Genomic DNA, 57,671 nt, shown 5'->3' with positions numbered 1-57,671 from the left:
GCTCCGCGACCGCTTGCCGCCGATGCGCCTCGTGCAGCACCTCGCGATGCTTCAAGGTCTTGGCGATTGTGGTCTCCAGGTCTGCAAAGTCGATCGGTTTAGTGATGAAGTCGAAGGCGCCGCGGTTCATCGCAGTGCGGATGTTGGCCATGTCACCGTAAGCGGAGACGATGACCGTCGAAAGCTGCTGCCCCTCGGCATGCTGCAGCTTCTCCAGCAGCGACAGGCCGTCCATACGGGGCATGTTGATGTCGCACAGCACCATGTCGATGTCGCTGTTGCCGTCGATGACGGACAGGGCGTCCACACCATCGCTGGCAAACAGGAAAATGACCGCGCCGTCGCGGATCTGACGCCGGAACTTCTGGACGATCAAGACCTCAAGATCGGGCTCGTCGTCGACCACGAGGATGCGCGCCGTCACGCCACCATTCCCAGCCGCGTTTCGATCTGTTGCCTGAGCGCCGCAAAGTCGATCGGCTTGGTCAGCAGCGCTTCGGCGCCGTTCTCCAACGCCTTGCGCTTGGTTTCGGCGTCGCCATAGGCGGTGATCATGATGACCGGGACGTCGGGCCGCAGCACCTTGATCTTCGGCAGCAGTTCGATCCCGCTCATGCCGGGCATGTTGATGTCGGACAGCACCAGGATCAGTGTCACTCCTTCGGCGTGGTCGATCTGCTCCAACGCCCCGACCGCCGATTGCGCGAACTCCAGGGTGAAGCGGTTGGCTCGGATGTCGCGGCGGAACTGCTGGCGAAACAGCGGCTCGACGTCGGGCTCGTCGTCGACGACCAGGATGAGGAGGCTCATGCTTCACCTCCCGATTTTGCGAGCGAGGCCGCAGCGCGCGGCAGCACAATCCGGAACTCGGTGAACTCGCCTGGCTGGCTTTCGACGTCGATCGTGCCGGCATGCTGTTTGACGACGATGTCGTGGCTGAGCGACAGGCCGAGCCCGGTGCCCTCGCCGGCTGGCTTGGTTGTGAAGAATGGATTGAACATCTTCTCCTTCACCTCCGGCGGAATGCCGGTGCCGTTGTCGCGGATCCTGATTTCGACACGGTCGCCGAGACTCCTGGTGGTGGCGGAGAGCGTCGGCTCATAGCTCGCGCCATTCGCTGCGGTGCTGCGCTTGGCCGTTGCATAAAAGCCGTTTGAGATGAGGTTGAGAAGCACCCGCGTGATCTCCTGCGGGTAGAGATCGACATCCCCAGCCAGCGGATCGAAATTCCGCGTCAGCGTGACGTTGAATCCTGGCTTTTCGGCGCGTGCCCCGTGATAGGCAAGGTTCAGGCTCTCCTCCACCACGGCATTGATGTCGATCGCACGATGCTCTCCTGAGCCCGCGCGCGAATGCAGTAGCATGTTCCTGACGATGGAATCGGCCCGCTTGCCGTGCTGGACCACCTTGTCGAGATTGCTCTTGAGCATGGCTGTCAGCTCGGCGACCTCTTCGCGCACGGATGCCTCCAAAGGCGCTCCGGCCAGCACACTGCTCAGATCATCGATGAGTTCGCCTGAGAGCGCTGAGAAGTTGTTGACGAAGTTGAGCGGGTTCTTGATCTCGTGGGCGATACCGGCGGTCAACTGGCCGAGTGAGGCGAGCTTCTCCGTTTGCACGAGGCGGTCCTGCGCGGTCCTCAGATCCTCGAGCGAGCGTGACAATTCGCGGGTACGCGCCTGCACCTCGTCGAACAGCCGGACGTTCTCGATCGCTATGCCGGACTGGTCGGCAAACGTCTCGACGAGCTCGATCTGCCTCGGCGTGAAGTCCCGCACCTGTGACCGCGTCAGCGCGAACACGCCGACCGGCGCGCCTTCGCGCAAGATTGGAACGCATAGAATGGTCCGGTAGCCGCCGAGCTTCTGAAGCTGCGTTGCCCCGTAGTCCGGGTCGGCGAGCACGTCCGAAACGTGGACGGCGCGGGCTTCGAGGGCCACCCTTCCGGTGACGCTGTCGCGACCGGCGGCGAAGGGATTGGATTTGGCGAAAGCCGCGGCTTCAGGCAAATTGCCGTACTCGGCCGACCACCGGTAGAGATCGCCGTCACGCTTGAAGATGACGCTCGTGTCCGCGTCGCACAGCTTGGCTGCTGATTCCACCAGCGTGTCGAGAACCGACTGCAGGTCGAACGTAGAGCGGCTGATCGCCTTCAGCACGTCGGCCGTCGCCGTCTGCAGCTGCAGCGACTCGCTCAATTCCGCCGTGCGGGACTGTACCTCTTCAAACAGGCGCACATTCTCGATGGCGATCACCGCCTGATCGGCAAAGGTCTGGACAAGTTCGATCTGGCTATCGGTGAAGGGCCCGGGTTCGGGTCGCGTCATTGCGAAGACGCCAATTACCGATCCTTCGCGCATGAGCGGTACACAGAGCACAGCCGAATAACCTCCGAGTCGCGGAGCTTCGGGAAGGCCATGTTCGGTGTCCTTGGTAACATCCGGAATATGGACGACTGCCTTGTCGAGTGCTGTTCGGCCGACCCAGGATTGTCGGCTGATCGGACTCGGATTCGCCTCTTCATACGCGCGATACTCCGGGGTTTGGTCGTAGGCTGCCGCAAGCCGGAAGACATCGCCGTCCCGCATAAAGATGCCAGACGTTTTCGCACCGCAGAGCCTCACAGCAGATTCGATAAGTGTCTGCAGGACGCTCTGCAGGTCGAATGCGGAGCGGCTTATGACCTTGAGCACATCCGCGGTCGCGGTCTGCTGCTGTAATGCTTCGCCAAGGTCGGCGGTGCGAGCCTGCACCTCTTCGAAGAGCCGCACATTGCCGATTGCGATGACGGCCTGGTTGGCGAAAGTTTTGAGAAGGCCAATTTGGCTGTCGCTAAAGGGTCGCGCCTCGATGCGCCGGATCATAAGCGCTCCGATTGCTTTTCCTTCCTGCAACAGCGGAGTGGCGAGAATCGCGCGAAAACCAAGACGTTGAGCCATCATTCGGGCAGTTGCAAACTCCTCTCCAGCGATGGTCAAGTCGGGAACGTGGACCGGCACCCGATCCAATACGGCGCGGCCGGTAACGATGTCGCGCGCAACCGGCAAGCCAGTGCCGTCAATCGGAATCGGTCCGTGATGCGCTCCCACAGCCAGCCTGTCGGAGCGCAGCAGATAGATCGTTGCGTCATAGGCGTCGCAGAGCCGAGCGGCACTTTCAGCGACGGCGTCCAGCACAGGCTGAATGTCCGTAGGAGATCCGGCGATCACTTGCAATATTGCGCCGGTGGCCATCTGCTGTTCCAGCGACTCGGCTAGGTCGCGGTTGCGGGACTCCACCTCTTCGAACAGCCGCACGTTCTCGATCGCGATGACCGCCTGATCCGAAAATGTCTGCACCAGTTCGATTTCGCGCGTGCTGTACGGCGAGACCGACGAGCGGGCGAGGACGAAGACGCCGGTCACGGCGCCGTCACGCATCAGCGGAACGCCCAGCAGGGTGCGGAAGCCGCCGAGCCGCTGGCCTTCGATGTTGGTATACTCCGGATCGTCGAGAACGTCGGCAATCTGCTCCACGGACCCGCTCTGGGCAACGCGGGCGGCGATGCTGCCCCGGCCGGGCGTGACCGGGAGGTTGTTCATGTGGTCCTGGAATTCTTGACTCCATCCGATCTGTACCGTCGGCTGCAACACGTCGCCCTGGCGCAGATAGATGTAGCCCATCCCGGAGTGACAGAGGTCGGACGCGGACTTCACAAGCGTATGCAGCACGGAATCGAGATCGAACGCCGAACTGCTGATCGTCTTCAACACTTCGGCCGTCGCCGTCTGCTGTTCCAGCGCTTCAGTCACCTCACGGTTGCGCGCCTGCACCTCGTCGAAGAGGCGGACATTCTCGATGGCGATCACCGCCTGGTCGGCGAAGCTCTCGACCAGTTCGACTTGACGCGGTGAAAATAGCCCGATCGCCCGCCGCGCCATGCCGAATACGCCGATGGTCTCCTGACCCCGCTTCAGCGGAACAGAAAGCACTCCGCGGAAACTGCCTATGATTGCCGCCTCCGGCCTTTCGTATTCCGGGTCTTCAAGCGCGTCCGCCACGTGGATCGTCAATCCCTCCAGCGCAGCGCGGCCCTGGAACGTCCCTCGTCCCACAACATGTGGGTTGGCTCGTTCGTATGCATGCAGCTCGGCAGCCTGCCCGCCGCCTGCCATGAACTGCAACGTATCGCCAACGCGCAACGTGATTGCGCCCATGTCCGCCCCGGCCAGGCGTATTGCCGAGTCGACCAGCGTCTGTAGTACCGGTTGAAGATCGAAGGCCGACCGGCTGATTGCCTTGAGCACATCGGCGGTCGCGGTCTGCTGCTCCAGCGCCTCGCCGAGATCGCGCGTGCGCGCCTGCACCTCGTCGAACAGGCGCACGTTCTCGATGGCGATCACCGCCTGGTCGGCGAAAATCTTGAGTAGCTTGATCTGCTTCTCGCTGAAAGGCTTGACCTCGATGCGCCTGATGACGAGCGCGCCGATTGCTTCGGTGTCACGCATCAGAGGTGTTGCGAGCATCGTGCGGTGGCCAAGCCTTTCGGCAAGTGTTTGGCTGACAGGAAACTCCGCACCTGCAACCGCTATGTCGTTGACATGCACAGTCTTGCGGTCGGCGAAGGCGCGACCGCAGACCCAATCGCGTGCGACCGGCATCGGTTCGAAGTCGAAGGCGATGGGGCCGTAGTGTGCTTTGGGGAATAGTGTCCCGTCTCGCGCCAGGAAAATGCCGGCGTCGTAGGTGTCGCAGAAGCGCGCAGCACTCTCCGCCACGACCTGCAGGACGGGTTGGATGTCGGTCGGCGATGCGGCGATCACCCTGAGGATCGCACTCGTCGCAGTCTGCTGTTCAAGGAGATTGGCGACCTCCGCGGTGCGTACCTGATTTTCTTCGCGCGCCGCTGTCAACTCGGATCGGAGCGAGCTGATCGTCATCTTTGAGTCGGAGTCTGGCCCTCCCACAGAGGTGCTCCTGTTTTTCTCTGCTCAGTGTCGGCTTTGGCCAACCCAGCGTCAAGTTTGGCGACCTATAACGTCCGTTCGTCACCCAGAGCGGCCGCTTTGGTGATGCACCTGAGCGCCGGCTTTCGGAGCTATTGCAGACAGGGAATATGTCCGAGATGGGTCGTAGGCGGAGTGTCCGCTTCTTCGGACTTTGACCTAAAACCAGTCGGTCAGCTTCCGGCCCAAAAGCCGACAAAGAGGGGCGTGGAACGTTGCGCCCCTTGGGTTCTTACATCGGCGGTTAATTTCCGGCGGCCTTACTTCCGGAAGCCACCCCCTTGAACACCGACAACGTATCTACCTGATCTAGCATCGAACACATCTTGTTTGGGGTATCGAAGTTAAAGCCCATGCACTTCTGATCAGCGGCGCACGCCAGCACGCAGTCGGCATAGGTGCTGGGGATGTTCGAATACGACTCTCCCACCACCACCGTATTCTTGTAAAAAACGAGGCTGGAGTATTGAACCTTGTTCGCCACCGCCTGTTTGACAGCCACAGCGGCGTCAGGAGCCCTCACCAACACCGAGGCGTCCCCTTTCATGAAACATGCAGAGTGCTTCTTGTCATAGGTAATGGCCAAACAACGATTGTCGCCCTCGCATTGGGTTTGACATTGATCGAATGAGACGTTCCACACAGGCATGCTCGGGAGATCGAAGCCCATTGCATCCCAGCCATCCTGTGCAATGAGCTTCTGGGCCGCCTCGGCCCGGCCAGGGGGCGCCTCATAGTCATTGCCGCTGAAAGCCCTGTTATCGAGCCACGCACATTTCGACGCGAGTTCCAGGGCCGACGCGTCGTTCAGGCCGATAGATGCCAGAGTAGCCATGGGCGCGGCCGGCGCCTGTGGCCGGGCAGTTGGCGAAGGCCGGTTTGCCAGGTCTACGTTTACGTCGACGCCGTTCACCAGCCGACGTGTGTAGCACCATGCACGATCCCAGGTGGGGTCGTGTTCGTCGCTGAAATGGTGGCCAGAAACCAACGACCAGTGCGAGCCTCCCCAGTCCAGTTCTCGTGTCAGAAACTTGTTGAAGTCTTCAGTTACGACGTCGGGTTGCTTGGGAGCCTCAGGAGGAGCGATCTCCTTCGGCCTGGGCGCTGGTTCCGGGACAGGAACTGTTGAGCGTTCCGTTTTGCCCTCCGATACCGTTTCTGACGGCGCAATCCGGTCAGTCTCCTTGTGGACTTCTGGTGTATCTGGCACCGGCGGAAGCCTGAGCTCTCGCCCGAAAAACAAAGCGGCACCGTAGCCGATGCCCACAGCGGCAATTGCCACTGCAGCTCCCGTCATCAGCCTGCGAAAGGCATTTGCCCGGGCTATCTTGTCATGGGCAACTGCCTCCGCCTGCAGGGTCGGGATGGCCGCCTGCTTCACGACCAGGTCGACGGCTCGCTCGAGAAGCGCTGTATTATGCCGGACCAGCACTTTTGCGCCCACCCTTGGCTGCCACTTTCACGAGATCGACGACCTCTGGTGGCAAGTCCTCGTTTAGTGCCCTTCGAAGGGCATCCGGATCATCGGTAAGGACGGGAACGTAGAGAATTTCCTTCACTACCTTTTCAACCGGTACCTCGACGCGTTTCTCGACCTCCCTGTCGACTGGGACTTCAACGGGCACTTTGACGGTGCGAACCCGGCGCCACCGCCACCGCAAAAGCAACCGTCGAACCAGACGCGACAGGCGGTTCTCGGCGCGGCTTTCCGCCTGTGCTGCGATACGCTGCAAGCCCAGAGCCACCATGGCCGTGATCGGCCCGGCCAGTCCTGCAATCACGGCGAGGGAGCCGAACCAGATTGCCGCGACTTTCCCCGCTTGGGGCTCGCTCACTTCTTCCGGCTTTACGCCATACCAGCGAGCCGCGATTCGGCGTATCTGGTCAGTGCGAGCGAGCGGGATGCGCTTTTTCTCGAGTGCGCTCAACTGCTTTGCTATTTCGTCTCGCCGCGTTTGATTGGCCGCCAAGGTCTTGGCCTTGGAAGCTTCGGCGGTCTGTGCTGCTGACAATGTCTCCCGCGCCTGATCGAGCCGGCGCTCCCAATCTGCAGATGTTGCGTCAAGTGACTTCTCGAGGTCGTTTCGCCGGTTCTGGAGCACCTGTCTTTGGTCGTCAGTCATCTTGGGGCTTTCGAGCCTCAAACGGTCGAAATCGCTTCGGATACCCGTGATCTCCTGATCCATGGCGGCGATCTGCGGCTCATACTTCGCCTCAATCTTGGCGCGAGGATTGGCAAGTTTGCCGATCTCGTCCTCCCAGCGCTTTGCCGACGCTGCGTCGCCAGTTTCCTGCGCGTCCCTGATCCGCTCGACAAAACTGTCTCGTTGCCTTTCAAACTCTTCCACTGCCTGCTGGACCCTGCCGTCTCGTTCGGCGATCAGATCCGTTCGTCTTTGCTCTTTCTCCCGAAGCTGTTCTCTTGCTCTGGAGGCCTGCGGCGTTAACGCGGTTGCAGCCTGGAGTTCGGTATCGACATCAGCGATGCGGCTTTGAATTTCCTTCCGAGCCTTGTCGGCAAGCGTGCTGACCTCTTCGAGATCCGCTCTCGCTTTGGCCGCCTGATCCGTTTGACTTGCGGATTCATCGGCGGTGATCAGTTTCGCGTTCTCAGTGTTTAGAGAGTCGATGCCGTCGGCGAGCTCCTCATATTGCAGTTCGCGAAGCGTGCCAGCGCGCTCCAGTCCGAGCAGAACAGTTTCAAAAGTGATGCCTGCCAAAAGCAGGAGAAACACCAGGATAACAGGCTTCCAGAGCCAGGAGGCGCTGTATAAGAGGGTCGCGATCGGGATCTTGGTTAGCTCAGCGATCGAGACGATGAAGAACGGGGCGCTGGCTAGAATGAGATCCATCGCCGTGGCAGATTGACTTGCCTCGAATGCTTGAAAACCCAAGACAAGGCCCGTAGCTAGGCCGATGATCGACGCTATGATTTCTAATGCCCACGCGCCACGATATGTCCACTGGCCATAGCTGGCCAGCTTTTGACTCATACTTGCGTGCATCAGGCGCCCCGTCTCCCCAATATCCCCAACTCATCTTGTCATTTCGAACGCGCATTTGCATCAAAAAATACCGTCGACATGACTATCGACCTAAGATTCTAGAAACATCGTTACTTTCTCTGGCAGATATCAGCTGCGGATTTGCCCAAAAGACCGTCTGGGTCGGTAGTGTCTCCGCTATTGCGGGATTATCCAAAGACGTCGTGTCTGACCGCCACCATTAGAGTGCGGAGTGCCGCCGTATTCACGCGCGATGCTCTTGGTGTCGTTGATGTAGCTGAAGGCGTCCCATCCTCTTGCGCGGTTTAAGTTCCGCCAATATCGCCCCCCTCTTGTTGATACTGCAGATCGTATATGATCCGACGTTTCGATCCTTCACGGGGCTTGTCTGATTTAGCCATTGTGATCCCCTCAGCACAGGCTCTCACACGGAATGCCGTCCTTATCGCGGTCGAGCTTGCCGCCCCAAGGACAGTTGCTGAGATACCACTCAGCCTCTTCACAGGAGCCGATCTGAGAGCAGGTTCGTTTCGGCTGACATGAGAAGCCAGATGCTTGCGCTTGGCTGCCGATGATGCCCAAAGGCTGACTGGACCGCTCGGTCTGCTCGGCGCGCCAAGTCCAAGGCTCCTCGAAGGAGCCTTTCCACAGGCCAAGCTTGGCAGCCTTCGCGGCCGCTTGTTGGGATGCGTAGGCGCCACTGGGTGCTGCAGGTTCCTCGACCTGTTGCACCACGCTCTGGCTCGAACTGCCAGAATCCGGTTCGGTGTGAACGGCGGCCTGTGGATATGGTGAGGTAGGGACTGGTCTTTGGTGTTTGACGGGATAGTACCACGCTACCACCGCGATGACGGCGAGCCAGCCTAGCGCTCTTTTCCTTGCTCGAGACAATCTATCGTCCCTCGCACCCGATGCCGTCGTGATCACCATCGAGCCTGTTGGGATCAGCGCCCGTGATTTGCACCCCAGGGGCTACGACCGCATTGTTTCCCTTGCCGCCTGCGCAGTCCAGGTCGGCGCCTCCGGTAGAGGACACACCTCGATACCTGTTGAAAGCTGCGACGGCGCGTGCACCGTCGCCTTCAATGTGGGTGTTATTGCTATTCGGATTGAACGGATCGACCGTTTGCAAAAGCATGTTTGCGTGGTTTGAATCGCCTGCAGCGAGCGTCACCGCGTCATAATTATTCAAATAGTCAGTAGTGGAGCCTGAGATAATTGCCACAACTATTGCGGTCGAAAACCAACGCCAATGCATGAAGGTATCCCCCGACACCACTCCAGATCATGCACCTTTTGAATTTTGTTGTCGAATCTGCCGACGAACGGGCCTGCGCGCGGTCTTCCACTACGCAATGTTGCCGCCGGGCTATAAAAAGGGGTGGGGACTGTGACGCGATTTGCTTTGACGATTTCCGTGTTGGCTGGACTCGTGGGCTTCGCGACACCGCCAGACAAGATTGCAGGCGTTCCAAACGCCGGCGCCTGCACGCAAGCGGACAAAGAGCGACTAGCCCTCTTGTCCAATCAGCAAAATAAGGCCGCGACTGGCGATGCCTTGGGCGTGTTTCTCATTGGTGTTCCCGTCTCCTCAATGTCAGGCGGTGACCACGAAACCGAGATTGCAATTCTCAAGGGACGCTGCGGTCCGCCCAAAACCTAGGCCCGGCTCGTACCTCATCGAGCAGCGAGGCGATTTGGTTCTGCCGTGCCAAATCGCGTATCAATCGGGTCACAATTGCTCGGAGGCGCCCCTCACGCCAACTCCTTCGAGATATCGTTGGCGGTCCGCAAGCATGGCCGCCAAGAGCTGCCTCTCGTCCTGAACGGCTGCTGATTTTTTGCTGAACTCTGCCTGCCTACCGGCGGCGCTCGCAGCGCCTTTGCCATCTGGTTCTGCCTCACCTCATCGACATCAGGTCCGTCATGAGGCCGACCCCGACCCTGACGAAGAACGTAGGTCTGGGGACCTCCTGACAGCCGATGTCCTTCAACTGATCGGACGTCAGGTCTGCTAACGCCCTGCGCCCTGCAACGGTCCGCCGCCAGGCCGTGAAGGCTGCGACTGCTGCTGCCATGCTGTTCGACGCTCTCTCAAACAGCCGGTGTTTCGATGTGCGGGTCTCTGCGTGAGCTTCGGTGTGAGCCATTCTGCTCTCCTGTTCCAGATTACGGGCGCAGCTTGTCACGGGGGCGATTTGCGGTTGTTCAGCCGGGCGTGAACAATCGCGGGAAGTCCGATGGACCGCCGTTAAATCTGCGTTAAATCGACCGGCGAAGATGCTATTCTGCTGGCGCGTTCGAAATCTGGAGAGCGGTCGTGCGTATCCGGTTGCTTGGCGGTCTCGAAGTGATGTCCGGAGAGGGCCAGCCCGTCCGCTTCGCAACGCGCAAGTCGGCGCTGCTTTTTGCCGCCCTGGTCCTGGCGGGTCGCCGCGGCGCCACTCGCGAACGGCTTTGCGAAGGGTTTTGGCCGGGACGAGGCGATGCGCAGTCGCGCAACAGCCTGCGCCAGGCGCTGGCCGACATCCGGCGGTGGTTTCCCGCCGCCGGCAATGCAGCCATTTCCATTGACGGGGATCAGGAAACGGTTGCGCTGACGGCCGGCCCGGACGAAGCCGACATCTGGCTCTTCGAGCGGAAGCTCGCCGAAAGCGGGACGACGGACCTCGCCTTTGCCGCCGACCTCTATCGCGGTGATGTGCTCGCGGGGGAGGCCATTCCGGACGGACTGGATGAATGGTTCAGCCCATACCAGGTCAGATACCGGCAGAAGGCGCAGCAGCTGGTGGAGCGCCTGAGCCTCGCGCCGCCCGAAGCCGGATCCGTGGACGAAGCGGCTTGCGAACGGCTCGCCGAAAGGCTGCTTGCCTCGGATCCGGCCGCCGAGCCGGCGCATCGGGCCTTGATGCGCATCCACGCTGCGAGGGGCCACGAAAATGCGGGCTTGCGTCAGTTCGAGACCTGCCGCGCGCTGCTGAAGAAGCATCTGGGCGTGGAACCCGAGGCACAGACGCTGTCACTGGCGGCGTCGCTGCAGACGCGGGGCGGAAATCGCCAGACCGCGTCGGCACACGACACCGCGCAGCCGCCTCAGCCTATCGCCACGCCGGCGAGACCGCATGACCAGCCGTCGGTGGCAGTGATGCCTTTCGACAATCTCGGCGGGGCGGAGGACGAGTATTTTGCCGACGGCGTTGTCGAGGAGATCACCGCCGCGCTTTCCCGCATCCGGGACTTCTTCGTCATCGCCCGCCAGTCCGCCTTCACCTACAAGGGCCGCTTCGCCGACGTGCGCGAGGTCGGCCGGGAACTCAGCGTCGCCTACGTGGTCGAAGGCACCGTTCGGCGGGGCGGCAATCGGCTGCGCATTTCCGTGCAGCTGGTCGATGCCGAGACGCGGACACAATTATGGTCCGAGCGCTACGAGGGTGCGACCGAGGACGTTTTCGAGTTCCAGGACAGGATCGCGGCGCAGGTGGCCGGCGCCATCCATCCGGCCATCCGCGGCGCCGAGATCGAGCTGGCCAGGCGCAAGCCGCCGACCAGCCTCAGGGCCTATGATTTCGTCATGCGCGCCTATCCAAACATTTGGGGCCGCCGCAAGGACACCAACGACCTGGCAATAGAGCTGCTCAAGAAAGCGATCACGGTCGATCCGGCCTATGGCCGCGCGCATGCGCTTCTGGCCTGGTGCCACGCCTCGAACGCCGTGTTTCTGTGGGCCGAGCAGCCGGAAAGCGAGCTGGAAAAGGCGGTCGCGGCGGTCGAAGCAGCCGGCTCGATCGGCGACGATCCAACCGCGTTGACCGCCGCCGGCGCGGCATTGAGCATGGGCGGTGACCAGGAGCGCGCCGCCACCTTCATCGAAAAGGCGCTCATGCTCGATCCGAACAATGCTTGGGCATGGGCACGCCTTGGCTGGATCGCAATCTACAGAGGCGAAGCCGCCCTGGCCCCGGACCGGTTCCAGCGAGCGATGGCGCTGAGCCCAATGGATCCGTTCGCGTTCGCCGTGAGACTGGGAATGGGTTACGCCTTGGCCAAGACGGGCTCCCTTTCCCAGGCCGTCGCGATCGCCCGTGACGTCATCGCCGCCCACCCCGACATCATCACGTCCTATCGCTATCTCGCCGCCTGGTCGGCGATGGGCGGCGACCTGGAGACCGCCCGCTGGGCTGCGCAAAAGCTCCTGGCCGCCCAGCCGAGTTTCACGATCGAGCGATTCCGGTCGCTGCCTATCTTGCGGAACACGCCGGAATGGGCAGACCAAGTGGTCGAAGGCTTGAAGCTGGCGGGATTGCCCGAGCGCTGACTATCTTCAGCCCATCCTTGGTTTCAACTTGGATGAAATGATCGCCCCCCTTCGCCCCTGGCTAGGATAGCGATCCTACCGGCTCACGACCATTGCACGTCGTTTAATTAGCCACAACATCAGCACGGCGCGGAAGCTTCCATGCCGAAGTCTGCTCACCAAATTGCGCCGCGAGAGCCGGTAGAACTGCGCCGACAGCCACCGCGAAACCCCCGGAGATATAGCTCACAAGAAGATGCACGTCGAAATTGGAAAGCCTGCTTCCCCAACTATCCTTACGAGCATGACGAGCCGGGGCAGGAAGCGATGATAGTGTTTGGCCATCATTTCGTCGGGCTGGCGCCCAAGAGCATGCTCATGGCGCCCACCCTTCGGCTTTGGCGGGTCTGGAGCTCAGGATTCACGGCGACGGCGGCGATCGTCCACGACCCGCGCGAGCACTTCGGTGGGGTCGCGGTCAACTGGCAATACCAGCATATTTTCGATGTCAAAGGCGGTAACGCCGATATCGCGACGCTCGCATTCGCTCATGGCGGCAAAAGCGGCGAGGTCCCTGCGTGCCCTCCAGAAGCGCGGCAGCCACAGCAGCGCCGAAGTCACGGCGGCCAGCATCCGGAAAGGCCGCGAGGGAGAAGCATGCGACCGGCAATCGGCTGCGAGACCGATGAAAGGAACCAGCGTGGTCATGGTGTTGTCTCCATCCTCGAACTGCCCTTGAGCGACAGCAAGGATGAGATTAGTCGGCGCCCGGCCGGAGATCGTGAGGCCCAGGTGAAACTCGAGGGAAATTGTGACGAAATCGGCAGGCGGGCACCGGCCCCCGGTCGTCGACACGATATCAGTCCGGCAGGCCGGCCTCGCGCAGGCTGGCGGCAACGCGCTCCCGCGTGCCCGCTTCGAAAGGCAGCTGGTCCCAGATCGTGGCGACCGTCAGCCCCGGATGGCTTTCCAGCAGCCTGCCGCACACGCGCCGGGCTTCATCCTTGCGGCCGGCATGGACCAGCGTCATCACCAACCAGCGTAGCGCCCAGGTGGCGCCAGGGTGCCGGCTGACCCCGCGCCGCGTCATGACCAATGCTTCTTCGTAGCGCCCGGTAATGAAAAGGGCGGCGCCGATGCCGAGTTCGGCCATGTAGCCCATCGGGTCGCGCGGGCTCAGCCGTTCGAAATGCTCGAACTTCTCGATCGCCGCCTCGGGCCGCTCGCGATAGACGTCAAGCCAGCCGCTGCGCAGCCAGGCCCAGGCGGAATTCGGATCGAGCGTGCGCGCCCGTGTCAGATGCATGTCGGCGACATCAAAGTCGCGGGCGAAGGAATGCGCGGCGCCGAGCACCGCAAGCACCATCGGGTCGTCGCCGGACAGCGCCGCCCCCTTCTGCGCCAGGCGCAGGCCCTCTTCCCGGGACGCGGCCGGCGTTTCGGTCCAGTGGTAGGTGACACGCTGCAGATGGCACCAGGCCAGCAGCGAAAGCGCCAGCGCATAATCAGCCTCGATCGCGATCGCCCGTTCAAGCAGTGTCCCGGCCTCCTCGTTCTGCGCCCGCTCGAGCGACCAGGCGAGCGGAAAGGCGCGCAGCACGTAGTCGTAGGCGGCGAGGCTTTCCGGCCGCTTGCGCCGCGACCGCTCGATCTCGGCCGACAGGATGGAGGGCTGGATGGCGCCGACGACACTCTCGGCGAACCGGTCTTGCAGGTCGAACACGTCGGCCATGGTTCCGTCGTAGCGGTCGGCCCAGATCGTCTTGCCGGACGACTGATCAATGAGTTGTCCCGTAAGGCGGATGTGGTCGCCGGCCTTGCGAACGCTGCCGGTCAGCACGTAGCGCACGCCGAGCTCGGCTCCGGCCCGTTTCACGCCGTCGGCCTGCCCCTTGTAGGCGAAGCTCGAATTGCGGGCGATGACGAACAGCCAGCGCATGCGCGACAGCGCGGTGATGATCTCGTCGACCATGCCGTCGGCGAAATAGTCCTGCGCCGGGTCGCCGCTCAGATTCTCGAAGGGCAGCACCGCGATCGAAGGCTTGTCGTCGGCGGACCCTTCGCCGGCCCCGGCCGCGGGGTGATCATCGAGGCGGCGCACGCGCTCCTCGTCGATCACATAGCCCCGCCGCATCACGGTACGGATCAGGCCGTCCGCATCCGGGCCGAGCGCCTTGCGGATATCCTTCATGCATTGGGTCAGTGAATCGTCGGAGACGGCGATGTTGGGCCAGACGGCGTCGACCAGTTCGTCCTTGCCGACGACGCGACCGGCATTCTCCAGGAGATAGGTGAGCAACGAGAGCGACTTGGCGCGCAGGTCGACGTCGTACCCGCCCCTTTGCAACCTGCCTTTGCGCAGGTCGAGCCTGTGACCCGAGAATTCGAACGTCGTCATGTCGCCCTCAGGGAGACGTCAAGCCCAATTCGGCTCGCGACGGGCTGGCTGTCGATCATTACCCTCGCACGCTTGAAGACACCATGACTGTCTTCTTACATCAAGCTTTCAGCCCGCTGAAAATGGCGTGGCCGGCGAACAGCCAGGCGCAATCGACCGCGATGAAACCGGCTTCGGACAGCCAGGAAAGTTGCTCGGCCAGCGAGGACGGCTTGTCGATCGGCTCGCCGTCGGGGTTGCGGAAGTAGTTCCAGCCGAGGCGGTTGAACTCGGCGAAGGCGGCCAGGTCGCCGTCGATCGCGAGCGCCCGCGAACGCACCGCCTCGTCCCACTGCCGCGCCGCGATGGCGAGAGCGGCCGCGCCCGGCGGGCGCACGATGTCGGCCACCACGAGGACGCCGCCGGGGCTGAGCGCCGTCCCAAGGTCGGCAAAAAGCATCCGCTTCTGTCGCCCGTCGAGGTGGTGGATGGCGAGCGACGAGACAATCGCATGCGGCGGCTCGGGAAAGCTTCGCCAGTCACGATGTTCCAGCTCGAACGCGGCAGTGGCCAGGCGGTCAGCGTGGTCGCGACAGGTCTCGCGCGTCTGCTCGCGCATCCGCGCCGAGCCGTCGAGCGCCAATACCCTGCAGTCCGGAAATCGTTGCAGCAAGGCGCGGCTGAGCAGGCCCTCGCCGGAACAGAGCTCGACCAGCAGGCCGCCCTGCACGGGAGGAATTAGATCGGCGATGATGCCGATCTGGCGTTCCCGTTCGGGGACGAAATAGCGCCCGTAATCGAGAAAGCTTCGGGAATTGTTCTCATCCCAATGCCTTGCCCCTCGCATGTCGGTCATGATCAATCCTTTCATCCTTTTGGCCACATTGCCGGAGGCCAGGTTGGCCGTCGTGACAACCGGATGAAATTCGGCTGAAATCTGCCTGAGCGGCGAAGTTGCCCGGCCCCGTCGAGCGGGACGGCACCATCCACGCTATGCTTTCGCGGGCCTTCCGGCCTCTACCCTGGTCAGGCCCGGAGTCGCTGTCATCGCGCGCCGTTTAATTAGCCACAATGTCAGCATGGATTACCCGCCGGTCGACTGCCTCCTCTGATCTTCTCGCGCGCAGGTAAGGGCAGCTTTGCGCCGCATGTCGGCCGTAGAAGCGAACTTTGCCCCCGTCCGGAAGCAGACATCTCGGCGGACCGTGTTGGAGGTCGTGGTAGCGCCATTTGTCTCAAGCAGGAAACCCGGCAACGCGCAGCGCATCGGCGACCTCATCAACCCGGCGGATGTAGCGGAGCCGCTCAAAGTTGCCGATTGTAAAGGTCGGCGCGACCTGCAACATATTCTCTGCAGCGGCACGTGCGATGTCGAGGCGGCCGAGTTTGACGTGACTCGCCACCAGAAAAGCGTGCAGGAGGCCGAACCCCGGATTAATCTGGATTGCCGAAGTCGAATAGCCGACCGCTTCCTCAAACCGATCTGTAGAGTAGCAGGCGACCGTCAGAGCGAGATACGGGTGATAGTTCATCGGATCGAGAGGGCTCAGTCTGAGCGCCATCATGGCGATCTCGATTGCGCGGTCATATTGTTCGCCGTACGCGTGCATTATCGAGCTTAAACGCAGGGTAAGCGCCGAATTTCCATTCATTGCCAGCGCCTGGTTTAGCAGCGCAATACTATTTGCAAAGTCATGGATGATATGCGCCCGGGCAAAAGCGGCGATGCTAAGTGCTTGCGGATCGTCCGCCCCCGCTCTGATAGCGGCCTCGGCGTGTCTGAGCACGGCCGCCCCGTCCTCTGGAGCGTGTCCGTCGCGGAAACGCTGCTGATGGCACCAAGCCACATAGGCGTGCGCCACGGCATAGTCGGGATCAAGCCGCAGAGCTTCACTGAGGAGATGCAGCGCTTGGTCGACGTCGGCGGGTGTATTCGCTACCGTGTGCGGCAGAGCGCGAAGAAAGAGGTCGTACGCATCAAGCTTGTCGGGCCTCTTGCGTCTGGCACGCTCGATCTCGGCGAGCCGTATCGATGGCTCAATCGCGCCGACTATGCTCTCAGTCATCCTATCCTGCAGGTCGAAGATATCTTCCACCGCGCCCTCGAACTTGCCGGCCCAGACGTGCGTTCCGCCAACTCCTTCGACAAGCTGCCCAGTGATACGAAGCCGGTTGCCGGCTTTCCGAACGCTGCCCTCCAGCACATAGTGCACACCAAGTTCTTTGGCGACTTGCCGTACGTCGACAGCCCTTCCCTTGTAGCTGCGCGGTCTACACGCGCAAGTCCAGCGAGGAGGGGCTCGACATGGAGTTCAACTCCCTCGACGCGCAGAGGGAGGCCTGTGAGGCCTACGTGGCCAGCCAGCGGGCCGAGGGATGGGTTCTCGTGCCCGACCACTATGATGACGGTGGCATCTCCGGTGGAACGCTGGAACGGCCGGCGCTGAGGCGCCTGCTGAAAGGTATCGAGTCCGGGCTGATCGATGTGGTCGTCGTCTACAAGATCGATCGGCTCTCGCGGTCTCTGACGGATTTCTCGAAGCTGGTCGAGGTCTTCGAATCCAACGACGTCACCTTCGTGTCGATCACCCAATCATTCAACACCACAACCTCGATGGGGCGCTTGACGCTCAACATACTGCTGTCATTCGCGCAGTTCGAGCGTGAGGTGATTGGCGAGCGCATCCGCGACAAGTTCGCCGCGTCTCGGCGCAAAGGCATGTGGATGGGCGGCAACGTCCCGCTCGGCTATCGGGTCGAGAATCGGAAGCTGCTCATCCAGGATGAAGAGGCAGCAATTGTGCGCATGATCTTCGGCCGGTTCCTGCAGATTGGTTCGGCGACCATTTTGGCACGAACCCTGAATTCGGAGGGCCTCAGGCGCAAGAATGGGAAGTCGTTCGACAAAGGTCTGCTCTATAAGCTCCTCAGCAACCGGGTGTATATCGGCGAAGCCGTTCACAAAGGCACGAGCTATCCCGGCGAGCACCAGCCGCTCATCTCGCAGGATCTCTGGGACAATGTCCGCTCGATCATCGCCGAGCCAGCGCGTAAGCGGGCAGGGCACTGCCGCAGGCAGACGCCGGCATTGCTCCGAGGACTGATTTTCGCGCCGAACGGCTACGCAATGACGCCTGCCCACACCAGGAAGAAGGGGCGGCTGTACAGGTACTACGTCACCACCAGTGTCCAGAAACTCGGGCCGGAAACCTGCTCGGTACGGCGCCTGCCTGCCGGCGAAATCGAGGCCGCAGTCATCGACCAGGTACGCATCCTGCTGCGCTCGCCAGAGATGATTGTGAAGACCTGGGCGACCGCGCGCGAGCACGGCGACGAGATCAGCGAGACCGAGGTGCGCGACGCCCTGATTCAGTTCGATGCTCTTTGGGAGGAACTCTTTCCCGCCGAGCAGGCATGCATCATCCAGTTGCTGGTCGAGCGCATCGACGTCGATGTAGACGGCATCTCCATCCGCCTTCGCACCGAGGGCATAGCCAGTGTCATCGCGGAGCTTAGAGAACGACCAAACCTGGATAGGGCAGCATGAAGAACAACCGCGAGATCAGCCGCGACGGCACCTTGCTGACCGTCTCCATTCCGATGGCGATCCGCAAGCGCGGTGGCCGCAAGGTTGTCGTGTCCCCGGCTGGAGCAGAGCCTTGGGCCCCGTCGCGACCGCGCATCGACAACACGCTGCTGAGAGCCCTTGTCCAAGCATTCCACTGGCAGCATGAGCTGGAATCAGGGAAACACGCGACGATCAGCGAACTCGCTGCGGCTGAGAAACTCGACCGGTCGTTCGTGTCCCACATGCTTCGACTAACGCTATTGGCGCCGGACCTGGTTGAGGCAATCCTCGACGGGCGACAGCCTCAGACGGTGCAATTGCAGCCGCTGGTGCGCGGGTTTCCCGTTGAGTGGGAGCGCCAACGGCGCTTGTGAAGGTCTGTTCTACCCAGCGGCCACCTTGTCCGCGTTGCGATGGCAGCAATGCGCCGCATGTCGGCCGTAGCGATCAGCCCTGCTGCCGCCTGAAAGCAGACATTGCACGCGATCACGCTGAAGGTCGCGGTTGCGCCACGAGTTGCCGTTCGGGATGAGTCGTCTGGATGTCGGGTTTGTGGCGCAAAGTGGTCGTTCGGCGATCGTCGCTTTGGGCGGATATGCGGATATACTGAGAATCACAGCCCCGCCATCAGGGAAGAGTGGCGGCAGCATCTTGTTTGTCGCGCCGGACTCAATCTGACGCTGTCGTCGCGCGGGCGTCGATAGACCGTGCGATCCGCCGATAGTATGCTTGACAGCTAATGTGCCGGGAGGGGCAATGGCGCTGGATCTTCGGAGCTGGCTGGAGGAGTTGGGGCTCGGGAAATACGCCGAGATCTTCGCCACGAACGACGTCGATTTCGACCTTCTGCCCGAGCTCGACGATGGTGACCTGGAGCGGCTCGGCATCTCGCTTGGGCATCGCAAGCGGTTGTTGCGCGCGATCGCCGAGCTGAAGGCAGCGCCGCCCGGCCCCGCACCGAACACGTCGGAAGCCGCAGCGTCATCCGGTCCGGAACGCAGGCAGCTCACGGTAATGTTCATCGATCTCGTGGGATCGACTGCACTTTCCGGACGCCTCGATCCGGAGGAGATGGGAGAGCTGCTTCGCGCCTACCAGAACGCCGTAGCCCGCGAAATCGCGTCCTTCGAAGGCCACGTCGCGAAATTCATGGGCGACGGAGTACTCGCTTATTTCGGCTGGCCGCGGGCGCACGAAGACGAGGCAGAGCGGTCCGTGCGGGCCGGACTGGCCATCGGCAAAGCCGTGGCAGCGTTGTCGGGCGGCGGCGCGCCACTCGCCAGCCGGATCGGTATCGCGACGGGCCTTGTCGTGGTGGGCGACCTCATCGGCGCCGGAGCCTCGCAGGAGGAGGCGGTGGTGGGCGAGACGCCAAACCTTGCGGCCCGTCTCCAGGCAGTCGCACAACCCGGCCAGGCCGTGATCGCCGACCTTACCCGACGCCTGGTCGGCGACTATTTCGAACTCGACGACCTCGGGCCGCTGGAGCTGAAGGGAATCCACGCGCCGGTACGGGCCTTCACGGTACTCAGCGAGCGGGCGCTGGAGAGCCGGTTCGCCGCACATGCAGGCACAACGATGCAGCCGATCGTCGGCCGCGACCAGGAGCTGGCGCTGCTTTTGGAGCGCTGGCGCCAGGCCGAGACCGGAGAAGGGCAGATGGTCCTGCTGACCGGAGAGGCCGGCATCGGCAAGTCGCGGATCGCTGAGGCGCTGATCGCCGTGCTGGAGGACAGGCCGCACATCAACCTTCGCTATCAGTGCTCGCCTTATCATACCGACAGTGCGCTGTGGCCGGTGCGGCAGCAACTAGTGTTCGCGGCTGGCATCAGTGCCGACGATCCGACCGACATGCGCCTCGAGAAACTTGAGACGATGCTCGTTCCGACCCCGGGCGGACTGCACCAGACCGCGGCATTGCTCGCGAACCTGCTGGGGATCGATGCCGCAGCACGCTATGGCAACGTCGATCTAAGCCCCGAGCAGCGCCGCAATCGCACGCTGGCGGCGCTGGTTGACCAGCTGATCGGGCTGGCGGCGCGGCAGCCGGTGCTGTTCGTGCTGGAGGATGCGCACTGGGTCGATCCGACGACGCTGGAACTGGTGGAGCTCGCGCTCGACGGTGTGGCGCCGGCGCGCGTACTGATGTTGATCACTGCCCGCCCGACATTCAGCCATGGCTTCGGCGGTCACCCGATTGTCACGCGGCTTGCACTCAACAGGCTGGGCCGCACCCAGACCACCGCTATCATTGAGCGGATCGCCGGGAGCAAAACGCTGCCGGAGAGGCTCGTCGACGAGATCGCCACCCGCACCGACGGAGTGCCGCTTTTTGTAGAGGAGATGACCAAGGCGGTACTCGAAACAGGCGCGCAAGGAGAGGCGCCTGGCACGCGGCTTGCCATTCCGACGTCGTTGCACGATTCGCTGATGGCGCGCCTCGACCGATTGAAATCGGTGAAGGAGGTTGCGCAGACAGCGGCGGTGATCGGCCGCGCCTTCGACCACCGCACGATCGCTGCCCTGGCATCCGTTCCGGAATCTGAACTTGCCGCGGCGATCGAGCGACTTGTCGAGGCCGAGTTGGTCTTTCGCCGAGGCACCGGGTCGGAGGCCACCTATCTGTTCAAGCATGCGCTGGTCCGCGACGCAGCGTATGAGAGCCTTTTGAAGAGTCGACGCCAGGCTCTTCACGGACAGCTGTTTGACATCCTGAAGCAGCGCGACGATGCGCCGCCCGAGATCCTGGCACAGCATGCCGAGGCTGCCGGCCTTGCACAGATGGCCATCGACTGCTGGGACAAGGCCGGAGAAGAGGCCATCGCACGCCCGGCCTACAAGGAGGCAATCGCGCATCTCGAAGCAGCGATACGCCTGTCCCATCAGCTGTCGACAGACCCGTTGTGGCTGCGGCGGGAGTGCGAGCTGCAGGTTCGGCTCGGCCAGGCGTTGTTGGAGCACCTCGGCTACCAGGCGCCGGCCACGATGGCCGCATTCGAGCGCGCCCGAGCGCTTGCCGAGGAAGTGGGCGAGCCTTCGCTGCTGGTCCCATCGATGTACGGCCTTTGGGCAAACCGCTATGTCTCGGGAGCCCCGGCGCCCGAGCTTGCGGCGCGTTTTGCCGAGCTGGCCGCGTCGGGCGAAGACAGCGGCGCGCGCTGCGTGGCGCTTCGGATGCTGGCTCTGGAACGTTTCCACGAGGGGCTCTACGTGCCGTCGCTGCGGCTCCTCGAAGAGGCGCTTTCGCTCTACGACCCCGCCGCGCACCGGGACTTCGGCCTTCGCTACGGACATGACCCGCGGACCGGGGCCATGAACTACAAGGCCTGGAACCTTTGGCATCTCGGCTTCCAGGATCAAGCTCGCGCGACGGCGGAACAGGCGCTGACGTGGGCTCGTGAGGTCGGCCACCAGAACACGATCGGCATCGCGCTCTGCCTTGGCGTCGCCCTGACGAGCATCTGGTCCCGGGACGTCGCCCGGGTGGAGGCGTGCACGGCCGAATCGCTCCGGCTGGCGAAAGACAAGTCACTCGCGCTTTGGAAGGCCTATGGCCGGATCCATTTCGGCTGGGCCCTGGCCGAGCGCGGGCACCCGGACGCGCTCGCAGAGATCGAAGCAGGGCTCGACGAAGCGCGCCGGATCAAAGCGGGCCGCTTCGAGGCATTCCACCTCGGCCTCGCGGCGGATGCGCGCTCGCGCGCTGGGCAGCATGACGCGGCCCAAGCCATGATCGCTGCGGCCTTCGCAGCCCAGGCGAAGAGCCGGGACACGCCTTTCCTGCCCGACCTGCACAGGTTGCGGGCCGCAATCGCGCTTCGCGCCTCAGCCGACGCGACCAATGCGGCTGAAGCCGACCTCAACCAAGCGCTCACAATCGCCCGAAACCAGGCGTCGCCTTCATTGGAGTTGCGGGCAGCGCGCGACCTCGCGCGATTGTGGGCCGAGCGCGGCGAGCGGCGGCGCGCCCGGGACCTTCTTGCGCCGTCCTATCATTGGTTCACAGAAGGATTCGCAAACCCGGACCTCCAGGAAGCCAAGCTTCTTCTGGACCGCCTATGATCGATCAAACCCTGGCGGAATGATCGCAAGCCTCGAAGTCCGCTTCTGACGCGCGATCACGACGTTCCGAACATACCAGAGCAATGACCACATCGGGTCAGAAGCGGCCTTTTCATTATCTCTTTGGCTGACTGAATGTCAGGAACGCGCCAGAAGTAGACATTGGCTTCAGCTTGCCAATGCGTAAAGCTCCCAGCCCTCGGGGATGCCTTTCATCTCCCGGCGCCCAGCGAAGGTGAAGTTCAACCCAGAGCCGACTGCTAGATCCTTCACTGTGCTGGAGGCGAGGATCGAGCCTGGGGACGATTCCGCCATGATTCGCGCCACCAAATGGACCGCCAGACCGCTCAAGTCGTCGCCGCGGTGCTCGCACTCTCCAATGTGGATACCAGTCCGCAACTCCAGCCCAAACGCTTTCGCGTCTCGCGCAAGCGCCTTGGCACATTCAAACGCCGGAGTAGGCCCTGCAAATGTGAGGAGATATCCATCGCCAGTATGCTTGATCATTTGTCCACCGAGAGCCGCAACGCGTCGGCTTGCATTGACTTCCAGCTGTTCAAGAATCGTCCGCCACCGGTCATCCCCCACGGCACTCAGGGTTTTGGTCGAATCGACGATATCCGTCATCAGCAGGGTCATGAGCGCCCGTCCGGGCTTTGCGGTCATCCGTGTACCGGTGACGAACTCTTCGACCTGCCCGATCAACTCGTCCTGATCGCCGTACCATGGGATGTGGTCATTGCCGGGCAGAAGGCGAAATTCAGCGTGAGGAATTCGCTCAGCCAAATAGGATCCCTCATCGACTGCCGTCCAACGATCACCCTCACGATGCAGGACGAGGGTCGGCACCTGTATGGCGGGGAGGATCGCGCGAATATCGATCTCGTAGTTGAGTCGGGTGATCAATTCGGCAGCGTGCGGGCTGGCCGCAAATCGAAGATAGGCCGCATGCCAACTCTGCACCGCAGGGTCGCCTGCCACACTCGGCGCTCCGTCGGTAAGGTCGAATGTCCGACCCCAGTTGTCGAGCAGCGACTTTACAAAGCGCTCGAACCCCTCTTGGGTCGCGCCCCAAGGGTAGTCAGGCGCCCATGCCCGGCGAGCACGGCAGCCGTACAGAACCAACGCGCTCACCCTTTCGGGATACGTAGCGGCAAACAAGGAAGCCATGTTCCCGCCCTCGGAAACTCCGAAGAGCGCCGCTTGCTTCGATCCGACGGCATCGAGTACGGCCTTGATGTCCTCGGTCCTCTGTTCGAGTGTTGGGAAGCCCACGTTTCGGTCGGACATCCCCGTACCGCGTTTGTCGAAAAAGACCAGGCGGGAAAAGCGGCCAAGTCCGCTGAGAAATCGAGCGTATTCGGGGCTTTCCCAAGCGTACTCGATGTTGCTGAGCCAGCCTTGAGCGTAGAGCAAATCCGTTGGGCCATCACCGACTACCTGATAGGCAATGGAAATGTCGCCGCATTGTGCATAGCGCGTCTCGTGGGTTTGCATGACCGCCTGACAATCGATTGGGTAACTGCGACACGTTACCTAGACAGATGCGAAGCTCGCAGCCCAAGATACTGAACTTTGGCAATGAGGGGAATGTCGGCTTCGGGTCAGTTCACGTCAATGCACGCAGTGCATCTGAGGTCCGCTTCTGAAATTCCACGCCTCGAAGCGGCCAGTCGGCTCCCGGCCCAATTGCGCTCATTCCGGATCTACCTTAGGGGCGAAGCTGCTTTGTGCCTATCGGGCCGCTTTCGCCGCGATGGCGGCGCGCCGTTTAATTAGCCACAATGTCAACATGGGTGACCCACCGGGTTGCGGATACCGTGATTGCGGCGGGTTTTGGTCGGACCTCTGCGCCGAGCTATGCGACCTCAGCCAAACATAGTTCCCACTAATATGCTATAGGCTGAGCATGAGGGGCAAAACCATGGGTCGGTTTCTGCGGTATTTAGCCTGGGTATGTCTTATTTCGGCCAGCCATGCCAACGCCCACAGCTGGTATCCGGGCAAAACTGACCCGGTTCGACGTCGGCTCCCTGGCCCTCAGCAGCCCTTTTCTGCGCCCCTTATCATGTTGCAGCAGGGCCAGGAACGGACCTGCGCTCAATCAGCTCATTTTCCGGGCTTCATATTCAGGGTTATTGCTTCACTCTCCTCGTGGCCTGCTGATATTCGAGCCCCAGTCGCGGCTATTTGGGCCTCCATCCGATTGACGAGCGCGACATAACGGGGATGAGCGCGGAGCGAGTCGAGGTCGCTATCCTGACGCATCCAAGGCATGCGCAAAATGAGGTAGGCATGTGATGCAGTTAGCTGACGTTCCAGGCAATCGATAGCCTGTTCCGCCTTGCCCAGCCTCGCATAAAAACAGCCTATGTTGTACTGAACCGCAATGTTGTCTCCGGCGAACATTTCAGCACGGGAGACCCACGACAGCGCGCGTTCAATCTCGCCATTTTCCACCAGCATTGCGGCGCCGTAACATAGCGCGGTGGCATTGTCGGGATGCGCTTTGACTTCCTTTTCCACTCCCAGCACACCTTGCCTTGCAGCTTCCTTGGCGTCGTCGCTGCGGCCAAGTGAAACATAGACCATCACTAGATTGGTCCAGACCCGATAGTCATCGGGTGACAACGATACGGCACGCTGGTACAGCGCGGCAGCTTTCTCGTATTGACCTTGAATGAAACAATTCCGGCCGTAAGAGAAATAGGTATCGGAAGAACTGGCGTCTAACTCTAAAGCTCGCTCGAACTCCACTTCCGCCTCGGCATACCGGCCATTTACGAAAAAGGCCCCGCCACGTGATGCGTGGGCATCGGCGAGACCTGGCTCAAGTTCCAGCGCCCGCGTACTGTTGGAAAGAACCGCCTCGAAGCTGGCATCGGGATCGTTGCAGGTCAACAGAAGCCACTCGCAATCAGCCAAAGCGGCATAAGCGCGCGCATAATTTGGGTCAATTTCAACAGCTCTGGCAAACAGTCGCTGCGCTGTCTTGATAAACTTGGTCTCGACTCCCCTATTGAGGAACGACCTGCCCATCAACAGCGTCTCGTAAGCCTCTGGGTTGTCGGTCGAGCGGTTTGTAATTGTCGCCAGTTCTTCGGGCAACAGCTTCACTTTGAGCACGTCGACAATGCTTTTGGATATCTCGTCCTGAAGGGCAAAGATATCGTCCAGCGTCCGGTCATACCGCTCGGCCCAAATATGGTCACCGCCACGACCATTGATTAGCTGAGCCGTGATACGCACTCGCCCTCCAGCCTTGCGTACACTTCCTTCCAGGACGTAGGCGACATTCAGCTTCTTCGCCACCTCCTCGATCAATACCGCCTTGCCCTTGAAGGTAAAGACGGTATTTCGCGCGACGACGGAGAGTCCGGACGCTTTCGAAAGGTCGGTGATAATGTCCTCGGTGATGCCGTCGGAAAAGTACTCCTGCTCGGGATCGCCGCTCATATTCGCAAAGGGCAGGACCGCAATCGATGGCTTCTCCGGAAGTGCAGTCGCCGGTTGCGCCGCACGTCTGCCGGTCTCGCCTGTTCCGGCGCGATAAACCCGCACTGGCTTCGCGATGTTCTTGAGTGTGTGCTCGCCCAGATCGTCGAACGCCAATGCCAGCTTGCCTGTGACATGATCGTGCACGGTGGCGGAGACGTAGATGCCGCCGGGCTCAGCCAGTCCCTCCAGCCGGGCGGCCACGTTGACACCGTCGCCATAGAGATCACTGCCCTCGACGATCACGTCGCCCAGATTGATGCCGATACGCAGGACGATGTGCGAGGCTTCGGGAATGCCTTCGTTAGCAGCAGTGAATCCCTTTTGTAGTTCAACCGCGCATTGTACCGCATCAACTGCACTGGCGAACTCGACAAGCACACCGTCGCCCATAAGTTTGACTACGCGACCATTGTGCTGGACGACCAATGGAGACAACACGGCCTGCCGACGTGATTTCAATGCGGCTAGTGTGCCAGCCTCATCGCGTTCCATCAGGCGGGAATAACCAACAACATCGGCTGCCAAAATTGCAGCAAGGCGGCGTTGGGTTCGAGTCTCGGCCATGTGGGTTGAATACTTTCAGAAAGCCGGGCAATTGGGATTGTATTGGTACCCTGGCCTAGAGTCTATCCGGCCCGACTTCCGAGATGGGTCATACGCGTCGTTTCTGAAATATCTGCCCCACGTCCGTTCGCTGGGGCATTGCGGACATGGCAGTACTGCATCGATGCTCTCGGTCCTCGAATGCTCGGGGGTTGAGTGTCTCTCTTCGCCGTCATGATCGTCGCCTGCTTCTCCGTGCTGTTGTTGAGTAGCTGTCTCGACAACTCATTGATTTGAGGCCGCTCTAACCCACGCTCCGGTATGACAATGGGGTCGCAAAATCCATTTCGGCCCTTTATCGCTCGTTTAATTGGGCACGCCATCAACATGGATCGTCCGCCGGCAAAGATCGCCTTTTGACCCGGATCCGTAAGTTTCGCGCACGGAAGGAACGGCAGCTTTGCGCCGCATGTCGGCCGTAGCGATCAGCCCTGCTGCCGCCTGAAAGCAGACATTGCACGCGATCACGCTGAAGGTCGCGGTTGCGCCTGGAGCTGCCGTGATCCCAGCCAATCGGATTGGGGGCGTTTTGGTGCAGCGCGGACGCCGCTCGTCCGCACCTGAACACAAAGGGTGACGCATTCTTACGTGGTCCGATTGACATTTTGAGCATGTGCGCTTGACTGCCTCGATGGATCATCAGCAGGGCGGCAAGGAGATCGCTTCATGGCTGCAAGGCTTGGGCCTTGAGCAGTATGCCGGCGCATTCATCGACAACGACATTGAACCGGCAATTCTACCAAAGCTCTCCGACGATGACCTTCGGGAGCTTGGCGTAAGATCTGTTGGTCACCGGAGAAGAATCCTGACCGCCATCGCCGAGCTCTCGCGTCCACCGGCCCAACCGCTGAAAGCAGACGACGATGCCAAGTGGGATGCTCTCCAAAGTGTAGTACCTAAGCGAGAGGGGAGTGAGGCAGAGAGGCGCCACCTCACAGTCATGTTCGTCGACCTCGTGGGATCGACTGCGCTGGCGTCGACGCTCGATCCTGAGGACTTGGGCTCGGTCATAGCCGCATATCAATCGTTGGTCGCCGCAGAGGTCGCCCGTTATGATGGCTATGTCGCCAAATTCATGGGCGACGGCGTGCTGTGCTACTTCGGCTGGCCACACGCCCACGAGGAGGACGCCGAGCGGGCGGTCCGCTCTGGACGTTCCATAGTGAAAGCTGTCGCCAGTTTGCGCACTCCCGGTCAAGTGCCACTCGCAGCTAGAGTGGGAATTGCCACGGGATTGTGTGTCGTCGGAGACGTCATCGGGACTGGGTCCGCACAAGAAGAAGTCGTCGTTGGCGAAACGCCCAATCTCGCCGCTCGGCTGCAAGCCCTGGCCCAACCGGGATATGTGGTGGTCGCCGAGAGCACGAGAAAGTTGCTCGGCGGAATATTCGCGGTTGAGAGCTTGGGGCCTATCGAGCTGAAGGGATTTTCGATACCCTTCTCGCCGTTTCTGGTTGTCGGGGAACATGCCGTCGAGACGCGCTATGACGCGCGCGTCACGAGCGCTCCTCAAATCATGTTCGGAAGGGACCTCGAACTCGGACTTGCTCTCGAACGTTGGGGGCAATCGAAGAGGGGCGAAGGCCAGCTCGTGCTACTCAGCGGCGAGGCGGGTATCGGCAAATCTCGCATCACCCGCGCCTTGATAGACGCGGTCTCTCAAGAGAAACATGTGCGGGTGAGCTATCAGTGCTCGCCGTATTACTCTGGCTCGCCGCTCTATCCAGCTGTTCAGCAACTCCGCCGCACTGTCGGTATTGAAGAAGCCGACGGGGATGAAGAGAAGGTCAGAAAACTCGAAGGCACCAAAGGTCCAGCGAATCCGTTGTTGCCTATCTTCGCTTCCCTGCTCGATCTTCAAAACTACCAGAGCGATGCTTTGACGGGCCTGAACCCGCAGCAGCTGCGAGCGCGAACGCTTGACGGATTGTTGAACGACATCCTCGACGCTGCAGCAAGGCTGCCATTGTTGTTCGTGATCGAGGACATCCACTGGATTGACGCGACAACGCTCGAATTGTTGGATCAATGTGTAGAACGGATTCAGCACGCTCGGGTCATGATGATGGTGACGACGAGACCGACCTTCGAACACGGTTTTGGGGGACATCCCATAGTGACGAAATTGGCGCTTAATCGCCTGGGCCGTGAACAGACCACCGCTTTCATCGAGAAACTCGCTGGCGATATTCGACTACCAGCCATCATTGTGGACAAGATCATCGCCGCGACGGATGGTGTGCCGCTGTTCATTGAAGAGCTGACAAAGAGTGTTCTCGAAGCCCGCCACTTCGATCGCGCAGCCGTCTTCGACCAAGATCACGCCACACTCGCAAATCTCGACATTCCGCTAACGTTGCACGATTCGCTGATGGCCCGCCTCGACCGATTGCAGCCGGTCAAGGAAGTTGCGCAAATGGCCGCATGCATCGGCCGCGAATTCCGCCACGACCTCCTCGGATCGGTCACGCGGCTCAGCGCTGCCCAGTTGGAAGAGGCACTCGATAAGCTCGTGGATGCCGAGCTCGTCTTCCGGCGCGGAAGGGGCTCGGACGCACGATATACGTTCAAGCACGCGCTCGTTCGCGATGCTGCCTATCACAGTATGTTGAAATCGGTGCGCCAGGACATACACAGCCGGCTGGCCGACAAACTCGGCATGGAGCCGACGGCCGAACCGGAGCTGGTTGCACATCACCTCATAGCGGCAAAGCGGTATCTTGAGGCAGCTGAATGCTTCCTCCAAGCAGGGCGCGCTGCCGCGGCGCGATATGCCAATCCGGAGGCGGTCGCGCATTTCACGGGCGCGCTGGATGCCTTGGAAGCGGTCACTAGCTCGGGCGATACAAATGAGCTTGAACTTAGAATCCGGATTGAAATGGGCGTCCCGCTGAACGCGTCAGCTGGATATGCGTCGGAGAAGGTTGAAGCGAACTTTCTCCGTGCCGAAGAGCTTTGTATATCCACGGGCCTCACCTCCAACCTCTTTTTTGTCCGACGTTCGCTTTGGAACTTCTACCTTGACCGGCCTGACCTGCACCGGAGCCGAGACCTGGCCAAGCAACTCCTTGCCGAAACCTCGTGCGGAGAAAACGTTGAGGAAACGACTTTGGCGCATCGGGCGCTCGCCACTTCCTATTTCTATCTCGGTGCCATTGGGGATGCCGCACGGGAAGCCGAGGCCGGAATCAATGCCTGGGCGACCTCCAATGGGGATTTCGATGTCGCAAGATATGGAGAGGACGGCCCCGCGATCTGTCGCAGCTATCTGGGCGTGGTGCAGGTGCTCGCAGGGCGGGTCGACACCGGGCTCGCCAATTGTGCGTCAAGCGTTGAAACCGCGGAGCGGCTCGATCATCCGCTCAATCTGGCATTTATCCTCATGAATCTCGCCATTGCCCGACGGTTCCGCAATGAGCCGGCCGAGTGCCGTGAGATCGCTGAACGAATGCTCATATTAGCTGACAACCGCAGGCTGGCATCCTGGTCCGGAGGTGCTCGCACGGTGCTCGGCTGGGCTATCGGCAGCAACCTGCCCGACGAAGGACTCAGAATGCTGCGAGACGGCATGAACCGATGGCGCTCGACTGGCTCTGAGCTGCACTTGCCGCACTTCTATTCGTCGATTGCGGACATTTGCCTCCGGCATGGACGGATCGATGAGGGTCTCGCGGCAATCGAGAATGCTGTCGAGGCGATGGACAAGACCGGCGAGAAATGGGCGCAGGCTGAAATAGAACGTATTGAGGGTTGCTTGGTCGCCAAGGCGGATGTGACCCGAGGGATGAAAGTCCTAACTAGAGCCTATGATACTGCGATAAGTCAGGGCGCGTGTTGGTTGGCGGTGCGTGCTGCAACGGAGTTGGCCAAGCTCTCAAGAAGGTCGGGCCATGAGCTCCGAGCTGACTATCGGAATCAGCTTCGGATTAGCGAGATCGCTGAAGGCCTAGAAACCTCGGTCATCCGCGAAGCTGCTGCCGTTCTCTAGATCACCGTATCGGTGCTGTAGGCTGACTAGCAGGCACTGGAGATGAGGGGCAGAACCTCAGCTGCCAAGCGCCAGGGTGATCCTGAGATCTGCTCGCAAGGGTCTGCTTGTGGGGCAGAGCGGGTGATGATCGCCCACCCATTTGAGTGTCCGCTTCGGGTCAGTTCACGTCAATGCACGCAGTGCATCTGAGGTCCGCTTCTGAAATTCCACGCCTCGAAGCTGCCAGTCGGCTCCCGGCCCAAACGCGACGTCTGAGTAGTGACTTGGCGATGTCCGTAGGTGGCGCAACCCGGACCTAGCGAGCGACGACTTAGTTGTGGTCCTTCTCGACAGGTGAGCGAACCGCAAAACCGCCCCCAGCAAGGCCGGCGCTAAGGCATTGATATTGCTGTTGTCAAAACCTGGGGATTTTTGGGGCTACTCCCCAGCTTCGGAGAATGATTGGCATTCAGAGAGCAATTTGCACGCTCAGGGCGCTGCCGCACTCCACAGCTTTCGGCTGCACATCCCGCAAACGCTGGGCTTTCGGGAAACCGTGCGGCCACTGGAGAATTGTTCGGAATTTGAAGGTGGTAGCGGGAGAGGGACTTGAACCCCCGACCCCAGGATTATGATTCCCGTGCTCTAACCAACTGAGCTACCCCGCCAGGGCGGCGAAAGGCCCGAAATGCGCCTTAAATCGAAAGGCATGTCGGGGGCGTTCGCCAAGGTCGCGCGGATATAAGGTTGGGAGGGCGAGCCTGTCAAGCTTCGAAGCAACCGGCGCGCCGGCTTATTGTCATTGTCGAAAAGCTTTGCCGCGCAGACATTTGGTTGCTGCCGCCGGGGTTGAGTTCGTAGGGGCACGTCGCTATGTCTCGGCCACGAGTTTTAAGAGTTGAAACAGATGAAACCGCGCATTGCAGTCCTCGGTTGCGGATACTGGGGCAGCAACCACATCCGCACCCTCAAGGCGCTCGGCGCGTTGCACGCGGTGTCCGACGCCAACCGGGCTCGCGCCGAAGGCTTCGCCAGCGAGCAGGATTGCCTGGCGATCGAGCCCGACCAGCTGTTCGTCCGTGACGATATCGACGCCATCGTCATGGCGTTGCCGCCGCAATTCCATGCCGACCTCGCGGTGCGCGCCTCCGAGAGCGGCAAGGACGTGCTGGTGGAGAAGCCGATCGCGCTGACGGTGCCAGACGCCGAGCGCGCGGTGCAGGCGGCCAAGGACAATGGCCGCGTCTTCATGGTCGGCCATGTCTTGCGTTTTCATCCCGCCTTCGAGACGCTGAAGGGGCTGATCGACAAGGGCGAACTCGGCGAAGTCCGCTACATCCATTCGCATCGGCTCGGCCTTGGCAAGTTCCACACCGAGAACGACGCGCTGTGGGACCTGGCGCCGCACGATTTGTCGATGATCCTGGCGATCACCGGCACCGAGCCGATCGAGGTGCGCGGCGAAGGCGCTGCCCTGCTCGACAATCTCAGCGACTTCGCGCATCTGCACATGCGCTTTCCCAACGGCCTGCGCAGCCATCTCTTCACCTCGCGGCTCAATCCCTACCGCGAGCGGCGGCTGACCGTGGTCGGCACCAAGGCGATGGCGGTGTTCGACGACGTCGAACCATGGGAACGCAAGCTTGCCGTCTACCGCCACGCTGTGTGGCAGGACAGCGGCCAATGGGCCTTCACCACCAATGAGCCGTCCTATGTCGCGGTTGCCCAGGGCATGCCGCTGACGCGTGAGCTGGAGCATTTCATCCAGTGCATCGAGACACGGGCCGAGCCGCGCACCAGCGGCGAGGAAGCGATCAGGGTGCTGCGCATCCTGACCGCGGGGACGGTCACGCATACCACGCCCAATTCCTGAGAGACCGTTTGGACTCTGTCACTCGCCGGCGCGAATTTCGAAACAGTCTCTGAGCGGGTAGCGGATTACTCGGCGGGGATCTGCGCCGGCCTGGCGGAAAGCCGAGTCAGCATGGCCTCGGCCTCGGCGCCACGCTCCGAACGCTCGATGAAGCCGCCGCCGAACACACGCGCCTCGTTGCCGTCATCGGAATAGAGCACACAGGCCTGTCCGGGCGCGATGCCGGACTCGCCGTCGACCAGTTCCACCCAAGTGGCGCCAGCGCGGTGATGCAGCACGGCAGGGCGGGGCGGGCGGGTCGAACGGACCTTGGCGAACAGCTCCAGGCCACCGGCGGGGACATCGGCCAGCGGCCCGTCGCCCAGCCAGTTCATGTTGCGCAGATAGATCTTGTGCGTCTCAAGCGCCTCGCGCGGGCCGACCACGACGCGGGCGCGGTCGGCGTCGAGATGGACGACGTAAAGCGGCTCGCCGGAAGCGATGCCGATGCCGCGGCGCTGGCCGATCGTGTAGCGCAGGATGCCCTCGTGGCGGCCGAGCAGGCGGCCGTCGATGTGGACGATGTCACCCGGATTGGCAGCAGCCGGCTTCAGCTTGGCGATGATGTCGGAATATTTGCCCTGCGGCACGAAGCAGATGTCCTGGCTGTCCTGCTTGGCGGCAACCGTCAGCCCCATCTCCTCGGCGATGGCGCGAACCTGCGGCTTCGACAGGCCACCGAGCGGGAAGCGCAGATAGTCGATCTGCGCCTGTGTGGTGGCGAACAGGAAATAGCTCTGGTCGCGGTCGGCGTCGACCGGCCGGAAAAGCGCGCGGTGGGCGCCATTGGCGCCGGAGCGGATATAATGGCCGGTGGCCAGCGCGTCGGCGCCAAGCTCCTTGGCGGTGGCCAGAAGATCGGCGAACTTCACCGTCTGGTTGCAGGAAACGCACGGGATCGGCGTCTCGCCGGCGACGTAGCTTTCAGCAAAGGGATCGATCACCGCCTTGCGGAAGCGTTCCTCGTAGTCGAGCACATAGTGGGGAATGCCGAGAGTCTCCGACACTCGGCGCGCATCGTCGATGTCCTGCCCGGCGCAGCATGAGCCGGCCCGGTGCGTTGCCGCGCCATGATCGTAGAGCTGCAAGGTGACGCCGACGACGTCATAGCCCTCGCGCTTCAACAGGCCGGCGACGACCGATGAATCAACACCGCCCGACATGGCGACGACGATGCGGGTGTTTTCGGGACGTCCGGGAAGATCGAGGCTGTTCATGGTTCTTTCGTTCTGCGCGGCGCCTGAATGCCAATGACGCGAATATAGGTCAAGCTTTCCGGCTACGCCAGCTTGCAGGGCCGATCGACAGGCAGCGACCGGTTCCGGCGAATTGAGAGATTTTTCCGCGCCGCTGCTGCGCTTCCCTGCTGATGTTTCAAATGCCGGCGAAAAGACTAACGCGGCGTTCATGATCCTTACCTAGTCATTAGGGTCTGCTTAGGCAATTTTTAAAGCTGTGGCGGTAACGTGGCGGGGATTGGGTCTTTGAGTTTTTTGTAGAGAGTACGATGACCGATCTGGTTAGACCGAGAGTCAAGTATGTTATCGGGCCTGACGGCAGCCCTCTTACGATTGCCGATCTGCCGCCGACGAATACACGTCGCTGGGTTATCCGGCGTAAGGCGGAAGTGGTTGCGGCGGTGCGCGGCGGGCTTTTGAGCCTTGAAGAGGCATGCCAGCGCTACAAGCTCACCACCGAGGAATTCCTGTCCTGGCAGGCGTCGATCGACGAATATGGGCTTGCCGGTCTGCGCACCACGCGCATCCAGCAATACCGGCATTAGGGCATCATCCCGAAAAGTGGAATCCGGTTTTCGGAAAAGATCCTGCTCAAACACTGAGATCGAGCCGGTCAGAACAAAGATCAAAGGGCGCGGCACTCCGCGCCCTTTTGTTTAAAGCGAGTCTTTTTGGCGCTCAGGCCGTCAGCACCACTTTGCCGATCGGCTTGGTGGCAAGAAAGGCGTGCGCCGCACCTGCCTGCTCGAGCGGGAAGCTTTTCGCCACATGGACGGCGAGCTTTTTCGCATCGATCAACCGGGCAAGTTCCAGCAGGCCTTGGCGGTCAGGCACCACCGACATGCGCTCGACCCTTATGTCGCGCGCGCTGGCCTGCGCCCTGGTGGCGTCATTCACGTTCAGCAAAGACACCAGCACGCCGCCGTTCCTGACCACCTTCAGCGAACGATCGGCATGGTCGCCGCCAATCGGCTCCAGCACGAGATCGATGTCGCCAACCGTGTCGGCGAAATCGCCCTTGGTATAATCGAGAACCTCATCGGCGCCGAGCGAGCGGACGAAATCGAGCTTTTGCGGGCTGGCGGTGGCGATGACGTAGGCGCCTCGCGCCTTGGCGATCTGCACCGCCAGATGGCCAACGCCGCCGGCTGCCGCGTGGATCAGCACGCGCTGCCCTGATTTCAGCCCGCCATGGCGGACCAAGCCTTGCCAGGCGGTGAGGCCGGCCAGCGGCAATGCGCCTGCCTCGATGTGGTCGGCGCCCTTCGGCTTCAGCGCGATTTCATCGGCTGGCACAGCCGCCAGTTCGGCGTAAGCGGCGGCCTGCTTGGGGAAGCGCGGCATGCCGAACACCTCGTCGCCGACCTTGAAGCCGGTGACGCCGGCGCCCAGCGCCTCGATGGTTCCCGAGATATCCCAGCCCAGGATGAAGGGTGGCTCGCCGAGCAGGGGGTAATAGCCGGCCCGGACGGAGCCATCGACCGGATTGATGCCGGCTGCCTTGACACGGACCAGCACCTCGCCGGCCTTTGGCGTAGGGTCGGGCTGATTGGCAGTGACCAGGACGTCGGGTCCGCCGACGGAATTCTGGATAACGGCACGCATGGGATGTTCTCCTGCTTGGTTGGTGCCACTATAATTTGGATAGTAATAGTCCCTTGTCCAGTATGTACCTGTATGATATATAGCTACCCCATGGATAGTGAAGATATGTCTCCTTTCGGCTATGATGCGTACCGGCGCACGTGTGCTTCGCACACCGTGCTCGAGATGCTGGCCAGCAAATGGGTCTATCTGGTGGTTTGTGCGCTGCGCAAAGGCCGGTTGCGCAATGGCGAGCTTGCCCGCAAGCTCGAAGGCATCACGCCGAAGATGCTGACGCAGACATTGCGCGTGCTTGAGCGCGACGGTCTGGTGCGGCGCGAGATCTTCCCGGTCATTCCGCCTCGCGTCGAATATGAATTGACTGAGCTTGGCCAGAACCTGGCGGGACTGCTCAACCAGATCAGGTCGTGGTCGGAACAGCATGCGCCGGACATCAAGGAGGCCAGGGCGCGGGCGACTGCTGAAAATGAAGGCGGCTGGGCCGCCTAGCTTCGATCCGAGTCTTTCGTAGCCGTCCGGCAAAGGCCGGAAGCGGGATTTTGCGCTCGCCGGCAAGCGCCGACGTCGCGGACAGGCCGGACTTCAGCCGATCATGGCGCTGCGGCCGCCGACCTCGGCCTCGCGAATCTTGGTGTCGCGTGATTCGAGCATCTCAGCCTTGGAAAGCTCCGCTTCAGCTTCGCCGAGTAATGATTCGGCAGTGCTTCGCTGGTGGGCGAGGTCGCTTTGCGAATTTCTAAGGTTGTCGCGACGTAAACGCGCCGCCTTGGCAAAGGTCGGATAGGCAAAATGGTTGATGTCGGTGATGCCGGCTTTCTTTTCTTCGGCGGTGATCTGAAGCTCCAGTTCGACGGCCATGCGTTCGAACTCGGCGATCATCATGTCGAGCTGCAGCAGCTGCCGCCGCTTCTCATTCACCTGAAACTGTTTCAGCCGAACGAGGTTTTCACGTGACTTCATGATTCGGTACTCCCGGAAACGCACACCCGCACATATCGTCCAAACCGCCTGGAAAGGCCCAGGCCTTGCCCGTGTCCACCGGCTTTCCCCGAACTATAGGAAACAAAACCCTAAAGTTTTTTGCCGGCGGTAACCATTCGTTTACGGGCATTGTTAATCATACGGCTCAGGACTTAAGGCCGGGTAAAAATTCCGGCCGCCGATGCGGGAGCCGCGTCAATGAGTCTCTGGAGTCGCTTAGTCCAGGTTGTTAATGTGTTGCATTAGGAATTGGGTTCTGGGATTCGTTATTAGATTCAAGAGGGTGTAGAAAGAGGTTAAAAAATCTGGTACCGTAGTGGACGGGAAATTAGGTTTTGTTAACCATTTGATGGCAGCCTCTGCACAAGGCAACCACTGCTCCGGGTCCGGACGGGTCGTGAAATGGTCCGGCAGCAGAAAAGGGGAATGAAATGCGTGTTCTGCTGATAGAAGATGACAGTGCAACCGCACAAAGCATCGAACTGATGCTGAAATCGGAAAGTTTCAATGTCTACACGACCGATCTCGGTGAAGAGGGTGTCGATCTAGGCAAGCTCTACGACTACGACATCATCCTTCTCGATCTCAACCTGCCTGACATGTCGGGCTATGAAGTCTTGAGAACGCTTCGCCTGTCCAAGGTGAAAACGCCGATCCTCATCCTCTCCGGCATGGCCGGCATCGAGGACAAGGTACGCGGCCTCGGCTTCGGCGCCGACGACTACATGACCAAGCCGTTCCACAAAGATGAGCTGGTCGCCCGTATTCATGCCATTGTGCGGCGCTCCAAGGGCCATGCCCAGTCGGTCATCACTACCGGCGACCTGGTGGTCAACCTCGACGCCAAGACCGTTGAAGTCGGCGGCCAGCGCGTGCACCTCACCGGCAAGGAATATCAGATGCTGGAGCTGCTCTCGCTGCGCAAGGGCACCACACTGACCAAGGAAATGTTCCTCAATCACCTCTATGGGGGCATGGACGAGCCCGAGCTGAAAATCATCGACGTCTTCATCTGCAAGCTGCGCAAGAAGCTCGACGCGGCATCCGGCGGTCAGAACTACATTGAGACGGTCTGGGGTCGCGGCTATGTGCTGCGCGAACCGGAAGACATCCGCGTCAGCGCCTGAGCAGCGAGCAGCGTCCGAACTTTTCTTCGACAAAAAAACCCGGCTCCGGCCTGGTTTTTTTGTGATCGGCTGATAACTATTTGTTTTGACGCAATTTTGGACGGAAAACCGTCTCACATTTTTCCTGGAAGATTGCGCCATGCCGCCCGTATCAGGCGGCGATCTTCAGGGTGCGAAAACGCTCGAGCAGTTGCGGCCGATTGAACGGCTTCAGGAGATAGCCCTGGGCGCCGGCGCGCTTGGCCCGCATGATCGAAGCAATATCGAGCTCGACTAGCGAAATCAGGATCTGCGGCCTTATCGGGCTCTCCATGGCGCGCACGCGGCGGATGAGATCGACCGCCGCCACGTCCGGCAAGGCGCCGTCGACGACGATGATGTCGGGCATGTCGGCCGCGCACATCTCCAGTGCGTCAAGTCCGCTGGCAGCCTCGATGACAACCATGTCGGAGCCGCCCAGGATGCGTTTTGCAACCTTCCTGATGACACTTGAATCGTCGACGAACATGCAGCGTTTCATTTCCGGGTCCTCTTGCCTGTTGGCAATCCGGTGGCGTCGGGCATCTGAAAGGCACCATAGGCCGATCTGGTAAAGAAGCCGAAAAGCGTTTAGGTAAAATTTTTGCAAAGATGCCGTTTGCGGGCTGTTCTTCGCAATGCTTCGGCACGACCAGCCAGGTGAAGCTCATCTCACTGCGATCGAAGCGCCACCGCAGGTATTGCGGATCGGAATACTTCGCTTCTCTAGGGAAATGCCGTGGATTCAGGCGGCTGAAAGCACGATTTCTTCCGGCGTCGCGTGGATCGAGATCGTCATGTTGGCTTCGCGCGCCAGGAGCAGCGTGTAATAGGGCTGCACGGAATGCGCGTCGATCGGTTCCTCCGGCTTGTGGCCGGAATGCAGCTCGAGGAATTTCGGCGGCACGCGCAGCATCGGGCCGCTCGCCGCAAGCGCGAAACGCGGCTCGGTTTCGAGGTTTTCCAGCGTCACGGAAAGCTTGCCGCCGCGCGGAATGGCCGCGTTGGCGACGAGGAGCAGGTTGAGCAGCAGCTTGACCTTGTTCTTGGGCAGCAGCGCGCGGGTCCCGTTCCAGCTCAGTTCCGGCTTCTCGTTCTTGAGGAAGGCGATGGCGACGGCTTCGGCATCGCCGGTATCGATCAGCATGCCGGCCGACCCGGCGGCGCCGAAAGCGATGCGGGCGAACTGCAGGCGGGCCGAAGCGTTGCGGGCGCTCTGGCGGATCAGTTTCATGGCGTCCTCGTCGGCGCCGCCTTCGTCGAGCAGTTCGAGCCCGTTGTTGATCGCGCCGACCGGCGAGATGATGTCGTGGCACACCCGGCTGCACAAAAGTGCCGCCAGATCGGGTGCGGAAAGGGCAAACAGATCGGCCATCGGCGAAAATCCCTGCAAAATTTCATAACTCATGGCCGAGCGATCGATTCGTCGCCTGCCCACACGAATCACGCACTCTCCTCGGGCATCCTGAATACACAGCGCCCGTGCGTGCGGCAACAAATCCGAAATTGTGGTGGCAAATGGCGTGTTCACACAGGCTGCCGACCCACCTGAGCGTCCCAAACAGCCTTTGAACCGCCATGTTCATGTGGGAGCTTAATGGTTGAAAAAGGATTACGGCATAGTTTGCCCGTAACAGTTACCCTTAACGGCCGGCTAAAAGAGCCGTACGGGTGTGAGGCGTCGGCGAAAGTGCTCCCTGACGGAGATTGGAAGCATGTTTTCCCGATTCTGCGACCGGACTTTTTTCCGTGTCATCCCGGACCGGACTTTTGTCCGTGTCGTCCAAGACCGGAGCTTTCTCCGTGTCATCTCAATGGCGATAGCGCTCATGGGCGTTCTCGTCTTCTCGACTTCGGCCCTGCGGGCCCAGGAATACACCGCTCAGGAGATTGTCGATTCCGGGCACAAGTTCTTCGGCGCGACATCGGGCGGGCTGGCCACGGTTATCGAGAAGATTTTTGCTTCCTACGGACTGCCCAACGGCTATCTGCTGGGCGAAGAGGGCTCGGGCGCGCTGATCGGCGGCCTGACCTATGGCGAAGGCACGCTCTACACCAAGAATGCCGGCGATCACAAAGTGTTCTGGCAGGGCCCGTCGCTCGGCTGGGATTTCGGCGGCGAGGGGTCGCGGGTGATGATGCTGGTCTACAATCTCGACGATGTGAGCAACCTCTACAACCGCTATGGCGGCGTCGCCGGTTCGGCCTATGTGGTGGCCGGCGTTGGCTTCAACGTGCTGAAGAACAACAATGTGCTTTTGGTGCCGATCCGCACTGGTGTCGGTGCCCGGCTCGGCGTCAATCTCGGCTATCTGAAGCTCACCGAACGCGCCACGTGGAATCCGTTCTGAGCTAATCCCGTTCCGTTGCGGCAAAGCCTTGCCGCAACGCTGGATTTCCGCCATGTCAACGTGGCACAGTCCTGCATTAGCGGTTGCCGTCCACAACGGGTAGTCACTTGGTCCAATCGGTCCTGTTCTTCGTCCTCGGCTTTCTCTGCGCCGGCTTCCTGGCGCTTATGATTGCTCCGGCCATATGGCGCCGCGCCGTCGCCCTGACGCGCAAGCGCATCGAAGCCTCGATACCTCTGACGCAAACCGAGATCCTGGCGGACAAGGATCGCGTTCGCGCCGAGTACGCCATGTCGACGCGCCGCCTCGAAATCAGCGTCAAGGCGTTGCGCGAGAAGGTGGCCGAACAGCTCGTCGAGATCAGTCGCGGCCACGAGGCGATGAAGGGCCTGGCGATCGAGCGCATGGAGAAGAACCAGGTACTGAGCGAACTGGGGGCCACGAGCGAAATGCTGCGGCAGCGGGAGGACGAGTTGCACCGTCTGTCGGACCGGCTCAAGGAAACTGAACGCAAGCTGGAGAAGCGCGCGCTCGAGCTTGAAAAGCTGGAGAGCATGTATGACGACGCCAGCTTCTCCTCCAGCAGCCGACAGATCGAACTCGTGGCGCGCGAATCCGAGATGCAGAAACTTGCGAGCGACATTGCGTTGCTGCGCGGCCAGCGCAAGGAGGCGGACAGGCGCGGCCAGGAGATCGCGGCCGAAAGCAAGGCTGCACGCGATGCCGTGAAAGCCGAGAAGAAAAAGACCGCCGACCTCGACAGGAAGGTCGAACGGCTGCTGGCCACTCTTGCCGATCGCGAGGACAAGCTCGACCGCCGCGAAAAGGAACTGGCGCGGCTGCGAGAAAAGTCGAAAGCCGAGGATACCACGCCGGCTCTGCGCCTGGTCGGCAGGGCCGGCGATGTCGCCAAGAGCGATGACGTCGACAAGGCTATCGCCAAGCTCGACAGCGACCGTGAGCGGCTCGAGGCGAGGCTGACGGTGCTGGCGCGCGAGAACAAGCAGCTGAAGGCGGATTTGACCGCGCTGGTCGTGTCCAATCCCGCGGATGGCAGCTCCGCCTTGCGCGAGCAGATGAACGAACTGGCAGCGGAGGTCGTCCACCTGACGGCCAAGCTCGAGGGACCTGATTCGCCGATCGCCAAGGCATTGGCAGTACCCTCGGATGCACGCTCCGGCAATGGTGAGCGCAGCCTTGCAGATCGCGTGCGGGCGCTGCAGGACGCGGACGCAGCAAGCTGAAATCAGTTCCTGTTTGCCGAGAAATGATGCAGCGCGATGGCTGACGCCGCCGCGACGTTCAGGCTGTCGAAGCCCTCCGACATGGTGATCCGTACCGTCTGCAAGCGCGCGAGCAGGCTTGCGGGCAGGCCTTCACCCTCGGTGCCGAGATAAAGCGCAAGGCGCTCGCGCCGCGGCGCATCGCGAATGTCGGTCTGCCCGCTCGGCGACAGCGCAAACTGGCCATAGCCGCGGCGGTCAAGCGTTGCCGTGAAGCCGGCGGCGTCGGTGAACGACGCGAAGGGAATTTTGAGCGCGGCACCGACGGAAACCCGGATCGCCTTGCGGTAGAGCGGATCGCAGCATGTCGCATCCATGAGGACCGCATCGGCGCCAAAGGCGGCGGCGTTGCGGAAGATTGAACCCATATTGTCGTGGTTGGCGATGCCGACAAGCACCACGATCAGCCTCTGGGCCGGCAAGGCATCGAGCAAGGCCTCGGCGGATTGCGGTGTCCCCTTGCGACCGATGGCCAGGATGCCGCGATGCATATGAAACCCGGCGATTGCATCCATCACCGCACCGGTGGCGACATAGACCGGCAGGTCCGCCGGCGCCTTGCTCAGGATGCCTTCGAGGCCGGCCAGCCGGTTTTCCAGGACAAGCACCGATTCGGCGCCAAAACGCCCAGACGAGAGCAGCAGGTCGAGCACCACCTTGCCTTCGGCGACGAAGCGACCTTGCCGGCCGGCGAGGTCTCGCTCGCGGATATCGAGGTAGGCGGCAACGCGCAGGTCTTGCGGGTCGACGATGCGAATGGGATCCATGCGTTCCTCGTGGTCACCGCAGCCGCCCGAAAATCCGCACGGATTGCCGGCGCTCACCGTCGGCTGGGAACCACGATGCGACAATTCAGGACGATCAGCCACCCCTGTGCGCCCGGATGGACGCACATCGCCCTGAAAGCGTTGCGAGGTAAGTGGCTACAGGACGGTCAGGTTCCGGCGCGGCGCAAACGGTGCGCCATCTGGGAGAGGTCCTCCTTGCCGCTGCCGAAAATGCCGTCCAGCATGCCGAGCAGTTCGCGCACGGCATCGGATTTGCAGGAGTAGTAGATCATCTGCCGATCGCGACGGGTTTCGACGAGGTCCAGCGCCCGCAACTTGGCCAGATGCTGCGACAGGGCGGATTGGCTGAGCATCACCTTTTCGGCGATGGAGCCGACCGACATTTCACCGTCGATCAGATGGCTCATGATCAACAGCCGTTTCTCATTGCCCATCAGCATGAGAAATTCGGCTGCCAATCCGGCATTTGCGATTAGCTTAGACGAGACCATCGATCCCCCATGCTTTTTGATCATCCTGACGCCATGGGGGCAATGGCATCTGATTCCATAAACTCAGTTGCGTATAGCCGCTGCGATTCAGCGTCACTGACAAAAGGTAGAGCATTTCGTTCAAATCTCAAGTGTTGCTTTTTATCTAATGTAATTAAGCCCAGTCTCCGTGTCGGCCGCGGCCCGTCCGTTTCTGGCCATTTCGACCAGAACAGGCCGCAATTCGCGTGCCGCCTGCAAAGTTTTCGGGAAGAAAACCCGGGAAACATCGTCACCCGACACCAGATCCATACCATCGGCATCGAATCCGGCAATAATCCAGCCGTTGCCGGACACTTTCGCGAAATGCTGTGCATAAACGGCAATCGCGTCGAGATGGTCGGCGTTCATATGGTCGATGGCGGATTGTTCAGTCGCCGCAAGTTCCTCGACGATCGGTCCGCTGGTGAGCAGACCCGGTCGATCGAGCTGATAGGCCTTGCCGAAGCCGCCGTTGAGGCTGGCGCGTTGCGGCTCGAGGCGGAAGATCGAAAAGTCGCCGAGACCGGCGTAGAGTTTCGCCTTGGGATTGCGGTTGAGATAACGACGCTCGCAACGGGCGTGCTCGCTCGATCCGCGCTCACGCCGTTTCGCCTGGCAGACCAGTGACAGGCGCGGGTGCGCCAGCGGGTCGCCCTTGCCGGGTTCGCCAAGCAACAGGCAACAGCGCGCATCGGCAAGCAGCGCGCCGGTGTGCGCCGAGAGCATCGACACCAGGATCAGCGGCGCGCCGTCGATGTCGGTGGCCACGCCGACCCTGCTGGCCAGCGGCGAACCTGTCTGTGGTTCGATCACCGCCAGCGCACCAAAGCGGGCGCTGCGCAAAAGTGTCTTGGCCAGTCGGACCGCCTCGGCATCCGTCTCGCGGATTACGTCCTTCTTCGGCTCGTCCAAAGGCATCACCACAATAAGTTGATCTTCCTTCTCCGCTTATCTGTCAAACAAACCGGATTCGACAAGGTCGTCAATCTCGTTTTTCGAAAACCCGAAACGTTCAAGCACTGTCGACGGGACGAGATCATTGTCGGCGGGCTTGGTCGCAACTGTCGGCCGCGAGCCGGAGAAACGCGGCGCCGGGGCCGGGCGCTCAAATCCATCCGCCGCTACAAAGGCATTGCGCGCCCGATTGTGTGGGTGATGCTTCGCCTCCTGCAGCGACAGGACGGGGGCAACGCAGGCATCGGTTTCGGCAAACAGCCGGTCCCAGTCGTCACGCGATTTCTGCCGGACCCGGTCGGCAATGGCGGCGCGCATCGGTGGCCACAGTGCCTTGTCGTACTGGCCGCGTGAAAAGCGCTCGTCGAGCGGCAGCAGCCTGGCGAATTCGGCGAAGAATTGCGGCTCGAGGCAGCCGATGGCGACATGGTGTCCGTCTGATGTCTCATAGGTGTCGTAGAAAGGGGCGCCGGAATCGAGCAGGTTCGCGCCGCGCCTGTCGCTCCACAAGCCGGCCGCCATGAGCGCATGCAGGGGTGCCGCCAGCATCGAGGCGCCTTCGACCATCGCGGCGTCGATGACCTCGCCCTTGCCCGTGCGCGAACGTTGGAAAAGGGCGGCGAGCACGCCGGCAACCAGCATCATGGCGCCGCCAGCGTAGTCGGCGACGAGGTTGAGCGGCGGGACAGGACGGCCGCCGGCGTGGCCAACTGCGTGCAGCAGGCCCGAATAAGCAAGGTAGGTGATGTCATGGCCGGCGCGGCCCGCGAGCGGCCCGTCCTGGCCGAAGCCGGTCATGCGGCCGTAGATCAGCGCCGGATTGTGCGCCAGTACCGCTTCCGGACCGAGCGCCAGCCGCTCCATGACACCGGGGCGAAACCCTTCGAGCAACATGTCCGCCCTTTCGGCAAGGCGCAGCATCAGATCGGTGCCTTCCCGGCGTTTCAAGTCGAGGTGCAGGATGGCGCGGCCGTGACGGTCGATGTTGTATTCATCCGACATCGACGGGAGAGGCCGGGTCGTCCCCGCCCGTTCGACGCGCAGCACTTCGGCGCCCATCTCCGACAGCATCAGGCCGGCCAGCGGCACGGGACCAAGCCCGGCCATCTCGATCACCTTCAGTCCGGCAAGTGGACCGGTCTTCCCGGCAGTTGACAGACCGGCGCTCACGACCGGCTATTTCGGAGCCATGCGAATGGCGCCGTCGAGACGAATGGTCTCGCCATTCAACATCTGGTTTTCGATGATATGCAGCGCAAGCGCCGCATATTCGGATGGCTCGCCCAAGCGGGACGGGAAGGGCACGGCGGCGCCCAACGAATCCTGCACATCTTGCGGCATGCCGGCCATCATCGGCGTCTTGAAGATGCCGGGCGCGATGGTGCAGACGCGGATGCCGGAACGGGCGAGATCGCGCGCCACCGGCAGTGTCATGCCGACGACGCCGCCCTTGGAGGCTGCATAGGCGGCCTGGCCGATCTGGCCGTCATAGGCGGCGACAGAGGCGGTGTTGACGATGACGCCACGCTCGCCGCCTTGCAGCGGGTCGAGCTTCGCGGCGCGGTCCGCGACGAGGCGGATCATGTTGAACGTGCCGATCAGATTGACCTCGATCACCTTGCGGTACTGATCGAGCGGATGCGGACCATCCTTGCCGATCGTCTTCACGCCGATGGCGATGCCGGCGCAATTGATCAGGATACGCGGCTCGCCAAGCTTGGCCGCGACCTCGGCAAGAGCGGCAGTCCCACTATGGGCGTTGCTAACGTCGCACTGGACGGCAATACCGCCGATCTCGGCCGCGACCTTCGCCGCGCGATCGATACCGACATCGAAGATGGCGACGCGGGCGCCTTTGGCGGCCAGCGCGCGCGCCGTAGCCTCGCCAAGACCGGAGCCGCCGCCGGTAATGATCGCGATCTGGCCATTCGGGTTCATGCCGACATCCTTTTAATCTTAGGGACAGTGGGACGGATCAGGCGCCAGATCGACCGGGAAGGTCAAGCCATCGCTGCGATATGGTCGCCAACCCTGGCCTGATCGGCGTGGCAGACCTCGCCCGAAAGCCTGGCGACCGCGCCCGGCGCGATCTCGTGCGACAGCAGCCGGTCAAGATCGACGGGGCGCGGCATCGATATCTGGCCGCGCGGAATGCGCTTGAAACCGAGCGGTCCGTAGTAGGGCTCGTCACCAACCAGCATCACGGCGGGCGCGCCGGCCTTGGCGGCCGCCTCCAGCGCGATCGCAACCAGCCGACGGCCGATGCCGAGGTTCTTGAAGGCTGGCCGCACCGCAAGCGGCCCAAGCATCAATGCGCGGCCGGCACCGGCGGCGATGCGGGTCATGCGCACCGAGGCGACGACGAGGTCGCCGTCGACGGCGACGAACGACAGCGAGCGTTCGTGCCCGCCGGCCTCGCGGATCTTGTAGGCGGCCAGCACGAAACGGCCGGGCCCGAAGGCTTCGTCGTTGATCGCTTCGATCTGGAGGTCATGCGCCGGGGTTTCCGGCAGGTATTTCACGTCGGCAAGGCTCATGGTCTTTGCGTTCCGATAGGGAGGAAAGGTTTGCTGCAAACGGCAGCATTCGCCAGTCAGCGCTTCATCAAGCGCGGGCGCCCTTTCGTCGTCGGTCAAACCGGATCAAAGCAAAGTCGAACATGCGGATTGTCCGCTAGCATCAATTTCCTGCCGCTGCAATCGGCGGCTTGATGGTCCACCCGACCGCTTGACGGTCTGTTCAGCACCAGGTGATTCCACGGCGTGCCTTCGTGCCCTACATGGGAAGCAAGCAGGAAAGGACATGCGATGGGATTGCTGGTCGAAGGTAAATGGCAGGACCGCTGGTATGACACCAAGGACAGCGGAGGCAAGTTCGTGCGCACGCAATCGCAGTGGCGCGACTGGATCACTCGCGACGGGACGCCGCCTGCGGGCCGCAGCCGCGGCTTCAAGGCGGAGCCCGGCCGCTACCATCTCTATGTCTCGCTCGCTTGCCCGTGGGCGCACCGGACGCTGATCTTTCGCGCGCTGAAGAAGCTGGAAGGCATCATTTCGGTGTCGGTGGTGCATCATTTCATGGGCGCCAATGGCTGGACGTTCGTGGCGCAGGATGGCGCGACCGGCGACACGCTCTACGGCCTCGATTTTCTGCACCAGATCTACACCAAGGCCGATCCTGCCTATTCCGGCCGCGTGACGGTGCCGGTGCTATGGGACAAAAAGGAGCAGACCATCGTCTCCAACGAATCCTCCGAGATCATCCGGATGCTGAATTCGGCCTTCGACGAATGGGGCGATGCCAGCCTCGATTTCTATCCCAAGGCGCTGCGCGGCGAGATCGATGCGATCAACGCGCTGGTCTATCCCGCCCTCAACAACGGCGTCTATCGCGCCGGCTTCGCCACCACGCAAGGCGCCTATGAGGAAGCGTTCGGCGAGCTGTTCGCGGCACTCGACACGTTGGAAGACCGCCTCTCAAAGCAACGCTATCTGGTGGGCGACCACATCACCGAAGCCGACTGGCGGCTGTTCACCACGCTGGTGCGCTTCGACCCGGTCTATGTCGGCCATTTCAAATGCAATCTGCGCCGCATCGCCGACTACCCGAACCTGTCCAACTATCTGCGCGACCTCTATCAGGTGCCGGGCGTCGCCGGGACCGTGAACCTCAATCACATCAAGGCGCATTATTACGGCAGCCACGAGACGATCAACCCGACACGGATCGTGCCGGTTGGGCCGGAACTGGACTATGACGCGCGGCATGACCGGGGAAGGTTCAAGAAGGCGGCGTGATCACCAGTAGGGCGATGCCTGCTCGCCGCCAAAAACCTCGGCGATCCGCCGTAGCGTCGCTGGTGTCGTGCCTTCCGGCAAACGGTCCAGGGGAAAGAAGCCGGACTCGGCGATCTCGTGGTCCGGCAGCTTCGGCGCCGTCTGACTGAAATGCTCGATCAGATAGAGACCGACATGGTCGCGCTGGCTGGCCCGACGGTTGAAATGCATCGACCTCAGCGCCGGCGATGAGGTCAGTGTGATGTTGCCTTCCTCGGCCAGTTCGCGCGCCAGTGCCTCACCAAGCGTCTCGCCAACTTCGACGCCGCCGCCAGGAAGCTGCCAGCCCGGCACATAAGTGTGGCGAATGAGGAAGACGGAATTGGATGCCGTGTCGTGAACCAGACCGCGCACGCCGAGCGTCATCGGCCGCCGCAACACGAAATAGAGATGGAACAAGCGGGCCCGGAGGCCCGCCCAACCGGTCTGACGGAAGGTCTTCTCCGGATCAGTCTGCATCAGGTGCGAAACCGTGGTGGAAAGCGGGGGGCGCGTCGCATATGAAGGATGGATGTTCAGGCTCGCGCATATTTCCGATGTCCATCTGGGGCCGCTCCCCGATGTATCCTATCGCGATCTCGCCTCCAAGCGCGTGCTCGGCTACGTCAACTGGCAGCGCAACCGCCGCCGCCATATGCATGATGCCGTCATCGACGCGATCGTCGCCGACATCAAGGCGAACACGCCTGACCACCTCGCCGTCACCGGTGACCTGGTCAATCTGGCGCTCGACGGCGAGATCGAGATGGCCAGGCACTGGCTGGAGACGCTGGGATCGCCGCAGGATGTCTCGGTCGTTCCTGGAAACCACGATGCCTATGTGCCCGGCGCCTTCGACAAGGTCTGCCGGTCCTGGGCGGCCTGGATGAGTGGCGACGGTGTCAACACGCCGGTCGACCGCAACGCATTCCCCTATCTGCGCGTGCGCGGCGATGTCGCGCTGATCGGCATCTCGACAGCGCGTGCCACGGCGCCGTTCATGGCCAATGGCTTCTTCATGGAGGGTCAGGCGAAACGACTTGGCAAGCTGCTCGACGCCACGGCCGGGCAAGGGCTGTTTCGCGCGATCATGATCCATCATCCGCCGGTGCGCGGCGCCGTCTCGCAGCACAAGCGGCTCTTCGGCATTGCCCGCTTCCACAAGATCATTCGCCGCCATGGCGCCGAACTTGTCCTGCACGGCCATTCGCATCTGCCGTCGCTGTTCTTCATCGGCAACCGGAGCGCCAAGGTTCCGGTGGTCGGGGTTGCCGCCGCCGGCCAGGCGCCGGGCGGCAAGCACCCGGCGGCGCAGTACAATCTGTTCGACATCGATGGCGAAAAGGGCAATTGGCGGATCCGGCTGACGCGGCGCGGCCTGACCGGGCCGTCCATACCGCCGTCCGATCTGCAGACGCTGGAGCTTGGCGCGGAGGCCGGTGCGGCTATGGCCGCACGTTGAGAACCATGGCCACGATGCGGTCCCACAACAGGATGACCGACACCACCAGTCCGACCAGAGCGCCGGCGGCGACCAGGCCAAGGCCCGACAGAAACGCCGACCAGGCCTTGCCGCGCGTCTTCGAGCGCAGTGGCGGTTCGGCTTCCGGCACATCGGCGCGTGTCAAGCCGGCGAAGGCCGGCTCGACCCCGCCTTCCATCATCTTCTGGCGCTCGACGATCCGCTCGGCAACATAGCGCGTCACCTGATCAGCAACGGGCTTCATGTCGGTCGATTCGGCAAGCACCACCCGGCCGATGCGGGTGTCCCTGAGAAAGCGATAGGTGCGGCGATCGCGCCCCATGGCGACATGGCTGACGGCATCGATCCACAGGCGTGGCTGCAAGCCGGACGAGACGACAAAGTCGAAATTGTCCATGTCGGCGGGAACATCGGCAAAAACCGGCGCCAGTTCGGCAGCAAGCAGCTCGAGGCGCATGCGATGGGCTTCGCGCATGTCGACGACGACGTCGTCGCGGTCGGCGAAGGCATTCTTCACATCACGGACGGCATCCGACAGTTGCCTCGACTGATCGATGGTCTTCTCGCCTGCTTCCTTCATCGGCGTTCGCCTCGCGGGTTTGGTTAACACGGGGTTAACACAGCCGCCTGTAAAATGCACTGGCGAGAGCAACGGGATCGAGGCGCGTTCAGCAGGCGGCTGTGCGCGAAAAAGGTCAGCTGGCAGCAGCAGCGAATTTCTGGCGCAGCGGCCTGGCGCGCCGGTTGGTGTTGCGGCGAATGATCTCGGCGACGAGGTCGGGTGCTTCCTCGGCCAGCATATGGCCGACCTCAAGCACATGGTGGACATGAAAATGCGCCGGCAGATCATCCGCCTGGGTAAAGGGCAACACTGCGTCGTCGGTTCCCCACGCCACCATCACCGGCATGTTCAATCCGTCGAGACGATCGTGCGGGATGACGCCTTGCCGATCGTCCATGGTCATGGCGGTGGCGATCTCGACCAGCTTCGGCACTTGGCCTGGACGTCCGCGCATTCGGCAAAGCGCGTCCATGACACGCTTCTGGGGCGGGCTGTGGGGCCCGGACATGGCGGCAAGGCAGGCGCGGATTTCGGACCGGTTCGCGGCGCCGCCATAACGGCGCAACAACGGTCCATTGATCTCGGGGCCAAGACCGCCTGGCGCCAGAAGCGTCAGCGAGGCGACTTTTCCAGGCTCGGCCAGCGCCATCAGCATTGCCACCGCACCGCCCATCGAGTGGCCCACGAGATGAACACGCTTCAGCCTGCGTTCCGACAGATCGGCGAGCACGGCCCTGGCCGCCACCTTGGCCGGACCGGCTCCGGGAAAATCGAGCGACAGCCCATGCCCCGGCAGATCATAGGCCAGCGTGCGCGTGGCGGGCGCCAGGGAAGAAATCACCTCGCGCCAGACATCGTGGCAGCCGCCGAAACCATGCAGCAGGACGATGGCCTTCGAGCCAACACCCTGTTCGGCGACAAAAAGCGATGCGGTCATGAAGGCTGATTTTTTTGTTATTGCAGGATGCGCGACACCAACTGTGGCTGAATTGCCCCCAGTCTAGCGTGATGACCAGTAAAATCTTCGCGATTTGCGCGGTTGCGGACAGTCCCGGCGCGCCTAATCTGTGGATGTCGATTGTGTCAGCTTGCGTTGCCGAGCCCTGCGGCGCGCAGAGCCTGGACCAGCCGGTCGGTCAGGTCGGCCGGATATTTCCGCTCGACGAAGGTCGCGCGCGGATCGGCGGCAAATTTAGGGAACTGGGTGTTCAGTTCGCCCAGCAGCGTGCTGACCAGATGGTCCTGTCCGGCAGCCTTCGCACCGATCAGCCGCGCCGCAAGATAGTGCGATTTCGTTGCCGTCGTTCTCAGTGCCATGCTGGCCGCGACCGCCTTGTTCGTGTTGCCGAGCATGAATTCGCCGACGAACAGCCCGTAGTCCCACCATGTCGAGTGGCCGCTGAAGGTCTCCGCCGCATGCGCCAGGATCGGCGTTCCCTCCGCGTATCGACCGGCGAAGATCAGCCCGTAGCCGTAGGCGGCAGCCATGCCGAGATCGTAGGGATTGAGTTCATAGGCCTTGCGCATCCAGCGGATCGCTTCGTCCGTATTGCCGAGACGCGAACTGACATAGCCGTAGGAGCGATGCGCATAAGGGCTGGTCGGCCCCATCTGGACGCCGCGATGGGCAAACTCCACAGCCTTTTCAATCGTTGCATTGGGCGGGTAGGCATAATGATCGGAGACCGCCTCGAGTTGCAGAGACGCAAGCTCCGAATAGACCAGCGAGGACTTCGTTCCGCCATCGGCCAATTTTTCGAGGCAGCGATAGGCAGCTTCATGGGTTCTGGCGTTCTGGTCGAGATAATATTTGTCGTTGAGCAGCAAGCATTGCGTCAGGCCGTTTGGGGCACCGGTCTGCTCGATATAGTTGTAGATCGTGCCCGAGGCGGGAAGCGCCGAACTCAGCATGTCGGCGATCCGGTCTTCGACCACGGCCGGTGCGCTGTCGGCAGGGGTCAGATTGCGCGACAGAAGCACCCGTCCGGACGCCATACTTTGCAGTTCGATCGTGATATCGCCCGCGTTCGGCCCGGGCAGCATGGCGAATATGAAGCTGGTGGCGTCGTCAGCCGGATCGGTGGGTGTGTCGCGACCGATGAAGTCGATCGTATCGAAGCCACTCAGGCCGGCGCGGAGCGAGGCGGCGACGCGGCTGGCATCGGCGCCTTCGGCCTTGAGGTCGATATAGACGAGCGGCAGGGCGTCGGCCGTTGCCGACGGCGCGATGCTGCTGGTTGCGCCAGCGGTCTCGAGGGTCGCCGACATGTCGCCGCCACCGCTCAGCAAGGCGCTGCTGCCCTGACGAAGGATCAGCAGGCCCAGCATGGCGATGACCAGGGCGATCGCCATCCAGAAGAAGCGGAGTTGGCGCACCACCGAGGGGGTGGGCTTCGCGAGAGCCGGCGACACCGCATCCGGCATGCCCGTGCTGGCGTCGTTGGCCCGATCGGCGGACGTGGCGCCATCCAGCCTGAGTTCGGGAACAGCCTCAGCCGGCAGCCGGATCGCGTTCAATTCATAGGCGGGAACATAGCCGCCGCGCGGAATGGCTATGCGGACCGGCTCGGCAACGCCTTCATTGGCAAAATAATGCTGCAGAAGCTCGCGCAACCTGCCCGCCTGAACCCGCACCACGGCGTCGGTGGCCGGATCGAAATCGCCGTCCTTGCCGAAAACATCCATGGCGATGGAGAAGCCCTTGAGCCTGTCGGCTTCGCCGGCTTGTTCGCGTTCGACAAGGTAGCGGAGCAACTTGCGCGCGCGTTCGGATCGCCCGAACGTCTGGCTGGCAAGAAGTCGCTCCAGTGTCTCGCGCACTGCGGGGGCGGCAGGCGTGGCATGCTGCAAGTGTCGATCCTCTCGAAGTCGGCACAGGTTGAGGTGCGATCATATAGTTCCCGCACCGCCACACAAGTATTCACCCATTATGCGATCACGTACCCCACCGGATAATTCTTCGGTGGTTAATGATACGAAGGATCGGAACCGATCGCCGAATGGGGAGGGTTCCGATCTTCGTTCTGGTTGTGCGTCAACCGGCCTTTTTGACGACGATGCGGTTCGCCGCCGACATCACCGCTTCCAGCGAGGCGGCGACGATGTTGGTGTTGATGCCGGCGCCGAACAGCTTGCCATCAGGATGTTCCATCTCGACATAGGAGATGGCCGAGGCGTTCGAGCCGCGCTGCATCGAGTGCTCGGAATAATCGAGCACCGACATCTCGATGCCGAGGTGACGCGAGAGTGCATCGACGAAGCCGTCGATCGGACCGGTGCCGGTGCCGGTAATCGTCACCTCCTTGCCGTTGTCGACGATGACCGCCTCGACGACGCGCCGGCCCTTGGTCTCGGTGCTGGGATAGGTGTGGTGGTCGAGGAATTTCAGCCGCGCGCGCGGCTGGTCGATATAGGTCTCCAGAAAGCGCTCGTAGATGCGCCTGACCGGCACTTCCTTGCCCTCGGCATCGGTGATCGCCTGGATTTCCTGGCTGAACTCGATCTGCAAATTGCGTGGCAGGTTGAGGCCGTGGTCGGCCTGCAGCACATAGGCGATGCCGCCTTTGCCAGACTGCGAGTTGATACGGATGATCGCTTCGTAGCTGCGGCCGACATCGGCCGGATCGATCGGCAGATAGGGCACTTCCCACAGGCTCGTGTTGGCCTTCTTCAGCGCCTTCATGCCCTTGTTGATGGCATCCTGGTGCGAGCCGGAAAAGGCAGTGTAGACGAGCTCGCCGACATAGGGATGGCGCTCGGGGATCTTCAACTGGTTCGAATATTCGTAGACATCCTTCATCCGGTTGATGTCGGAGCAGTCGATCCCCGGATCGACGCCTTGCGTGTACATGTTGAGCGCCAGCGTGACGATGTCGACATTGCCGGTGCGCTCGCCATTGCCGAACAGCGTGCCTTCGACGCGGTCGGCGCCGGCCATCAGGCCGAGCTCGGTGGTGGCGATGCCGGTGCCGCGGTCATTGTGGGGATGCAGCGAGACCAGCAGGTTCTCGCGGTTGTCGAGGTTGCGGCACATCCATTCGATGCGGTCAGCGTAGATGTTGGGAGTCGACATCTCGACCGTCGACGGCAGGTTGATGATCAGCTTGTTGTCGGGTGTCGGCCTGACGATCTCGGTGACGGCGTTGCAGATCTCCAGCGCCACTTCGAGTTCGGTGCCGGTAAAGCTCTCCGGCGAATATTCGAAGCGGTAGCCGCCGCCGGCCTTGGCCGCCATGTCGGTGATCATCTTGGCGGCGTCGGTGGCGATGCGCTTGATGCCGCCGACGTCCTTTTCGAAGACGACGCGACGCTGCAACTCGCTGGTCGAGTTGTAGAAATGGACGATCGGGTTGGTGGCGCCCTTGAGCGCCTCGAAGGTGCGGGTGATCAGTTCGGGCCGGCACTGCACGAGCACCTGCAGCGAGACATCGGCAGGTACGTTGCCTTCATCGATGCACCAGCGGGCGAAGTCGAAGTCGGTCTGCGAGGCGGACGGGAAGCCGATCTCGATCTCCTTGAAGCCCATGTCGAGCAGCAGGCCGAACATGCGCGCCTTGCGCTCATGGCCCATCGGATCGATCAGCGCCTGGTTGCCGTCGCGCAGGTCGACCGAGCACCAGATCGGCGCCTTGTCGATGACTTTCGAGGGCCAGGTGCGGTCGGTGAGGCCTACTGTGGGGTAGGGTTGATATTTGCGCGCCGCGTCCGGCATGCCCCGGGCTGCCTCGGGCGTGCCCTTTGCCGCATCCTTGCCGGCTACCGCGGCATCGGGGCGGATTTCTTCTCGTGCGTTCATCGTCGTTTCTCCCGGCGGCTCACGGATCCACCCTCAGATGGATTGATGGCGAGCGGCGCCTTTACCAGAATTTCGTTCGCTTGATGTGACGTGCCAATTTTGTGACTGGCCAAGGAGCATGCGCTTGCGCGGCGGTTCGACCGCCGGGCGCTCCTTCAGCGAACCCGGCGATCGCCGATAAGGCCGAGAAGAAGCAGGGTCGAAGCCAGTGCACGCACGGTCTCGCCGGAAAAACCGGTCGGACGGGAAGCGTTGGTGGCGCGCGTGTTCATGGCGGTTCTCATACAGGAGCGGCTTGTGGGAGGCAAGTGGGGCCGCATGGCGGGCCAAGCTTCTGTTGGAAATCATCCCTAACATGTGCGCTCTTCCCCACGCGCTGCAAATGCGCCAGACTTGGCCTTGTCGGGGTCACTATCGGCAGGGGGGGTCATCCATGAATTTCGTGTTCTTCTCGCCGCATTTTCCCGTCAATGGCGCGGATTTCTGCGACCGGTTGAAGAAGGCCGGAGCCAGGGTGCTTGGTATCGGCGACGCACCCTATGAGGCGCTCGACGGCAAGCTGAAGGCGGCGCTCAGCGAATATTACCGTGTTGCCGACATGGAGGACTACGATCCGGTGTTCCGGGCGATGGGGCATTTCATCCACAAATGGGGCCGTATCGACCGTTTTGAATCGCTCAACGAACACTGGCTGGAGCTGGAAGCCAACATCCGCACCGACTTCAACATCTACGGCACCAAGCTCGATTTCGTGAAGAATTTGAAGCGCAAGAGCCGCATGCGCGCCTTCTTCCGCAAAAGCGGGGTCGACACCATCGCGCAACGCAAATGCTCCGACCGGGCCGGCGCCATGACCTTCATCCGCCGCGTCGGCTATCCGGTGGTAGTCAAGCCCGACAGCGGCTCGGGCGCCTCGAACACCTTCAAGATCTCCAACACTGGCGAGCTCGACCAGTTCTTCAGGGACAAGCCCGAGGATGTGACCTTCGTCATGGAGCAATTCATCGAGGGACTGGTGGTGACTTTCGACGGGCTGGTCAACCGCGATGGCGAGGTGGTGCTGGCCGCCAGCCACCGCTACGACCAGAGCGTCATGGAAGTGGTCAACAAGGACCGCCACATGAGCTACACCTGTTTTCCCCGGATCAGCCCTGCGGTCGAGGAGGCCGGCCGCAAGATCCTGAAGGCGTTCGACGTGCGCGAGCGCTTCTTCCACATCGAGCTGTTCGAGACCAAGGATGACCGCGTCATCGCGCTGGAGGTCAACATGCGTCCGCCTGGCGCCTGGATGACCGATGCGATCAACTACACCTTCGACATCGACGTCTACGCGGCGTGGGCCGACATGGTGGTGAAAGATGCCGCCGGCGGCCCCTATGAGGGCAAGTATTTCACCGCCTATGCCAGCCGCAAGCGGCACCTCAGCTATTTGCACAGCCATGAGGACGTGCTAGCCGCCCATCGCGACAAGATCGTCCACCATCAGGCCATCGAAGAGGTTTTCAGCCGCGCCATGGGAAATTACGCCTACCAGATGCGCTCGAAGGACGAAGCGGCGCTGCGCGAAGCGGTCGCCTACATCCACGCGGAAAAGGCGTGAGGCGATGGACGTTTCCTATCACAAGACTTTCGCCCGCAATCTCGGCCGCGACATGGAATACAAGCGCTACGGCCATGCTGGCCGGCCGGTGGTGGTGTTCCCGACCTCGCAAGGGCGGTTCTACCAGTTCGAGGATTCCGGCGGGGTGGGGGCATTGGCCGAGTTTATCGACACCGGCCGCATCCAGCTGTTCACGGTCGACGGCATCGATTCGGAATCCTTCTTCGACAAGCATGCCGACGCCGCACACCGCATCGGCCGGCACGAGGCCTATTTCCGCTATGTGCGCGAGGAGGCGCTGCCGGAATTCCTGTCCACGGCCGCGCAGGCCAATGGCGGGCGCAAGCTGAAGCCGCTGTTCACAGGCTGTTCGATGGGCGGCTACCATTCGTCGAACTTCGTCTTCCGCTTTCCCGAACTCGCCAGCGGCGTCATCTCGCTGTCGGGCGTCTATTCGGCCCGCGACTTCTTCGGCAAGGCGCTTGAAGGCGACATCTTCTACAACTCGCCGCTCGACTATCTGCCCGGCATCGTCGACCCTAAACTGCTTGCCCGCCTGAAGGCGCTCCGGCTGATCTTCTGCTGCGGACAGGGCGCCTGGGAGGAACGGATGCTGGTCGAGACGCGCAAGCTGGAACAGATCCTGCGCGACAGGTCCATTCCCGCCTGGGTCGACTATTGGGGCGGCGATGTCAGCCATGACTGGCCGTGGTGGCACAAGCAACTGGTCTATTTCTTCGGCCGCTGGCTGGATGAGGACCTGATGCACAGGCTCGATTGAGGCGCAGGGAGATTCAGGTGATGCCGGCCTGGAAACGATCGTCTCCTGCGCTTCCGGCGCGCGACCATCTTGTCAATTCAGGAGAGGCCGCTTTGCCTGGAGCGGATCATCGCTTCACGGGAATATAGAACCGCTCTATCTCTTTGTTTTAACGTAATTCCCCAAGGCAAAGCGCTAAGCGCTTTCCCTGCGAAAACCGTTTCACGCTTTCCTGGAATTGCGCTATTGCCTGACGCTTCTCGCCACCAGCCGCGCCACGCTCGGGCCGACCAGCAGCACGATCAGGAAGCGTGCCGATTGCAGCGCCATGACGAAGGAGATGTCGACGTTCTGCGCGGCGGCGGCAATGATGGCGATGCTGTCCATGCCGCCTGGGCTGGTCGCCAGGTAGGCGGTCAAAGGGTCGATGCCCAAGAGATGGCTGATCATGAAGGCAAGGCCGCCGCAAAAGGCGATCAACGCCACGATCGAGGCGATGATCTGCGGCAAGGCGCGCGTCGCATGGCGCAGGATCGGCCGGGTGAAGTTCAGGCCGATCGACCAGCCGACCATCGCGTAGCTCACGGCCAGCAGCCATTGCGGCAATTGCATCTCCACGCCAAGGCCAAGATGGATGACGGTGCCAACGATGAAGGTGCCGAGAAAGAAGGGCGAAGGCAGCCGGCAAAGCTTTCCCGCCAGGCCGCCGACAAGCGCGATGCCGATAGTGGCAGCGAAGGCTTGCGGATCGATCGGCGGAAACCAGATGATGGGCGGGATTTCGACCCCCGACGTGTCGACCCACATCTTTGCAACGAGGGCCGCCGTCATCGAGACGAAGATGACGCGCAGATATTGCATGAAGGCGACGAGCCGCTGGTCGGCGCCGAAGGCACCGGCCATCAGCACCATGGCGGTGGCGGCACCTGGCGATGAGCCCCAGACGGCGGTGGTGCCGGGCAGGATGCGCCAGCGGCTGATCAGCCAGCCTAGCAGGCTGGAGGCCGTGACTGTGGCCACCACGACGCCTAGAAACAGCGGCCATTCCTGATAGAAGACCGGAAAGATGTCGGCCGAGATCGAGCTGGCGACGAGGCAGCCGACAATTGCCTGGGCGGCGCCGAACATAAGACGCGGCACGCGCACCGTTGCGCCATTGGTGCCGGCGACAATGGCCGCCAGCATCGGTCCGATCAGCAGGGCGGCCGGCAGGGCGGCGAGCTCCAGCGCGCCGGCAAACAGCGCGGAGAGGGTCAGGATCGCCAGCCATTGCCAAGCCTTGCGCATCCGCGCCATGCGCTCGACAACGGGCTGGTCCGGGGAATCCATGTCTTGGTCTTAGACTCGAAGCCGGGCGATGCGAACCCCGCTGCGTCGAAAAAGGATGCCTCGCGTGAGCTTAGGCTTTTTTGCCGTCGGCCAGGCCAAAGCCGCCGACAGGGTGGGTTTCGACCTGGAATTCAAAGCCGGCGATGAACGGCCGCGCCTTGGCGATCGCCGCCTGGACTTCGGGAAGCTGCAGCGA

46 protein-coding genes, 1 tRNA gene and 2 pseudogenes (2 of these 49 only partly in view) are annotated in these 57,671 nt (G+C 61.8%); 16 read left to right on the top strand and 33 right to left on the bottom strand.

The annotated features are described in order from the left end of the window. From AC1D08_RS21985 to AC1D08_RS21950, 8 genes and pseudogenes are all read right to left on the bottom strand, one after another. Nucleotides 1–424: the 5' portion of an adenylate/guanylate cyclase domain-containing protein gene (locus AC1D08_RS21985; protein WP_477423969.1), read on the bottom strand. The gene continues 830 nt to the left of window position 1, outside the view; 424 of the gene's 1,254 nt are visible here — the first part of the coding sequence; the start codon lies at nt 422–424; its stop codon lies beyond the left edge, outside the window. Continuing rightward, a complete protein-coding gene (locus AC1D08_RS21980; RefSeq protein ID WP_457153063.1) occupies nt 421–810 on the bottom strand; it encodes a response regulator in 390 nt (129 codons plus the stop codon). Before AC1D08_RS21980 ends, AC1D08_RS21985 begins: the two co-directional genes overlap by 4 nt. Beyond that, entirely contained in the window at nt 807–4,382 is a 3,576-nt protein-coding gene (locus AC1D08_RS21975; RefSeq protein WP_477424033.1) for a GAF domain-containing protein, read from the bottom strand. The genes AC1D08_RS21980 and AC1D08_RS21975 overlap by 4 nt, the downstream gene beginning before the upstream one ends. A gap of 42 nt (nt 4,383–4,424) precedes the next feature. Next, a pseudogene (locus tag AC1D08_RS21970) lies at nt 4,425–4,919 on the bottom strand (GAF domain-containing protein); the annotation flags it as partial. Nucleotides 4,920–5,229: 310 nt separating this feature from the next. After that, entirely contained in the window at nt 5,230–6,429 is a 1,200-nt protein-coding gene (locus AC1D08_RS21965) for a PAN domain-containing protein (RefSeq protein ID WP_477423968.1), read from the bottom strand. Then, complete coding sequence (locus AC1D08_RS21960) at nt 6,401–7,990, bottom strand: hypothetical protein (protein WP_477423966.1); 1,590 nt, start codon at nt 7,988–7,990, stop codon at nt 6,401–6,403. The genes AC1D08_RS21965 and AC1D08_RS21960 overlap by 29 nt, the downstream gene beginning before the upstream one ends. A 411-nt stretch (nt 7,991–8,401) precedes the next feature. Next, nucleotides 8,402–8,725: an excalibur calcium-binding domain-containing protein gene (locus AC1D08_RS21955; protein WP_477423964.1), complete on the bottom strand. Its 324-nt coding sequence runs from the start codon at nt 8,723–8,725 to the stop codon at nt 8,402–8,404. A 157-nt stretch (nt 8,726–8,882) separates the two neighbouring features. Further along, nucleotides 8,883–9,248, bottom strand: a complete 366-nt coding sequence (locus AC1D08_RS21950) for an excalibur calcium-binding domain-containing protein (RefSeq protein ID WP_477423962.1) — start codon at nt 9,246–9,248, stop codon at nt 8,883–8,885. Nucleotides 9,249–10,310: 1,062 nt separating this feature from the next. Between AC1D08_RS21950 and AC1D08_RS21945 the strand changes: the two genes are divergently transcribed. After that, the gene (locus tag AC1D08_RS21945; RefSeq protein ID WP_477423960.1) at nt 10,311–12,305 is read left to right on the top strand and encodes a BTAD domain-containing putative transcriptional regulator; all 1,995 of its coding nucleotides are present in this window, start codon (nt 10,311–10,313) and stop codon (nt 12,303–12,305) included. A 393-nt stretch (nt 12,306–12,698) separates the two neighbouring features. Here the strand turns inward: AC1D08_RS21945 and AC1D08_RS21940 are convergent, their stop codons facing one another. The 4 genes from AC1D08_RS21940 to AC1D08_RS21925 form a co-directional block, all read right to left on the bottom strand. Beyond that, nucleotides 12,699–12,992: a hypothetical protein gene (locus AC1D08_RS21940; RefSeq protein ID WP_096454710.1), complete on the bottom strand. Its 294-nt coding sequence runs from the start codon at nt 12,990–12,992 to the stop codon at nt 12,699–12,701. A gap of 151 nt (nt 12,993–13,143) precedes the next feature. Next, the gene (locus tag AC1D08_RS21935) at nt 13,144–14,682 is read right to left on the bottom strand and encodes a winged helix-turn-helix domain-containing tetratricopeptide repeat protein (RefSeq protein ID WP_457152805.1); all 1,539 of its coding nucleotides are present in this window, start codon (nt 14,680–14,682) and stop codon (nt 13,144–13,146) included. Between the two features lie 100 nt (nt 14,683–14,782). Then, the gene (locus tag AC1D08_RS21930) at nt 14,783–15,517 is read right to left on the bottom strand and encodes a class I SAM-dependent methyltransferase (RefSeq protein WP_457152809.1); all 735 of its coding nucleotides are present in this window, start codon (nt 15,515–15,517) and stop codon (nt 14,783–14,785) included. A 379-nt stretch (nt 15,518–15,896) separates the two neighbouring features. After that, nucleotides 15,897–16,874 carry a hypothetical protein gene (locus AC1D08_RS21925; protein ID WP_457152804.1) on the bottom strand — a complete coding sequence of 326 codons (978 nt, stop codon included), beginning with the start codon at nt 16,872–16,874 and terminating at the stop codon, nt 15,897–15,899. A gap of 65 nt (nt 16,875–16,939) precedes the next feature. On the opposite strand from AC1D08_RS21925, the pseudogene AC1D08_RS21920 reads away from it, so the two are divergent. The 4 genes and pseudogenes from AC1D08_RS21920 to AC1D08_RS21905 form a co-directional block, all read left to right on the top strand. After that, nucleotides 16,940–17,374, top strand: a pseudogene (locus tag AC1D08_RS21920) (recombinase family protein); the annotation flags it as partial. 6 nt (nt 17,375–17,380) lie between these two features. Continuing rightward, nucleotides 17,381–18,208: a recombinase family protein gene (locus tag AC1D08_RS21915; protein WP_477424031.1), complete on the top strand. Its 828-nt coding sequence runs from the start codon at nt 17,381–17,383 to the stop codon at nt 18,206–18,208. Then, complete coding sequence (locus tag AC1D08_RS21910) at nt 18,205–18,603, top strand: hypothetical protein (RefSeq protein WP_477423958.1); 399 nt, start codon at nt 18,205–18,207, stop codon at nt 18,601–18,603. The genes AC1D08_RS21915 and AC1D08_RS21910 overlap by 4 nt, the downstream gene beginning before the upstream one ends. Nucleotides 18,604–18,985: 382 nt before the next feature. Next, nucleotides 18,986–22,291, top strand: coding sequence for an ATP-binding protein (locus AC1D08_RS21905; protein ID WP_477423956.1), 3,306 nt, complete (start codon nt 18,986–18,988; stop codon nt 22,289–22,291). Between the two features lie 168 nt (nt 22,292–22,459). Here the strand turns inward: AC1D08_RS21905 and AC1D08_RS21900 are convergent, their stop codons facing one another. Next, complete coding sequence (locus AC1D08_RS21900; protein WP_477423954.1) at nt 22,460–23,788, bottom strand: adenylate/guanylate cyclase domain-containing protein; 1,329 nt, start codon at nt 23,786–23,788, stop codon at nt 22,460–22,462. Nucleotides 23,789–24,400: 612 nt separating this feature from the next. After that, on the bottom strand, nt 24,401–26,353 hold the full coding sequence (locus AC1D08_RS21895; RefSeq protein ID WP_477423952.1) for a tetratricopeptide repeat protein: 1,953 nt from the start codon (nt 26,351–26,353) through the stop codon (nt 24,401–24,403). Between the two features lie 670 nt (nt 26,354–27,023). On the opposite strand from AC1D08_RS21895, the gene AC1D08_RS21890 reads away from it, so the two are divergent. Continuing rightward, nucleotides 27,024–30,380 carry an ATP-binding protein gene (locus AC1D08_RS21890; protein ID WP_477423950.1) on the top strand — a complete coding sequence of 1,119 codons (3,357 nt, stop codon included), beginning with the start codon at nt 27,024–27,026 and terminating at the stop codon, nt 30,378–30,380. 573 nt (nt 30,381–30,953) lie between these two features. On the opposite strand, the gene AC1D08_RS21885 is transcribed toward AC1D08_RS21890, so the two are convergent. Then, a tRNA-Met gene (locus AC1D08_RS21885) sits at nt 30,954–31,030 on the bottom strand. Nucleotides 31,031–31,269: 239 nt separating this feature from the next. Here AC1D08_RS21885 and AC1D08_RS21880 point away from each other — a divergent pair. Further along, complete coding sequence (locus tag AC1D08_RS21880; protein ID WP_095081773.1) at nt 31,270–32,235, top strand: Gfo/Idh/MocA family protein; 966 nt, start codon at nt 31,270–31,272, stop codon at nt 32,233–32,235. 65 nt (nt 32,236–32,300) lie between these two features. Here AC1D08_RS21880 and mnmA read toward each other — a convergent pair whose 3' ends face one another. Then, nucleotides 32,301–33,491 (bottom strand): tRNA 2-thiouridine(34) synthase MnmA, encoded by a 1,191-nt coding sequence (gene mnmA, locus AC1D08_RS21875; RefSeq protein ID WP_477418877.1) that lies wholly within the window; start codon nt 33,489–33,491, stop codon nt 32,301–32,303. A gap of 290 nt (nt 33,492–33,781) precedes the next feature. Here mnmA and sciP point away from each other — a divergent pair, with 290 nt between their 5' ends. Continuing rightward, nucleotides 33,782–34,057, top strand: a complete 276-nt coding sequence (gene sciP, locus AC1D08_RS21870; RefSeq protein ID WP_006203587.1) for a CtrA inhibitor SciP — start codon at nt 33,782–33,784, stop codon at nt 34,055–34,057. A gap of 133 nt (nt 34,058–34,190) precedes the next feature. Here sciP and AC1D08_RS21865 read toward each other — a convergent pair whose 3' ends face one another. After that, complete coding sequence (locus AC1D08_RS21865; RefSeq protein WP_457155407.1) at nt 34,191–35,117, bottom strand: NADP-dependent oxidoreductase; 927 nt, start codon at nt 35,115–35,117, stop codon at nt 34,191–34,193. 90 nt (nt 35,118–35,207) lie between these two features. On the opposite strand from AC1D08_RS21865, the gene AC1D08_RS21860 reads away from it, so the two are divergent. Continuing rightward, on the top strand, nt 35,208–35,606 hold the full coding sequence (locus tag AC1D08_RS21860; protein ID WP_477423948.1) for a winged helix-turn-helix transcriptional regulator: 399 nt from the start codon (nt 35,208–35,210) through the stop codon (nt 35,604–35,606). Nucleotides 35,607–35,699: 93 nt separating this feature from the next. Here AC1D08_RS21860 and AC1D08_RS21855 read toward each other — a convergent pair whose 3' ends face one another. After that, nucleotides 35,700–36,077 (bottom strand): flagellar export protein FliJ, encoded by a 378-nt coding sequence (locus tag AC1D08_RS21855; RefSeq protein ID WP_095090783.1) that lies wholly within the window; start codon nt 36,075–36,077, stop codon nt 35,700–35,702. A 452-nt stretch (nt 36,078–36,529) separates the two neighbouring features. Between AC1D08_RS21855 and ctrA the strand changes: the two genes are divergently transcribed. Continuing rightward, entirely contained in the window at nt 36,530–37,225 is a 696-nt protein-coding gene (gene ctrA / locus AC1D08_RS21850; RefSeq protein WP_006203583.1) for a response regulator transcription factor CtrA, read from the top strand. A gap of 151 nt (nt 37,226–37,376) precedes the next feature. Here the strand turns inward: ctrA and AC1D08_RS21845 are convergent, their stop codons facing one another. Next, nucleotides 37,377–37,745: a response regulator gene (locus tag AC1D08_RS21845; RefSeq protein WP_095090784.1), complete on the bottom strand. Its 369-nt coding sequence runs from the start codon at nt 37,743–37,745 to the stop codon at nt 37,377–37,379. A 243-nt stretch (nt 37,746–37,988) separates the two neighbouring features. Then, the gene (chpT, locus tag AC1D08_RS21840; protein ID WP_095091686.1) at nt 37,989–38,618 is read right to left on the bottom strand and encodes a histidine phosphotransferase ChpT; all 630 of its coding nucleotides are present in this window, start codon (nt 38,616–38,618) and stop codon (nt 37,989–37,991) included. Nucleotides 38,619–39,057: 439 nt separating this feature from the next. Here chpT and AC1D08_RS21835 point away from each other — a divergent pair, with 439 nt between their 5' ends. Further along, a complete protein-coding gene (locus AC1D08_RS21835) occupies nt 39,058–39,594 on the top strand; it encodes a DUF1134 domain-containing protein (RefSeq protein WP_246461785.1) in 537 nt (178 codons plus the stop codon). Between the two features lie 107 nt (nt 39,595–39,701). Further along, a complete protein-coding gene (locus AC1D08_RS21830) occupies nt 39,702–40,838 on the top strand; it encodes a coiled-coil domain-containing protein (protein ID WP_477423946.1) in 1,137 nt (378 codons plus the stop codon). A gap of 2 nt (nt 40,839–40,840) precedes the next feature. Here AC1D08_RS21830 and AC1D08_RS21825 read toward each other — a convergent pair whose 3' ends face one another. From AC1D08_RS21825 to AC1D08_RS21800, 6 genes are all read right to left on the bottom strand, one after another. Continuing rightward, the gene (locus AC1D08_RS21825) at nt 40,841–41,644 is read right to left on the bottom strand and encodes a TrmH family RNA methyltransferase (protein WP_457153893.1); all 804 of its coding nucleotides are present in this window, start codon (nt 41,642–41,644) and stop codon (nt 40,841–40,843) included. A gap of 167 nt (nt 41,645–41,811) precedes the next feature. After that, nucleotides 41,812–42,156, bottom strand: a complete 345-nt coding sequence (locus AC1D08_RS21820) for an ArsR/SmtB family transcription factor (RefSeq protein WP_477424029.1) — start codon at nt 42,154–42,156, stop codon at nt 41,812–41,814. 141 nt (nt 42,157–42,297) lie between these two features. Beyond that, nucleotides 42,298–43,095 (bottom strand): HugZ family pyridoxamine 5'-phosphate oxidase, encoded by a 798-nt coding sequence (locus AC1D08_RS21815; RefSeq protein ID WP_457153897.1) that lies wholly within the window; start codon nt 43,093–43,095, stop codon nt 42,298–42,300. 30 nt (nt 43,096–43,125) lie between these two features. Further along, nucleotides 43,126–44,301: a CaiB/BaiF CoA transferase family protein gene (locus AC1D08_RS21810; protein WP_457153894.1), complete on the bottom strand. Its 1,176-nt coding sequence runs from the start codon at nt 44,299–44,301 to the stop codon at nt 43,126–43,128. Between the two features lie 6 nt (nt 44,302–44,307). Continuing rightward, complete coding sequence (locus AC1D08_RS21805) at nt 44,308–45,069, bottom strand: 3-hydroxyacyl-CoA dehydrogenase (RefSeq protein WP_457153895.1); 762 nt, start codon at nt 45,067–45,069, stop codon at nt 44,308–44,310. Between the two features lie 62 nt (nt 45,070–45,131). Then, entirely contained in the window at nt 45,132–45,668 is a 537-nt protein-coding gene (locus AC1D08_RS21800) for a GNAT family N-acetyltransferase (protein ID WP_095091689.1), read from the bottom strand. A 270-nt stretch (nt 45,669–45,938) separates the two neighbouring features. On the opposite strand from AC1D08_RS21800, the gene AC1D08_RS21795 reads away from it, so the two are divergent. Continuing rightward, nucleotides 45,939–46,928: a glutathione S-transferase family protein gene (locus AC1D08_RS21795; protein ID WP_457154256.1), complete on the top strand. Its 990-nt coding sequence runs from the start codon at nt 45,939–45,941 to the stop codon at nt 46,926–46,928. On the opposite strand, the gene AC1D08_RS21790 is transcribed toward AC1D08_RS21795, so the two are convergent. Continuing rightward, nucleotides 46,929–47,426: an NUDIX domain-containing protein gene (locus tag AC1D08_RS21790; RefSeq protein ID WP_457154255.1), complete on the bottom strand. Its 498-nt coding sequence runs from the start codon at nt 47,424–47,426 to the stop codon at nt 46,929–46,931. It lies immediately after the preceding gene. Between the two features lie 52 nt (nt 47,427–47,478). On the opposite strand from AC1D08_RS21790, the gene AC1D08_RS21785 reads away from it, so the two are divergent. Further along, on the top strand, nt 47,479–48,408 hold the full coding sequence (locus AC1D08_RS21785; protein WP_457154254.1) for a metallophosphoesterase family protein: 930 nt from the start codon (nt 47,479–47,481) through the stop codon (nt 48,406–48,408). On the opposite strand, the gene AC1D08_RS21780 is transcribed toward AC1D08_RS21785, so the two are convergent. From AC1D08_RS21780 to leuA, 4 genes are all read right to left on the bottom strand, one after another. Further along, nucleotides 48,392–49,009 carry a hypothetical protein gene (locus AC1D08_RS21780; protein ID WP_457154253.1) on the bottom strand — a complete coding sequence of 206 codons (618 nt, stop codon included), beginning with the start codon at nt 49,007–49,009 and terminating at the stop codon, nt 48,392–48,394. The two genes, AC1D08_RS21785 and AC1D08_RS21780, sit on opposite strands and share 17 nt — an antisense overlap. A gap of 115 nt (nt 49,010–49,124) precedes the next feature. Further along, a complete protein-coding gene (locus AC1D08_RS21775) occupies nt 49,125–49,928 on the bottom strand; it encodes an alpha/beta fold hydrolase (RefSeq protein ID WP_457154252.1) in 804 nt (267 codons plus the stop codon). A 146-nt stretch (nt 49,929–50,074) separates the two neighbouring features. Continuing rightward, nucleotides 50,075–51,841 (bottom strand): tetratricopeptide repeat protein, encoded by a 1,767-nt coding sequence (locus AC1D08_RS21770; RefSeq protein ID WP_477423944.1) that lies wholly within the window; start codon nt 51,839–51,841, stop codon nt 50,075–50,077. A 184-nt stretch (nt 51,842–52,025) separates the two neighbouring features. Beyond that, complete coding sequence (leuA, locus tag AC1D08_RS21765; protein ID WP_477423942.1) at nt 52,026–53,786, bottom strand: 2-isopropylmalate synthase; 1,761 nt, start codon at nt 53,784–53,786, stop codon at nt 52,026–52,028. 433 nt (nt 53,787–54,219) lie between these two features. Here leuA and AC1D08_RS21760 point away from each other — a divergent pair, with 433 nt between their 5' ends. After that, entirely contained in the window at nt 54,220–55,386 is a 1,167-nt protein-coding gene (locus AC1D08_RS21760) for an ATP-grasp domain-containing protein (RefSeq protein WP_457152437.1), read from the top strand. 4 nt (nt 55,387–55,390) lie between these two features. Next, nucleotides 55,391–56,167 carry an esterase family protein gene (locus AC1D08_RS21755; RefSeq protein ID WP_095090797.1) on the top strand — a complete coding sequence of 259 codons (777 nt, stop codon included), beginning with the start codon at nt 55,391–55,393 and terminating at the stop codon, nt 56,165–56,167. A gap of 222 nt (nt 56,168–56,389) precedes the next feature. Here the strand turns inward: AC1D08_RS21755 and AC1D08_RS21750 are convergent, their stop codons facing one another. Both AC1D08_RS21750 and AC1D08_RS21745 read right to left on the bottom strand, forming a co-directional pair. Further along, entirely contained in the window at nt 56,390–57,475 is a 1,086-nt protein-coding gene (locus AC1D08_RS21750) for an AbrB family transcriptional regulator (RefSeq protein WP_477423940.1), read from the bottom strand. A 70-nt stretch (nt 57,476–57,545) separates the two neighbouring features. Continuing rightward, nucleotides 57,546–57,671, bottom strand: the 3' portion of a protein-coding gene (locus AC1D08_RS21745; protein WP_184874721.1) for a putative quinol monooxygenase. Its footprint extends 189 nt past the window's final position; 126 of the gene's 315 nt are visible here — the last part of the coding sequence; its start codon lies off the right edge, out of view; its stop codon occupies nt 57,546–57,548.

The sequence above is a fragment of the Mesorhizobium sp. P2_E6 genome (assembly GCF_056403835.1).
The sequence above is the reverse complement of the archived record's forward strand: the minus strand, read 5'-3'. Positions and strand labels throughout refer to the sequence as shown.

Coding starts and splice junctions, on each gene's coding strand:
- AC1D08_RS21980 (WP_457153063.1), bottom strand. CDS start 810: ATGAGCCTCCTCATCCTGGTCGTCGACGACGAGCCCGACGTCGAGCCG.
- AC1D08_RS21960 (WP_477423966.1), bottom strand. CDS start 7,990: ATGCACGCAAGTATGAGTCAAAAGCTGGCCAGCTATGGCCAGTGGACA.
- AC1D08_RS21950 (WP_477423962.1), bottom strand. CDS start 9,248: ATGCATTGGCGTTGGTTTTCGACCGCAATAGTTGTGGCAATTATCTCA.
- AC1D08_RS21940 (WP_096454710.1), bottom strand. CDS start 12,992: ATGACCACGCTGGTTCCTTTCATCGGTCTCGCAGCCGATTGCCGGTCG.
- AC1D08_RS21935 (WP_457152805.1), bottom strand. CDS start 14,682: ATGACGACGTTCGAATTCTCGGGTCACAGGCTCGACCTGCGCAAAGGC.
- AC1D08_RS21930 (WP_457152809.1), bottom strand. CDS start 15,517: ATGACCGACATGCGAGGGGCAAGGCATTGGGATGAGAACAATTCCCGA.
- AC1D08_RS21915 (WP_477424031.1), top strand. CDS start 17,381: ATGTGGATGGGCGGCAACGTCCCGCTCGGCTATCGGGTCGAGAATCGG.
- AC1D08_RS21910 (WP_477423958.1), top strand. CDS start 18,205: ATGAAGAACAACCGCGAGATCAGCCGCGACGGCACCTTGCTGACCGTC.
- AC1D08_RS21905 (WP_477423956.1), top strand. CDS start 18,986: ATGGCGCTGGATCTTCGGAGCTGGCTGGAGGAGTTGGGGCTCGGGAAA.
- AC1D08_RS21900 (WP_477423954.1), bottom strand. CDS start 23,788: ATGCAAACCCACGAGACGCGCTATGCACAATGCGGCGACATTTCCATT.
- AC1D08_RS21895 (WP_477423952.1), bottom strand. CDS start 26,353: ATGGCCGAGACTCGAACCCAACGCCGCCTTGCTGCAATTTTGGCAGCC.
- AC1D08_RS21890 (WP_477423950.1), top strand. CDS start 27,024: ATGGATCATCAGCAGGGCGGCAAGGAGATCGCTTCATGGCTGCAAGGC.
- AC1D08_RS21880 (WP_095081773.1), top strand. CDS start 31,270: ATGAAACCGCGCATTGCAGTCCTCGGTTGCGGATACTGGGGCAGCAAC.
- mnmA (WP_477418877.1), bottom strand. CDS start 33,491: ATGAACAGCCTCGATCTTCCCGGACGTCCCGAAAACACCCGCATCGTC.
- sciP (WP_006203587.1), top strand. CDS start 33,782: ATGACCGATCTGGTTAGACCGAGAGTCAAGTATGTTATCGGGCCTGAC.
- AC1D08_RS21865 (WP_457155407.1), bottom strand. CDS start 35,117: ATGCGTGCCGTTATCCAGAATTCCGTCGGCGGACCCGACGTCCTGGTC.
- AC1D08_RS21860 (WP_477423948.1), top strand. CDS start 35,208: ATGGATAGTGAAGATATGTCTCCTTTCGGCTATGATGCGTACCGGCGC.
- AC1D08_RS21855 (WP_095090783.1), bottom strand. CDS start 36,077: ATGAAGTCACGTGAAAACCTCGTTCGGCTGAAACAGTTTCAGGTGAAT.
- ctrA (WP_006203583.1), top strand. CDS start 36,530: ATGCGTGTTCTGCTGATAGAAGATGACAGTGCAACCGCACAAAGCATC.
- AC1D08_RS21845 (WP_095090784.1), bottom strand. CDS start 37,745: ATGAAACGCTGCATGTTCGTCGACGATTCAAGTGTCATCAGGAAGGTT.
- chpT (WP_095091686.1), bottom strand. CDS start 38,618: ATGGCCGATCTGTTTGCCCTTTCCGCACCCGATCTGGCGGCACTTTTG.
- AC1D08_RS21835 (WP_246461785.1), top strand. CDS start 39,058: ATGGCGATAGCGCTCATGGGCGTTCTCGTCTTCTCGACTTCGGCCCTG.
- AC1D08_RS21825 (WP_457153893.1), bottom strand. CDS start 41,644: ATGGATCCCATTCGCATCGTCGACCCGCAAGACCTGCGCGTTGCCGCC.
- AC1D08_RS21820 (WP_477424029.1), bottom strand. CDS start 42,156: ATGGTCTCGTCTAAGCTAATCGCAAATGCCGGATTGGCAGCCGAATTT.
- AC1D08_RS21815 (WP_457153897.1), bottom strand. CDS start 43,095: ATGCCTTTGGACGAGCCGAAGAAGGACGTAATCCGCGAGACGGATGCC.
- AC1D08_RS21805 (WP_457153895.1), bottom strand. CDS start 45,069: ATGAACCCGAATGGCCAGATCGCGATCATTACCGGCGGCGGCTCCGGT.
- AC1D08_RS21800 (WP_095091689.1), bottom strand. CDS start 45,668: ATGAGCCTTGCCGACGTGAAATACCTGCCGGAAACCCCGGCGCATGAC.
- AC1D08_RS21795 (WP_457154256.1), top strand. CDS start 45,939: ATGGGATTGCTGGTCGAAGGTAAATGGCAGGACCGCTGGTATGACACC.
- AC1D08_RS21790 (WP_457154255.1), bottom strand. CDS start 47,426: ATGCAGACTGATCCGGAGAAGACCTTCCGTCAGACCGGTTGGGCGGGC.
- AC1D08_RS21785 (WP_457154254.1), top strand. CDS start 47,479: ATGTTCAGGCTCGCGCATATTTCCGATGTCCATCTGGGGCCGCTCCCC.
- AC1D08_RS21780 (WP_457154253.1), bottom strand. CDS start 49,009: ATGAAGGAAGCAGGCGAGAAGACCATCGATCAGTCGAGGCAACTGTCG.
- AC1D08_RS21775 (WP_457154252.1), bottom strand. CDS start 49,928: ATGACCGCATCGCTTTTTGTCGCCGAACAGGGTGTTGGCTCGAAGGCC.
- leuA (WP_477423942.1), bottom strand. CDS start 53,786: ATGAACGCACGAGAAGAAATCCGCCCCGATGCCGCGGTAGCCGGCAAG.
- AC1D08_RS21760 (WP_457152437.1), top strand. CDS start 54,220: ATGAATTTCGTGTTCTTCTCGCCGCATTTTCCCGTCAATGGCGCGGAT.
- AC1D08_RS21755 (WP_095090797.1), top strand. CDS start 55,391: ATGGACGTTTCCTATCACAAGACTTTCGCCCGCAATCTCGGCCGCGAC.
- AC1D08_RS21750 (WP_477423940.1), bottom strand. CDS start 57,475: ATGGATTCCCCGGACCAGCCCGTTGTCGAGCGCATGGCGCGGATGCGC.